Here is a 55,839-nt window from a genome sequence, read left to right on the forward strand (position 1 = left end):
ATCAAAATTTAATTCTTTACTCATGATCGGCGCAACCACCGAAAGGGTGGCGCGGTCGGCATAATTAAATACGGTGGCAAGAAATAAAAAAATAAGGATGCTGTAACGCACATTGGTGCGTTTAATTATTGTATTCATCACAACTCCTCGAAACAGGGTTGAATGTGGTGTAGGGAACAAAAAAGACGGGAGGGATCTCCCGTCAGAGGTTACGACTTACGGACGTTTGCCAAATTCACAGCTGAGCTGTGTCCAGGCGCGGGCCTGTTCGCTGAGGGTGAAGCCCAGACCATGACGGTCGGACACGTACATGCGACCGTCGCGCAGTTCCAGTTGCTCGTTGAACAACGGGTTCAGCCATTCGAAATGCTCCAGCCACGGCTCCAGCGGGTAAGCCGCCGACAAATGCAGGTGCACTTCCATCGCAAAGTGCGGCGCCAGTTTGCGGCCATGTTTTGCGGCTAAGTCCATGATTTTCAGGAACGGCGAGATCCCGCCAACGCGCGGCGCATCCGGCTGCACAAAATCGCTGGCATTACCGAGAATCAACTGTTCGTGCTCGCGGAAACTGGTGAGCATTTCCCCGGTGGCAATCGGTGTATCCAGTGCGGCGGCGAGCTGCGCGTGACCTTCAACATCGTAGGCATCCAGCGGCTCTTCAATCCAGATCAGGTTGAATTTCTCCATCTGGCGGCCCATGCGGATAGCGGTTTCGCGGTCCCATTGCTGGTTGGCGTCCACCATCAACGGGAAGTCATCACCCAACGCTTCACGCACGGCGGTCAGACGGCGGATATCTTCTTTGGTATCCGGCTGGCCGACCTTGATTTTGATCCCGCCGATACCGTTTTCCCGCGAGATGATGACATTTTTCAGTACCTGATCCAGCGGGGTGTGCAGGAAGCCGCCGGAGGTGTTGTAGCACTGTACCGAGTCGCGATGCGCGCCCAGCAGTTTCGCCAGCGGCAGGCCTGCGCGTTTGGCTTTCATATCCCACAGCGCAATGTCGATAGGGGAGATAGCCTGTACCGCCATGCCGCTACGCCCGACAGACGCGCCAGCCCACAGCAGTTTGGTGTAAATCTTATCGATATCGTTAGGATCTTCCCCCAGCAGATTGTCGGCGATCTCTTTGGCATGCGCGTAAATGCCCTGGCCTCCCGCACGTTTGGAATAACTGAAACCGACGCCTTCAAATCCATCGCGGCTACGAATTTCCGCAATGATGATCGCCACTTCGGTAAGCGGTTTCTGGCGGCCGGTCAGCACTTTTGCATCGCTCACCGGGGTGGCAAGCGGCAGGAAGGCGAGGGAGAGTTTTACCCATTCGATGCGGTCGCCGGTTTCGGCAGCGGTTTTTACCCCTGCGGCTTTGGCATAGGTTACAGCATCGGAATTCGCACTTACGGTCATGATTAGCTCCTGAGGACAGTATAAATGTTTGCGCTAACATTTTTAGATCCAGAGAAATGTAATGACCAGAGTTCTGCGCCAATTATGTACAATCGATCACAAATCGATGCGGCAGAAGGGCACTTATTGTTAACAATATCACATTTTGCATTCTGCTTTCCTACGTGAACGGTAAAAATGATAGCGTTAACATCGTGATGCCAAAATGTTATATAACGCACTGATTTATGAGGGGAGAGCGGCAATGATGGGAGAACGCGGTATAATACAAAAATAGAGGCGGAGAACGCCGAATGCCGTTTAATTCTTTGTGAGTGACCATGTCGAAAACATCCCGTTCCATACCGCCGCGTGCGCCAACGCTTGAAGACGTCGCCCGCGCTGCGGGGCTCTCTTCAATGACCGTAAGTAGGGCGCTTAACACGCCGCAACTGGTGCGACCGAAAACCGTGGAAAAGGTGCTTGCCGCCGTCAAAGCCACGGGCTATATCCCGAATGCGCTGGCGGGTGGGTTGGCGTCCCGCCGCAGTAAACTGGTGGCGGTGGTGGTACCGCAAATCAATAACAATATGTTTGTGGATACCATTCAGGCCATCAGCGATGAACTGGCGGTGCGCGGTTATCATATGTTGTTATGCGTAGCGGGTTACACGCAACAGACGGAAGCGGAACTGGTGGCGGCGCTGTTGTCCCGTCGCCCGGATGGTATTGTACTGACCGGTATTCACCACTCGACAGATCTGAAAAAAGTGATCCTTAATGCCAGCGTGCCGGTGGTGGAGATTTGGGATTTAACACCGACGCCGCTGGATATGCTGGTCGGTTTTTCCCATGAAAAAGTGGGCCAGGCCACGGCGGAGTATCTTCTGCGCAAGGGCTACCGCCGACCGGGTCTGTTGTGGACCGTGGATAAACGCGCCGCCCAGCGTAAAAGCGGGCTGTGTGAAGTGCTGGCGCGTCATGGCATTACCGATCCTGTGGCTGTCGATGTAGCGCTGCCTGCGCGTTTTACCTCCGGTCGCGAAGGGCTGGCGCAACTGCTGGCCTGCGGCGACTGTGATGTGATTGTCTGCAGCTCGGATACGCTGGCGCAGGGGGCGATAATCGAAGCGCAATCCCGCGGCATGCGGGTACCGCAGGACCTGGCGGTGATCGGTTTCGGCGATCTGGATTTCGCCGCCGGGAATCAGCCCGCCATTACCACCGTAAGTGTGGATCGGCAAATTATCGGCCAGCGCGCGGCGACGATGCTGGCAGACCGTATTGAAGGCAGCGACGTTGACGAGCAAATTGTCGACATCGGTTTCCATTTTGTTGAGCGGGAATCCGCGTAATGCTATGAAAATAAATGTGATTGGCACCAGCGGCAGCGGCAAATCCACGCTGGCGAGGCGCATCGCCAGCCAGCTGAATATTCCCTATATCGAGATGGATCTCCTCTACTGGCGGCCCAACTGGCAGGGGACGCCGAAAGAGGAGTTCTATGCCCGACTGACGCAAGCACTGAGTCAACCGGACTGGGTGCTGGACGGTAACTACGATCGCAGCCGTGATATCAAATGGCGCGATGTGGATATTGTGGTGTGGGTGGATTACGGATTCTGGCACACCCTGCGCCAGGTGACGCTGCGCGCCATTGCGCGGGCGCGGAGTCAACAGGAGCTGTGGCCGGAAACCGGCAACCGGGAAAGCCTGCGGCGCGCGTTTCTGAGCCGCGACTCCATCATTTTCTGGATGCTGAAAACCTGGCGCCGTAATCGCCAGCGTTACGGGGAGTACATGGTCGATCCCCGCTATCAACATCTGCGCTTTGTTCGCATTAGCACACCGCAGCAGGCAGACGAATTTCTCGCCACGCTGCCCTGAGCGTAGGGTTTCTCCGTTCAGGCGCGATAACAACATCATTTGATAATCGACGCTGAGCGGCTGTGCTACTGTAGCGATCTCATAAAATAAGGAGTTTGCTATGCCGCACGTTGATATCAAATGTTTTCCCCGCGAACTGAATGATGAGCAAAAAGCCGCGCTGGCGGAGGATATCGCCGGGGTGATTATTCGCCATCTGAACAGCAAAGAGAGTTCCATCAGCGTCGCCCTGAATCAGGTCGCGCCGGACGACTGGAAAACGCAGGTCTGGGATACGGATATCGCCCCGCAAATGGCGCAATTGATCAAAAAACCCGGCTACGATATGTAAATCTCCCGCTGCCCACACCGCTTTTGTGGGCATTTTTATTCCGCTGATTCAACACGTTAGACCAACTCTCATTATTGCGATTTTTTGTATAATTCCGTGCCGCTGAAAGCCCCGGGGATCTCTGCATACTCGTCATAACACCAATGACAAGGAGATACCCATGAAAACGTACGCAATCGCCGCCATTCCCGCAGATGGCATTGGCCCGGAAGTGATCTCTGCTGGCGTGGAGGTGCTGCACGCACTGGCAAAACGGCAGGGCAACATTGAATTTGCCGTTCACACTTTTGAATGGGGTTCGGAATATTACAAAACCCATGGCGTGATGATGCCGGAAGACGGTCTCGCGCAACTGAAAAAATTTGATGCCATCTACTTTGGCGCGGTTGGCGCGCCGGATGTCGCGGATCACATCACGCTCTGGGGGTTACGCTTACCGATCTGCCAGGGTTTTGATCAATATGCCAACGTGCGTCCCACCAAAATCCTGCCGGGTATTCAGTCGCCACTGCGCCATGCCAAACCGGGGACGCTGGATTGGGTGATCGTGCGCGAAAACTCTGAAGGTGAATACTCCGGCCACGGCGGGCGGGCGCACAAAGGTTTACCGGAAGAGGTGGGTACCGAAGTGGCTATCTTTACCCGCACCGGGGTTACACGCATTATGCGTTACGCCTTTAAACTGGCGCAGTCCCGTCCGCGCAAACGGCTTACCGTTGTCACCAAGTCCAATGCCCAGCGTCACGGCATGGTGATGTGGGACGAAATCGCGCAGGAGGTGGCGCAGGAATTTCCGGATGTGCACTGGGATAAAATGCTGGTTGACGCAATGACCGTCCGCATGACCCTGCACCCGCAAACGCTGGATACCATCGTCGCGACCAACCTGCATGCCGATATTCTTTCTGACCTGGCGGGTGCGCTGGCGGGCAGTCTGGGTGTTGCGCCTACCGCAAATATCGACCCGGAGCGGCGTTTCCCGTCGATGTTTGAACCGATCCACGGTTCCGCGTTTGATATCACCGGCAAGGGGATCGCTAACCCGGTCGCCAGTTTCTGGACCGCCGCGCAAATGCTGGAACACCTGGGCGAAGCCGGGGCAGCGCAGCGGCTGATGGCGGCGGTAGAGCAGGTGAGCGCCGAAGGGATCATGACGCCGGATGTGGGCGGCACCGCCACGACGCATGACGTCACTGCTGCGGTGATTCGCGCCATCGCCGCAAGCTGATCATTTCAATAATAGTGAAACCCCGTTTTGTGCAGTAGTTCGGGTTTCCCGCACGGGGTAAATGATAAACAGGCATTTTCGCTATGGAGATGCCTATGTCCTATAAACCTCAGTTACTTGCCATCACCTTGCTGCTGACCTCGCAGGTGGCGCTCGCCGCGCAAACCACATTCCCTGTCTGGCCATCCGGCGATGCGCCCGGCGCGAAAAACAGCCCGGTCAGCTTTACCTTAACCGAACGCAGCAAAGATCCGGCGTTGCCGGATCGCGCTGTCACCGGAATCCGCGCTCCACAAGTGACCGTTTACCTGCCGAAAAAACCCAACGGAGTTGCGCTGCTGGTGACGCCCGGCGGATCGTATAAACGCGTAGTGCTGGACAAAGAAGGCAGCGATTTAGCCCAACCCTTTAACGACCGGGGCTATACCTTGTTTGTGATGACATACAGGATGCCGGAAGACGGGCATGCGGAAGGGGCTAATGCGCCGCTGGCAGATGCGCAAAGAGCGCTACGAACCCTGCGAGCGCGCGCGGGCGAATGGAAGATAAACCCGCAGCACATTGGCGTGATGGGCTTTTCCGCCGGTGGACATGTCGCCGCCAGCCTTGAAACCCGTTACGACGAAGCCGTTTATGCACCTGTGGATGCCATCGATCGGCAAAGCGCACGCCCGGACTTTGTCGTGCTGGGCTATCCGGTGATTTCCATGGACGCGGCGATTGCCCATGCGGGATCGCGTAAGGCACTGATTGGCGATACACCGACAGCCGAACAGATTAAGCATTACTCGCCGGAGCTGAATGTTACGGCGCAAACGCCGCCGACCTTTTTACTGCACGCGGTCGACGATCCTTCCGTGCCAGTCGCGAACTCGCTGGTGATGTTTAACGCCCTGCATGCGCACAACGTGCAGACAGAGCTGCATCTGTTCAGCCACGGTCAGCACGGTTTTGGCATTCGCGGTGTGAAAAACCAGCCTGCCGCCCTCTGGCCAGAACTGGCAATGAACTGGATAGCTGCACTGCCCGAGAAGTAACCACGTCGTGGGGAACATTATTCACCAGCGGTAATACGCTTGCCGCTGGTGACGAACGTGCCGCCACCAAGGTGATGGATCGTATTGAGCTTGTCGTCATCAAACTGCCAGCGCCCGTTAATAAAGGCGCGATCATCCGCCGCCGCCGACACCACTTCGCCAAACAGCGTGTCGTACTTCTCCTGCGCGGCGGTGGGCGGCAGCAAGCGACACTCCATCCAGGCCAGACATTTTTCTTCAATCACCGGCAGGCCGAGTACCGGCCCGGCAAACGCCGGGATGCCGTAGCAGTTAAATTTATCTTCATCACGCCCGGTCACGCTGCCAACGGCATAACTCCAGTTTGTCGCCGCGACGCCCGGCACCACAATGCCAAACATGCCGCTACGTTCAATCAGCTCACGTGACCAGGTGCTTTTGTCCACCACAATGGCAATACGCGGTGGAGAGAATTCCACCGGCATTGACCATGCCGCCGCCATCACATTGCGGCGGTCGATCTGCTCATCACGACTGGTAATTAAAATGGTCGGGCCGTGGTTCAGCAAACGGCTGGCATGCTCCAGTGCCACGGGGCGAAAATGACTCATCACGGTTACTCCGTTCGGTGGTTATCAGCATTGCGGGCGACAACAATTTGCCCGCGTCCTTGTTCTTTGGCGAGATAGAGCGCCAGATCCGCGGCCCGCACCAGGTTATCCGCCCTGGCATGGCGCGGCCAGGTCGCCAGCCCGATGGAAACCGAAACCGGGCCAATATCCTGCGATTCGTACAGCATCAGATGGTTCAACACCGTATCCAGCAGCGTTTGTGCAACGCTCATGGCCTGCGACTCATTGGTATCCGGCAGGATCAGCAGAAACTCTTCACCTCCGTAACGGAAGGCGAGCCCTTTGTCATCCAGCACATCGGTAATCAAATGTGAGAGTTCGCGCAAAACCTTATCTCCCGCTTCATGCCCGTGCAGGTCATTGAGTCTCTTGAAGTAATCGACATCCACCATCAGGCAGCTCAGCATCGTGCCTTCAACCATTGCCTGATCGATCATACTGCGCAGCGTCTCATCCAGACTGTGGCGGTTACGCAGCCCGGTTAGCGAGTCGAAGGTCGCTTTTTCGGTCAGCGTATCGCGCAGGATCTGGTTGGCTAACGCCAGCGCCAGCGTTTCCGCTAACAATTCCAGATAGATATACGGCGGCTCTTTATCCGGCGTGTAGTTATCGAAAGTCAGCAGACCAATGCTCTTATTCTGCGCGTTCAGCGGCACACAAATCGCCCGTGGCGCAATCTCCGGCGAAATATGTTCGCAGGGCATATCCACCGCGTCTTTACTGGGGCTGTGCAATTGCCCGCGTTTCAGCGCCCAGCAACTGTCGGGTGAAAAGGCCGGATCCTCGCCCGGCGGCAATCCCCAGCGCGCGGCACATTTCATCCGTCCGGTGCGTTTATCGAGAAGATACAAACGACCGCCCATATCCGGAATGATCCGCGGTGCGAAACGGCTGACGACTTTGATGATCGCGCTGTGGGAGTCGCAGCCCTGCAAGCGCTGCGTCATGCGCGCCAGTAGCGTCCGCGTTCCCCATTCCGCATCGCGCTCCTGCTCCAGACGCTGGCGGGCCAGACCGTTTTCACGAAATACGCGAATCGCCTGCGCCATATCGCCAATTTCATCCACCTGCGCCAGCACTGGCGCTTCCACGGCGTAATCCTGCGTCGCCAGGCGGTTAACCACATCGCTCAGCGTGACCACCGGGCGCAGAATGCGATGTTTGATAATAAAACCAAGGACAAAGAGAAACAGGACCGCCGTCAAACCGACCATGATTTCCGACAGTGTACGCAAACGTAACGACCGCTCAGTGGCTTCATTAATGGCTGTTTGGGTACGTTGATCGGCGAGGCTGCGAAAATGGGCGAAACGGTAATCCGTTTCCGAAAGACGCTCTTCATAGTTCGCGCTAAACAGCAAATCCATGGCCTCACTGACTTTACCGGCCTCCATATTGGCAATGGCGATGCGTTGTTCATCTTCAAGCTGATCCAGCGTCGAAATGCCATCGCGCAATATCAGGATCTCGGCATCGGACGCGCCATTATCGTGCAGCGCGATCAGGCGGTTCTCCAGCTCCACGTCCTGCTCTTCGCGGGTTTTCCAGCTCTGTATCGTTTCAGGTTGCTTTTTTATCACCGCATCGCGCGCCAGGTCGGTGAGGGCGTACGCTTCTTTTTCCAGATCATCGGTGAGTGAATCGAAAACACGGTTTTGCGCCACAGCGGCGCGTTCTTCGCGCTCCGCACTGGACGCCAGAAATAACGCCACGCCGGATGTCAGCGTTAAGACCACCGTGGCGACATAAGCAAAATTAGTGATCGTTGCTATACGCACGCGATATCGCCTTTTTATGGGTAAAGAGAGGTATGCCTATCATTTTAGACATTCTGTTAAAAATCAACGCGCAATATTCACGTCATTTCTTCGTCATATTCCCTGCCTATAGTCAGCCGCATCAAATCCCAAAGAGGATAACATGATGTTTGCTCCCCTGACGTTTGTGCAGGTGGATGCGTCCTGTGGGCTGCGGCTCATGGGTCAGGCACGGCTTCCCGCTGTGGGAGCCTGCTGATGGATGCATTCACCGATATCCGCCTTAAAGGTGTCTCCTACGCGTTCGGCGCACACACCGTTCTCAATCACATCGACTTGCATATTCAACCCGGTAGCGTCGTTGCGTTGCTTGGGCCTTCCGGCTGCGGCAAAAGTACGCTGTTGCGACTGCTGGCCGGGCTGGCTGAACCCGCGTCCGGCGAGATCTGGTTTGGCGATCGCCTGGTGGCGAAAGCAGGCTGGTCGTTACCGCCTGAAGCGCGCGACATTGGCATGGTCTTTCAGGATTACGCCCTGTGGCCACATATGAGCGTGGCGCAAAACGTCGCCTTTCCGTTGAAGATGCGCAATGTTCCGCGCGCAGAGCGTGAGCAACGCGTAATGCAGGCGCTGGAAAGAGTCGGGCTGGCGGCATTTGCCGGGCGTAAACCCGCAGGGTTGTCCGGCGGGCAACAGCAGCGCGTCGCGCTGGCGCGCGCCATTGTCGCCGAACCCCGTGTGTTGCTGTTTGATGAGCCGCTCTCCAACCTCGACAGCGCACTGCGCGAATCCTTATGCCATGAGATGGCGCAATTGCTGCGCCAAATCGGCACCACTGCCGTGTACGTCACCCACGATCGCCGGGAAGCGGAATGGCTTGCCGACCGCATTGTGCACCTCGCCGCTGGCAATGTTGAATCTGAACGCACCGTTACATCATCCTCAGGGGAAATTGCATGAAAGCCATACTGTCCGTCAAAAAAGGAGTCGCTTTAGCCATGGTGTTGTCATCCATGATGATGTCCAGTGCGCATGCGCTGACCGTCTATACCGCAGGCCCCGGGTCGCTGGCGAAAAGCCTTGCCAGCGGTTTTGAACAGAAGACCGGGGTGAAGGTTAATATTTTCCAGGCCACCACCGGCAAAGTGATGGCGAGACTGGAAGCGGAACAGGCCAATCCGCAGGCGGACATTTTGATCTCCGCCTCCTGGGACACCGCAGAAGATCTGCATAACCGGGGCTGGTTGCTGCCGTTTAGCAGTGCGAACGCCGCGAAAGTGCCCGAGACGCTGAAAAGTGCGGACTATATTGCGCAAGGCGTTTCCGCGCTGGGCATTGTGTGGAACAGCAAAAGCGGCACCCCGGAACCGAAAGAGTGGCAGGATCTGACCACCGCCGATTTTAAAGATAAAGTCACCACGCCGGATCCGGCGCTCTCCGGCGCGTCGCTGGATCTACTGATTGGCCTGCAAAACGGCATGGGTGAGAAAGCCTGGCAGTTGTTCGACGCCCTGAAACAAAACGGCATGGTGGTGAGCGGTCCGAACGCGCAGGCCGTAACGCCGGTGATGCAAGGCGCGAAAGCGGCGGTGTTTGGCGCGGTGGATTACGTCACCTACGGCAATATTGCGCAGGGTGAATCGCTGAAAGTGATCTTCCCGGCCAGCGGCACGGTCATTGCGCCACGCCCGATGATGATCCTCAAAACCACGCAGCATGCGGATGACGCCAAAGCATTCGTGGACTATGTGCTGTCGCCGGAGGGGCAGAAAATGGTTGCCGATGCCTGGCTAATGCCTGCCCGTACCGATGTTGAAGCGAAACGCCCGCTGTTTACCGAACTGAAGGTGCTGCCGACACAAAGCGGCGGTGCCAGCGAACGCGGCGAGGTGCTGAAGCGCTTTAATGCACTGTTTGCGCAGTAATCCCATTCTCATTTCGGCGGGGGTAACCCCGCTTTCAGGATCGCCGCTGTGAACCAGAAAATGATTGCGCGGGTGACGATGGCGCTACTGGCGCTGTTGGTGGCGTTACCGTTGCTGTTTATTGTGTTGCAGGCTGTTTTCCCGCATTTCAGTGCGGGAACATTCAACGATGCGTTCGCTGGAGTGCCTGCGCTGCTGGCGGAACCGCAACTGCCCGCCATGTTCAGCGGTACGCTGCACATTGCCACCGGGGTTGCGCTACTCAGCATGCTGATTGGCCTGCCGCTCGGCATCGTGCGGGGGTTATTCGATGTGCCGTGGCCAAAACTGTGGGATCTGCTGTTTTTGATCCCGTTCCTCACGCCGCCCTATATTGCCGCCTTGTCATGGATGCTGATCCTGCAAACGCAGGGATATCTGATGCAGCTTACCGGCCTTGACCTGAATAATCTGCTGTTCAGCAAAAGCGGGATTGTGCTGGTGATGACGCTGAATATTTTCCCGGTGGTCTATTTTGCCGTGTCACGCAGCCTGCTCGCCAGCGGGCAACGCCTCGCGCAGGTGGCGCGCGTGCACGGTGCGACGCCATGGCGAGCATTTTGCCATATCACATTGCCGCTGTTGTCTCCCGCACTGGCTGCCGGGATGCTGCTGGCGTTTACCCTTGCGGTGGAAGAGTACGGCGTTCCCGCCGCACTGGGGACGCGTGCCGGCGTGGTGATGCTGACGGTGGGAATTGAAGAGAAGCTGGCTGACTGGCCCATCGACATGCCGGGTGCCGCGCTGCTCTCCGTCGTGCTGATCGCCATCGCGCTGGGCGGATGGTGGCTGCAACGCAAACTCACCGGCGACAGCGACGTCACCAGCGTCTCGGGTAAACCCACGGAACACGTGGGCGCACGGCTCGGTCTGGCAGGCATTCCGGTCGTCATTATCATGGCGCTGGTCGGCTTAATTGCGGTGGTGTTGCCAGGATTGTCGATGGCAATCACCGGATTCAGTTCGACACTCTCGGCTGGCCTGTCGCTCGATAATTTGACGGTGAAACATTTTGCCGCGCTGTTCGCCGAACGGGGCGATGCGCTTTGGGCGCTTGGCACCAGTCTGTCGCTGGCGCTGGCGGCGGCGCTGTTCACCGGTTTGCTGGGGCTGTGCATTGCCTGGCTGGTGGTATTACAGAAGATAAAAGGGCGCGCAATCATCGATGCGCTCTCGCTGATGCCCGCGGCGCTGCCGGGGGTTGTGGTCGGGGTGGGACTGATCCTGATGTGGAACCGTGCGTTCTGGCCGGTTTCCCCTTACAACACGTGGGTAATTTTGCTGCTCTCCTATTGCTGCCTGCTGCTGCCCTGGCCGGTGCGCTATATCAGTAGCGCTATGCGTCAGCTCGGCGGCAATCTTGAGCCTGCGGCACGGGTGCACGGCGCCAGCGCCTTGCAGGCACTGCGCCTGATCGTGCTCCCACTGGTCTTTCCGGCCATGCTGGCGGCCATGTTAATGGTGTTTGCCATTGCTTCCCGCGAACTGGTCACCTCACTGTTACTGGCCCCCGCCGGAACACAAACGGTCGCGGTGTTTATCTGGCGGCAGTTTGAACAGGGTTCGGTGGGTCAGGGGATGGCCATGGCGACACTGACGTTGATCACCGGGTTGCTGTTAATGCTCACGGCGCTGGGTCTGCTGCAACGCAGCACAAAGCGATAAATGCAGGGCACAAAATCGCCGGTGCAGGAAAAAAAATGCGTTATAACAAAGGGACATCTTTCATAAGGAGCCTGTATGACCCCTTTTTTGACCGCTTATCTGGCCCGTATTGGCTGGAACCATATCCCGGATGTGTCGCTGGAGACGTTACGGGCGTTACATCTGCATCACAACGGCGCGATTCCCTTTGAAAACCTCGATGTGGTCTTACCGCGCGAAATCGAACTCAGCGATGAGGCGATCTTCCAAAAACTGGTGGTTGCACGCCGCGGCGGCTACTGTTTTGAACAAAACGGATTATTTGAACGCGCACTGAAAGAGGTGGGCTTCGAGGTGCGCAGCTTGCTGGGGAGGGTCGTTATCTCCAACCCGCCGCAAATGCCGCCGCGCACCCACCGCATTTTGCTGGTTCAGCTTGCGGGGGAGCCGTGGATCGCCGATGTGGGATTTGGCGGGCAAACACTGACCGCGCCGATCAGACTGCTCGCGGATATTGAACAGATCACACCACATGGTGTGTACCGTTTACAGCGCGCCGGAGACGACTGGGTGTTGCAGTTCCGTCACCATGAGCGCTGGCAATCCATGTACCAGTTTGAAATGGGGCAGCAATACCAGGCGGATTTTGTGATGGGGAATTTTCACTCCGCCCACTGGCCGGCGTCGCATTTTCGCCACCATTTACTGATGTGCCGCCATTTGCCGGACGGGGTCAAACTGACGCTCACCAACTTCCACTTTACCCACTGGCGACAGGGCCACGTACAGGAGGAAAGGGTGCTGACCAACGTGGCTGCACTGTATGAAACCCTGCAAACCCGTTTTGGTCTGGGTGTGGACGATGCACAGCACGGTTTTAGCCTGCAAGAGCTGGAGACGGTGATGTCGCGTTTCGAACTGCACGGTGTACAGGCTTAGCACAGCTCTTTTGTGATCATCACCGCCAGATGGCGATTGAAGGCTGCTTCATCGACATCTGGCATTCCCAGCATACAAATGCCATCCATCCCGCAGACAAAGGCAATGAGCCGCCATGCGATATCGTGCGCCGCATCGCCGCCGGTAAACTCGCCTGCAGCCCGGCCTTTGTCGATCAGTTCCACGACTTTGGCGCACCACATTTCCATGGTCAGCAGATAAGCGCCTTTGATTTCCGGTTCTTTACCGGCCAGCACCAGCGCTTCGCGCCACAGGCGCACATAGGGTTCCAGCCCGCCGTCATCACTACCGAGCATGGAATGCAATTGATCGCGCCACGGTGCCGTCACGGGCACCACTTCCACATTGAGCAGGGCGTCGATCAGCCGGATAAACGCCTGCGCTTTAAGTTCATTCGCCGAGGCGAAATGGTGGTGAACCTGACCCGTCGCCACAGCGGCTTCCTGAGCGATACGCCGTACGGTCATGGCGGCAAACCCGTCTGCCAGCGCCACACGCATAGCGGCCTGTAAGATCACCTCCCGGCGATCGTCACGATGTAAATAACGCATAAAAACTCCCCTCAACAGAGACGAAACCGAGTGTAACAAAAAGCTGGACATGCGTTCAACTTTACGTAGGATCGGCATGCTGGACGCATGTCCAGGATTGATAAAACGCGGAGTGTTGTATGTTTCGTCAGTGGTTAACGTTGGTCATTATTGTGTTGGTGTATATTCCGGTCGCTATTGATGCGACGGTATTGCACGTCGCTGCGCCTACACTCAGCACCGTACTGAACGCCAGCGGTAATGAACTGTTATGGATAATTGATATTTACTCGCTGGTGATGGCGGGCATGGTGCTGCCAATGGGCGCACTGGGTGACAGAATCGGTTTTAAACGTCTATTACTGATTGGCAGCGGCCTGTTCGCTACGGCTTCGCTGCTGGCGGCTTTCGCCACCAGTGCCAGCTGGCTTATCGCCACACGTTCGCTGTTGGCTATAGGGGCGGCGATGATTGTGCCGGCAACGCTTGCCGGGATCCGCACCACGTTCTCGCAGGCGCGTCACCGTAACACTGCGCTGGGTGTGTGGGCGGCGGTTGGCTCCGGCGGGGCCGCGTTTGGGCCGTTAGTCGGGGGCATGCTGCTGGAGCACTTTTACTGGGGCTCCGTATTCCTGATCAACGTGCCGATCGTACTGGTGGTGATGGCGCTGACTGCCCGCTTTGTACCGCGCCAGCAAGGGCGTAAAGAACAGCCGTTAAACCTGAACCAGGCGCTGGGGTTGATTGTGGCAATCCTGCTGCTGGTCTGGAGCGCCAAAAGCGCCATGAAAGGGGCCTTGCCGCTGTGGCTTATCGCCAGCACGTTGCTGGTCGGCGGTCTGTTGCTGGCGACGTTTGTCCGTCTGCAGTTAGCGGCAAAAACACCGATGATCGATATGCGCCTGTTTACCCATCCGGTGATTTTAAGTGGTGTCGTGATGGCGATGACGGCGATGATCACACTGGTTGGTTTTGAGCTATTGATGGCGCAAGAGCTGCAATTTGTGCACGGTTTCACGCCGTTTGCCGCCGGGGTATTTATGTTGCCGGTGATGCTGTCCAGTGGGTTTAGCGGGCCAATTGCGGGCATTCTGGTGTCCAGACTGGGACTGAGGCGGGTTGCGACGGGCGGAATGGCGTTAAGCGCATGCAGTTTTCTCGGTCTGTCAGTTACCCATTTCTCCACGCAGCCATGGCAGGCTGGCATATTGATGGCACTGCTGGGGTTCAGCGCCGCCAGCGCATTGCTGGCGTCAACCGCGGCTATCATGGCTGTCGCGCCAAAAGAGAAAGCGGCAGCGGCGGGCGCGATTGAAACCATGTCCTACGAGCTGGGCGCCGGGCTGGGGATTGCGGTGTTTGGCCTGATTTTAAGCCGCAGCTTTGCCCATTCGATCCAGTTACCAGCGGGGCTGAGCAGCCACGAAGCGGCGCAGGCGTCTTCCTCGATTGGTGAGGCGTTCCGCCTGGCGCAGGAGAGCAACACAGGGCTGGCACAGGAGATTATTGCTGCCGCAAAAACGGCGTTTATCAGTTCCCACAGCGTGGCACTGAGCACAGCAGGTGTGTTGTTGATCGTGCTGGCAGTGGGGATCTGGTTCAGTCTGGCAAAAGCGGAACAGCAGTAACGATGAAGGCGCAGGGCTTAACCTGCGCCCGCAGACGCCGGGTTAAGCCACCTGACGGGTCGACCACCAACAGAGCAACGACCCGGCACACACCATTAACGCGCCTTGCCAGAATGAGAAGGAGAGCGGGGCGCTTAAAACAAACGCCGCCAGCGCCGAAGAGAGCACCGGCGTAAAATACGACGCCGCCGCCAGTACGGTCACGTTGCCGTGCAAAATACCAATATTCCACGACGCATAACCAAAACCGAGCGCGATGCCGGTCATCACTAATTTCATCACCACCGGCAGCGTAAAGAGCATTGCGGGTTGCGGCGTCAGAGCAAATTTTACCCACAGGGTTGCTGCCGTCAGTAAAACAAACAGCGTAATGCCATTCGCCCCGTTGGCATATTTCGTGGTTACCGTACAGTAAATCGCCCAAATAAATGCCCCGGCGAAGGCCAGTGCGTAACTGAGCGGGTTGGAAATAATATTGCGTTGGATATCGGCAATATTCAGACCGCTATCACCGCCTAATACCCAGCACACGCCAACCAGGGCCAGTAATAAACCGGGGACGACTAACAGCGTGGATTTTTGCCCGTTAAATAATATCGCGCAGACAATCGTCAGGCTCGGCCATAAATAATTGACCATCCCCACTTCAATTGCCTGCTGGCGCGTATCCGCGTACCCCAGCGAGAGCGCGAGGCACAACTCATAGCTGACAAACAAAACGCTACCGGCAATAAGGTAATGGCGGGGTATCGCGCGCAGGCGTGGAAAACCCACCGTAAAAATTAACAACAACCCGCTGATGCTGTAGATCATGGCCGCGCCGCCCACCGGGCCGAGTCCTTCGCTGACTGCCCGAATAAAGCCGACCATCGTGCTCCATAATAATACCGCCAGTAAACCAATTAGCGTTGCGCGTTTTTTCGTCATCACTGCACTTATATTGTCCGTAACAAAACCTCACCTTATAACACAGTTAATTGCGCACACGCGAATGACGGTTCGTCCTGACTAATCCTTAAGGATAAGAAAAACCCGACAGCGGCGACTATTAGGTATCAGCCTCCGGCGGTTATTGATTTATCGCAATTCACACACCGTGTGGAATGTTTAGTTTCCCGCCCGAAGTCGAAAAACCAATAATGAGGAAAGCAATGGACGTCAGCCGCAGACAATTTTTCCGCATCTGCGCGGGCGGTATGGCAGGAACCACAGTGGCCGCATTGGGGTTTGCCCCGAAAATGGCGCTGGCTCAAACGCGAAATTATAAATTGCTTCGCGCAAAAGAGACCCGAAATTCCTGCACATACTGCTCCGTGGGCTGTGGGCTAGTGATGTATAGCCTGGGAGATGGCGCAAAAAACGCCAAAGAGGCTATTTACCATATTGAAGGGGATGCGGATCATCCGGTCAGCCGGGGTGCACTGTGCCCGAAAGGCGCTGGCTTGCTTGATTACATACACAGCGAAAACCGCCTGCGTTACCCGGAATACCGCGCGCCAGGCTCGGATAAATGGCAGCGCATCTCCTGGGATGATGCCTTCAGCCGTATTGCCCGTCTGATGAAAGATGACCGCGATGCGCATTTTATGGAAACCAACGCCGCAGGGGTACCGGTCAACCGCTGGCTCTCTACGGGTATGCTGTGCGCATCGGCTGCAAGCAATGAAACCGGTATGCTGACGCAAAAATTTGTGCGCGCCCTCGGCATGCTGGCGGTAGATAACCAGGCGCGCGTCTGACACGGACCAACGGTAGCAAGTCTTGCTCCAACATTTGGTCGCGGTGCGATGACCAACCACTGGGTTGATATCAAAAACGCCAACGTGGTGATGGTGATGGGCGGTAACGCCGCTGAAGCCCACCCGGTCGGTTTCCGCTGGGCAATGGAAGCCAAAAATAACAATGATGCCACGCTGATTGTGGTCGATCCGCGCTTTACGCGTACCGCATCGGTGGCCGATATTTATGCGCCAATCCGCTCCGGGACGGATATCACCTTCCTCTCCGGCGTGCTGCGCTACCTGATCGACAATAACAAGATCAACGCCGAATACGTCAAACACTACACCAACGCCAGCCTGCTGGTGCGGGATGATTTTGCCTTCGAAGAGGGCTTATTCAGCGGTTACGACGCGCAGAAACGCCAGTATGACAAGTCATCATGGAACTATCAGTTTGATGAAAACGGCTACGCCAAACGCGATGACACCTTAAGCCACCCGCGCTGTGTGTGGAACCTGCTGAAACAGCATGTCGCACGCTATACGCCGGAAACGGTCGAGAACATTTGCGGCACACCGCAAGCGGACTTCCTGAAAGTGTGCAACGTGCTGGCCTCAACCAGCGCAGTCGATCGCACCACCACATTCCTCTATGCCTTAGGCTGGACGCAACATACCGTGGGCGCGCAGAACATCCGCACCATGGCAATGATCCAGTTGCTGCTGGGCAATATGGGCATGGCTGGCGGCGGGGTGAATGCGTTGCGCGGTCACTCCAATATTCAGGGCTTAACGGACCTCGGTTTGCTGTCGACCAGCCTGCCGGGTTACCTGACGCTGCCATCGGAAAAACAGACGGATTTGCAGCAGTACCTGAGCGCGAATACACCGAAAGCGACACTGCCGGACCAGGTGAACTACTGGAGCAACTACCCGAAATTCTTTGTCAGTCTGATGAAGTCGTTCTACGGCGATGCCGCACAGAAAGAGAATAACTGGGGTTTCGACTGGCTGCCGAAGTGGGATCAGTCTTACGACGTCATCAAGTATTTCCACATGATGGCGAAGGGTGAAGTCACCGGCTACATCTGCCAGGGCTTTAACCCGGTAGCCTCATTCCCGGACAAAAACAACGTCGTCAGCACCCTGAGCAAGCTCAAATATATGGTGGTGATCGACCCGCTGGTGACGGAAACCTCCACTTTCTGGCAGAACCACGGTGAGATGAATGATGTCGATCCGGCGACGATTGCCACCGAAGTGTTCCGTTTGCCGTCGACCTGTTTTGCCGAAGAGGATGGCTCAATTGCCAACTCCGGGCGCTGGTTGCAGTGGCACTGGAAAGGTCAGGATGCACCGGGCGAAGCGTTGAACGACGGTGAAATTCTGGCCGGGATTTTCCACCGCCTGCGTGACATGTACCGTACGGAAGGCGGAAAAGGTGCGGAACCGCTGCTGAACATGTCCTGGCGCTACAGCCAGCCGCACAACCCGCACGCGGAAGAGGTGGCGAAAGAGAACAACGGCTATGCGCTGGCGGATCTGTACGATCCCAACGGTCAGTTGCTGGCGAAAAAAGGGCAACTGCTGAACAGTTTCGCCCTGCTGCGCGATGACGGCACCACGTCCTCGTCCTGCTGGATCTACAGCGGAAGCTGGACCGATCAGGGCAACCAGATGGCGAATCGCGATAACGCCGATCCATCGGGGCTGGGCAATACGCTGGGCTGGGCGTGGGCATGGCCAATGAACCGCCGTGTGCTGTACAACCGCGCCTCTGCCGATCCACAGGGCAAACCCTGGGATGCGAAACGGATGTTGATCCAGTGGAACGGCACGAAATGGAGCGGTAACGATATTCCGGATTTTTCGACCGCACCGCCGGGCAGCAATACCGGGCCGTTTATCATGCAACAGGAAGGTCTGGGCCGCCTGTTTGCGCTTGATAAGCTGGCGGAAGGCCCCTTTCCGGAGCACTACGAGCCGGTCGAGACCCCGATTGGCACTAACCCGTTGCACCCGAATGTGGTCTCCAGCCCGGTAGTCCGGTTGTACGCAGAAGATGCCAAACGGATGGGGAAAAAAGATCGCTTCCCGTATGTGGGCACTACCTATCGTCTGACCGAGCATTTCCACACCTGGACCAAACATGCGCGTCTGAACGCTATCGCCCAGCCGCAACAGTTCGTTGAAATCAGCGAAACGCTGGCGGCGGCAAAAGGCATTGCCAATGGCGATCGGGTAACGGTGAGCAGCCAACGTGGATTTATCCGCGCGGTGGCGGTGGTCACGCGTCGTCTGCGTTCCTTGCAGGTTCACGGTCAGCACGTGGAAACCATCGGCATCCCGCTGCACTGGGGCTTTGAGGGCGTGGCGCAGAAGGGGTATATCGCCAACACCCTGACGCCAAACGTCGGTGATGCGAACTCGCAAACACCGGAATATAAGGCGTTTTTAGTGAATATTGAGAAGGCGTAAGGGGCGAGTATGGCAATGGAAACTCAGGACATTATCAAACGCTCCGCAACCAACCCGCTGACGCCGCCCCCACGGGCGCGCGATCACAAAGCGGAAATCGCCAAGCTGATTGACGTCTCCACCTGCGTAGGCTGCAAAGCCTGCCAGGTGGCCTGCTCGGAGTGGAACGATATCCGCGATGAGGTGGGGCACTGCGTCGGGGTTTACGACAACCCCGCCGATCTGAGTGCCAAATCCTGGACGGTGATGCGTTTTAGCGAAACCGAACAGCATGGCAAGCTGGAGTGGTTAATCCGCAAAGACGGTTGTATGCACTGTGCGGATCCGGGCTGCCTGAAGGCGTGCCCGTCCGCCGGGGCGATCATCCAGTACACAAACGGCATTGTCGACTTCCAGCAGGAGAACTGCATTGGTTGCGGTTATTGCATCGCTGGCTGTCCATTTAATGTCCCGCGTATCAATAAAGAGGATAACCGGGTCTATAAATGCACGCTGTGCGTCGATCGCGTCAGCGTGGGGCAGGAGCCAGCCTGTGTGAAAACCTGCCCGACAGGCGCCATTCATTTCGGCACCAAAGCGGAGATGCTGGCGCTGGGACAACAGCGGGTTGAGAAGCTGAAAGCGCGGGGTTATGACAACGCAGGGCTGTATAACCCGCAGGGGGTCGGCGGTACACATGTGATGTATGTGCTGCACCATGCCGATCAACCGCAGCTTTACCACAATCTGCCGAAAGATCCGCAGATCGATACGGCGGTCGGGCTGTGGAAAGGGGTGTTAAAACCGCTCTCCGCCGCCGGGTTTATCGCTACCTTCGCCGGGCTGATTTATCACTACATCGGCATCGGGCCGAATAAAGACGTGGACGACGACGAGGAGGAGCATCATGAGTAAGTCGAAAATGATTGTGCGCACCAAATTTATTGACCGCGCCTGTCACTGGACGGTGGTTATCTGCTTTTTCCTTGTCGCCTTGTCCGGGATTTCGTTCTTCTTCCCGACGTTGCAATGGCTGACGGAAACGTTCGGCACACCGCAGATGGGGCGTATTCTGCACCCGTTCTTCGGCGTGGTGGTGTTCGTGGTGCTGATGTTTATGTTTGTGCGTTTTGTCCATCACAACATCCCGGATAAGCAGGATCTGCCGTGGCTGAAAAACATTGTCGAGGTGTTAAAAGGCAATGAGCACAAGGTGGCGAAAGTCGGGAAATACAACGCCGGGCAAAAGATGATGTTCTGGACCATCATGAGCATGATGACCGTGCTGCTGGTCACGGGCGTCATCATCTGGCGACCTTACTTTGCGCACTATTTCCCCATTCAGGTGATCCGCTACAGTCTGCTGCTGCACGCCACCTCGGCGATTATTTTGATCCATGCCATCCTGATCCATATGTATATGGCGTTCTGGGTGAAAGGCTCAATTAAAGGCATGGTGGAAGGCAAGGTCAGCCGTCGTTGGGCGCAAAAACATCATCCGCGCTGGTATCGTGAGGTCGAGCGACTGGAAGCCAAAAAAGAGAGCACGGAAGGCATTAACTAATGGCTAAACCCCGCTCCGGAGAGATTCGGCGCGGGGTTCGGGAGTCAAATATTGGTAATGAGCGCATCAATGGAATTCACAATACGGTTTCTTTCCGCTCGCAAATTACAGACAAAATCTTTTTCTCTGATTTTTGTGGTTTCCAGATGCGTCATCATTGGCGCATGCAGCATCAACTTTTCGAATTCAATATTTACGCGGGGCACCACAGAATCAGCCCAGCACGGAGCACGGCTGTTTCTGACTAAGGAATAATTACACGGGTAGAAAGATCCGCATAAAAATCATGCTGTACGATCAAATAAAAAGGGATTGAATTTCTGGTGACCGGGGAATTATTCCGATAAACATCAAATTGTTTTCGCATCATAAAACCCTGAAATAGTCATCATCGGTAAGAACCCCGTGCTCAGCGACAAACTTATTCATTATACGAATATATTCTCTGGTCTGACGTTCTTTCTTTGCCTGTTCTTCCGGTATTAAACTGGCTTTGCTGTTAATCAGGGTGGGTGCGTATTTTGTTTTACGTTGACGAGTAACGTTCATGATTAATATCTCTGTTGCTTGTTGATAGAGGCATTATCATTATCAGAAAATCAAAAACAATGACGAATTTCCTGGCAGCAGTAATTTTTGCGAACGCTATTGCTGAATAAAGCAAACGAATGAAAGTAATAAAATAAAGTGCGAAACACTTCCCACTTTTTATTGAATGAGCGGCTTATTTAATAACGTTAAACGGTATACATGCGTTTGCCGCTCAAAAAAACCAAATTTATGGTACAGCGCGTGAGCCTCTTCACGCTCAGAGCGAGAAGTTAGCTCGATATAGCGCGCCGCATAAATGCAGGCGAAGGAGAGGGCGGAACGCAGCAACGCGGTCGCGATGCCCCGGCGTCGAAATTGGCTGCCGACAATCACATCTTCAATCATGCATTTCTTGCCAGAGAGCAGTGTCGCACAGACTAAGGTCAACATACCGGCGGGAACGCCATCATCCCAGGCAACAAACAGATGCACTGAGTCAGACGCAAACACACGCTGAAAGTCTTCTACGCTTAACGTCGGCGCGTGGGGGGAAAGCTCCGCCAGCAAGCGGGTTAAATCGGTTGCCAGCGTATCAGTAATGGATGACAGTCGTTCAACGCGAAGCGTATGCATGGCTTGCCTGCTCATGGAGTTGGGAACCCTTTCAGCATAGCCTGGTTTATGCCAGCGCGGCAGTTTACCGCTGCGTTTATTGTGGTGCGTACGCCGTTCGATGGCAGACAGATCAAAAGCAACCGAATACATGGATTAATGTGCCAGCCAGGACATTTCAACTGGTCTGCCCGCAGCGAATGGTCAATAATGCGTGCCGCAATCTTTTAACAAGTGGTCTGTAGTATGAAAAAAACGGTTTTTTCGTTGGCACTTGCGACCTTTGGTTTAGGCATGGCGGAGTTCGGCATTATGGGCGTCCTCACCGAACTTGCTAAGGATGTCGGTATCTCTATTCCTTCTGCCGGGTACTTAATCTCCGGTTACGCCGTGGGCGTGGTCATTGGCGCGCCGATTATGGCACTGTTCTCCAGCCGCTTTTCGCTCAAAAAGGTGATGCTGTTTCTGGTCGCGTTGTGCGTCCTTGGTAATGCTATTTTCACCTTTTCCAACTCCTACACGATGTTGCTGATTGGCCGGTTAATCTCCGGGTTTCCCCACGGTGCGATTTTTGGCGTCGGCGCGATAATCCTCTCCAAAATCGCACCGCCGGGCAAAGTGACCATGGCGGTGGCCGGGATGATCGCGGGCATGACCGTCGCCAACCTGGTGGGGATCCCGCTGGGCACCTGGTTGGGGCATGAATTTAGCTGGCGTTACACATTTATGCTGATTGTGTTATTCGATGCCGCAGTGATTGTTTCGGTGATTTTCTGGGTGCCGGACCTGCACGATACTGCGCCAACCCACCTGCGCGAGCAGTTTCATTTTTTGCGAAAACCGGAACCGTGGCTGATTTTTGCCGCCACCATGCTGGGTAATGCCGGGGTGTTTGCCTGGTTCAGCTACGTCAAACCCTTTATGGTGAATATCTCCGGCTTTTCCCCCACCGCAGTGACGTTGATCATGATGCTGATGGGGCTGGGTATGGTGCTGGGCAATATGTTCAGCGGCAGACTATCGGTAAGATTCAGCCCGCTGCGCATTGCGGTTGTGACCGAACTGGTTGTGGTGCTGGCAATGCTGGCGCTGTTTGTGCTGGGTGAACATAAGCAGGCGTCGCTGGCAATGGGGTTTGTATGCTGCGCCGGGTTGTTTGCCGTTTCCGCGCCGCTGCAAATTATGCTGCTGCAAAATGCGAAGGGCGGTGAAATGCTTGGCGCGGCAGGCGGGCAGATGGCGTTCAACCTCGGTAATGCCATTGGCGCATGGTTCGGCGGGCTGATCATTACGTTTGGCTTTACCTACAGCTACCTCACACTGCCTGCTGCACTGTTGTCCCTGGCCGCGATGGGGGCCTTGCTGATGTACGGCCGCTGTAAAGCCACGCGCCAGCTGGAGCCTGTGGCAGTGTAAACCCGCGTATTCTCCGGCCTGCACGCGGGTGATGAAACCCCTTGCAGGCCGGATCCTCTGCAATACATTACGGCAAATAGGGTTCTCCGAGCGTCAGCATCAGGCGGTTAGCCCAGGCAAAAAACGCCGCTGACTGGATCAGATCCAACTGCTGCAACGTATCCAGCCCTTGCGCATCCAGCTTCGCCAGGTGCGCCGCCGTTAACGCTGGCGGTGTCACCGATAACGCCGCCGCACTCTCAATTTCAGCGCCCCAACGCGCCGAGTGTCCTTCACTTAACGTTTGCCCCGGCGGTACGGCCAGCAACGCCTCTACGGCATTATCATCCTTTGACAATTGGCTGGTTTTACGTGCATGGACAGAGGCGCAATAGATACAACCGTTAATCTTGCTGGCTACCGTCGCAGCCAGTTCACGCTCTGCGCGCGGCAGGCCGCCAGGGGTGTAGAAGATGCCTTTATCCGTTAACGTGCGCTGTTCCAGCACCGGTAAGTTACGCCCTAACAAGCGAAAATAGTCCGAATCGGTATGGCCAAATTTTGCCAGAATCGTCTGTTCATCCGGCGTAAATTCCGCCAGTGGTTTCGCTGCTATCCACGGCTCCCAGCCCAGCTCTTGCTGGGTAAAGGCCACCGGCGCGACTTTACCGCTCTGGGTACGCGGTGCGGTATGCCAGACACCCGCGACGACCGCGCTTTCGCTGGCGGTAGCCGGTTTTCCATTCAGCAACCGCAACCCCACCAACAACCGGCTCTGGAAACTGACAAAGGCGATCAGTTGCGCCAGTGTGACAATGCTCTGTTTATTCCAGCCTGCGCTCACCAATGATTTCAGCGCATCCGGCGTGGCTTTTACCGGTGAGAAGGTGAGTAAACGGGCAAAATCCAGCGCCGGGGAAAGGCGGGCGGACGTGGGGTCTGCCAAGCCAAAACTGGCGTAATGCGCCGCCAGATCGTTGGCGTTGTGCCATTTCGCCACTTTCGCCGCCACAATAAAGCGCTCATCGGCCGGGAAATCGGCGTTTTCCGCGCTAAAGAGCGCGTCGTAGCTGCCCTGTGCGTGTCGCGTCGCGGCATCACGGGTATCGCGGGCGCTGGCCAGCGCGGAACCGGGGGCGATCTCCGCCAGTTCAGCCAAAATATCCTGACGTAAAGCCATCGTGACTCCTTATAAAATATGCGGGGCGACATGCCCGGCAATCAGTTCGATAGAGCGCAGCGTGTCCTGATGCGACGGTTCGACAGAGTGAACCTGGAAGGAGATATCCGTTGCGCGGGCCAGAATGCTGTCGTTTTTCAGGGAGGCAACCACGGTTGACGGATCGCCGATATGCGCATCGAACTGGCGACTATAATCCGTGACACTGTCACCCGTAACCTCATAACCCGCCGCACGGTGCTGCTGCGCCTGGCGGGTTAACCCCGGTGTTGCCACCTTCAGCGCATATTCCGTGCTGTCGGCGACAAAGGCGGTGCGCGAGGCGAGAATGCGCGGCGCAACGCCTGCCGGAAGGGCATCAAGATAGGCATCCACCATCGGGTTTTGGATCGCATCCAGCGTCAGTGAAAGGGCGTCCGCCGGGCGCGGCTGCGTGCGGGACAGCATTAATCCGTGCCCGGCCTGTCCGGCGCGGATCGCCCCTTCAACCGAAAACGTGGCAATCCACACACGCTCCGCCAGCTGCGGCGCAGGTGGGTAAAGGTGATTATCGGGATGGGTCAGCGAATCGCCGCGCCAGGCGCTCTGGATCAGATGCAGATATTCAGCAAACACGCTTGCCCGCTGGTCAATCGTCAGGCCAAACGGCAGAAACGAGGTCGGTGTACCGCCGGAGCCAAAGCCGACTTCCAGCCGCCCGTCGGCCAGCAAATCCAGTACGGCTGCATCTTCCGCCACGCGCAACGGGTTTTCCAACGGTAGGGTGATGATCGCCGTACCTAAACGGATGCTCTGCGTATGCGCCGCGACATGTGCCAGAAACACCAGCGGCGAAGGCAAACCGCCTTCACGCTCATGAAAGTGGTGCTGCGCAATCCATGCGCTGTCAAAACCATAGCGCTCAGCATGGCGGATCTGCTCTGTCGCCAGTCGGTAACGCTCTTTCGGCGGCGCATCATCCAGTAAACGGGTAAAAAATCCCAGGCGTTTTCGCGTCATGCGAACTCCTCCGTAGCAGGTGAAAAATGGGGAATGGCGTTGATCAATTCCCGGGTGTAGTTGTCCTGAGGCGCGGCGAACAGACGCTCTACCGTTCCGTGTTCCACCACACGGCCATTGCGCAGCACTGTCACGCTGTGCCCGATGCGGCGAACCGTCGCCAGGTCATGCGTAATAAACAGATAGGTCAGCCCGAGTTGCTGCTGTAACTGCTGGAGCAGGGCGAGGATCTGCGCCTGTACGGTCACATCCAGCGCCGAGGTGGATTCATCCAGCACCAGAATGCCTGGTTCGAGGATCAGGGCGCGGGCAATCGCAACCCGCTGGCGCTGGCCGCCAGAGAGTTCACGGGCATGGCGGCTTAACAGTTCCGGCGGCAATGCAACGCGCCGGGCTACGGTTTCCACCCGCCGTTTACGCTCAGCCTTATCGACAGGCTCGAAATTTTTCAGCGGCTCTTCAATGATGTCGAACAGCGTCTGGCGCGGATCCAGCGACGCAAACGGGTTCTGGTAAACAAACTGAATTTTGCGACGTAACTGGCGGCGGGCTTCCTGGCTCAGGTGCGTGGCATCAATGTCGTCAATCATCACGCTGCCGCTGTCGGCCTGTTCAAACCCCAGCAGAATACGCGCCAGTGTGGTTTTGCCGGAACCGGACTCACCCACCAGCGCATGCGTGCTGCCACGACGGACGTCGAAACTGACGCTGTCGAGCGCCTGCAACGCGTGGCCTTTGCCCAGTGAAAACTGCTTGTTGATCGCCCGCACACGAATAGCCGCCGACGCCAGTGGCTGGCCGGATACCGGCGCAATCGTCAGCGCATGACCCTGAAGATCGCTCAGTAACTGGCGGGTATATGCCTGTTGCGGCGCGCGAATAATATCCGCCGTTGCACCTTGTTCCTGAATTTCTCCGTGGCGGAAGACCAGTAAACGGTCGGCCCGCTCAGCCGCCAGCGCCAAATCGTGCGTCACAAACAGCACCGCCGTACCGGACTCGCGCCGCAGCCTGTCCAGCAGATCGAGGATCCTTTTTTGCACCGTCACATCCAGCGCGCTGGTGGGTTCATCGGCGATGATCAGGTCCGGTTGCAGCGCAATGGCGATAGCAATCAACACCCGTTGCTTCATGCCGCCGGAGAGCTGATGCGGAAACTGTTTCATCCGCTGTTCCGGGTGACTCAACCCCACTTTAGTGAGCAACGCCAGCACCTGTTCATCGCGTTCACGGGCGCTGATTTTGCTGTGCAGCGTGAGAATTTCCCCCACCTGTGCGCCAATGGTTTTAACCGGGTTGAGTGAATTACCCGGATCCTGCGGCACAAGGCTGATGCGGGCACCGCGCAGGCTGTCCAGCCGTCTGGCTGACCACTGACTTATCGCTTCACCATTGAGCAGGATCGTTCCGCTGTCGCGACGGGCATTGTCGGCCAGCAGACCAATGATCGCCTGTGCGGTGGTGGTTTTTCCTGAGCCGGACTCCCCGACAAACGCCAGCATTTCGCCGCGTTTGAGCGTAAAGCTGACGTGATGAACCACCTCGCGCCATTCGCGCCCGGTACGGTAACTGAGCGTTAAATCTTCTACAGCAAGCACCGTCATGGGCGACCTCCGCTAAGCTGGCGGCTGATGCGGTTTACCGCCAGCACGACCAAAATCACCACCACACCGGGGAACGTTGTCAGCCACCAGGCTGTGGATAAATAGTTACGTCCTTCGGCAATCAGCAACCCCCATTCCGGGGTGGGTGGCGGCGTGCCGTAGCCGAGGAAACTCAGAGTGGAGAGGGCGAGGATCGCCTGGCCGAATTGCAGTGTGGCAAAGGCCAGCACCGCAGTAAGCGAGTTCGGTAAAATGTGCCGCCACAGCACGGCGAGGAATGTACCGCCACTGCCTCTGGCGGCTTCAACGTAATCGGTATGGCGAATACGCACCACTTCCCCGCGCGCCAGGCGGGCAAAGCTGGCAACCGATGCCACCCCGACCGCAATCGCGGCATTCACCGTGCCGAAACCGAGGAGAATGATCACCGTAAGCGACAACAACAGTGACGGAATAGCGAGCAGCACATCCACCAGGCGCATCAGCAGTGACTCCGTGCGCCCGCCAACAGCCCCCGCCATGACGCCGAGCAAGGTGCCAGCCAACAATCCCATTGCCACGGCGGCCAGCGCAGCAGAAAGGGAGTGCGATGCACCAAAAATAATGCGGGCATAGAGATCGCGCCCAAGCTGATCGGTACCCAGCCAGTGATCGGCCTGCGGCGCCAGCCGTTGTGCACCGGCAATCCCTTCAACGGGACTGTAATGCGTGAACAGCCCCGGGAAAAATGCCGCCGTCACCGCCAGCGCTATCGTTAGCCAGGCCAGCCATAAGCCGGGCTGCCAGCGAAAGACAGGAAATACCCGTGCCCGCTTGCGGGCGGCGGCTGCGTAGTCCACCAGACTCATAAGGCACCTCCGGTCACCGTTTTCAGCCGTGGGTCAAACCACGGCATTAACAGATCAACAAGCAGATTAATCAGCACAAACCCGAGCGCAGAGATCATCACCACGGCCTGTAAAACCGCGATATCCTGGTTATTCACCGCCTGCTGGGTCAGTTGCCCCAGCCCGCCGCGACCAAAGACCGTTTCGGTGATCAACGCACCCGCAATTAACTCGCCCAGCAGCAAACCGGCAACGTTCAGGACCGGCAGTAACGCGTTTCCGGTCACATGCCGCCACAGCACGCCGGTTTCGCTTAAGCCTTTCGCCCTCGCCACCGCCACAAACGGCTGTGCGGCAACCTGGTCGAGACTGCGCATCAGGATCTGCGCCAGTGGCGCAGAAATCGGGATAGCGACCGTAATAATCGGCAGGATCACCCCTTGCAGCGGCGACGGGTTGATAACCGGGATCAACCGCAACTGGAAAGAGAACACCTGAATCAGCGCGATACCGAGCCAGAAGGTCGGCAGCGAGACAAACAGCACCGGCAACGACTGAATCGCGTTGCTTAACCCGCGCAGGAACGGCAGTCGCGAGGCAAACGCCAACGCAAACGCCAGCACCACGGCAAGCGCAAACGCAGGCAGGGCGAGGGTCAGTGTTTCGGGCAGATTACTGCGAATCAACTCGCTCACCGCAACGCCCGCCTGGACCGAATAGCCAAAATCACCGCGCAACATGGCGAACAGCGTGTGCACATATTGCTGCCACAGCGGGCTATCCGCGCCGTAGGCAAGGCGCATCTCCTCGATTTGCGCCGGGCTAAGCCCCAGATCCGGGTTCTGAAATTTAATCAGTACCGCATCGCCCGGCAGCACCTGAAGCAGCACGAAAGAGAGCGTAAAGGCCGCCCACAACACCAGTAGCCCAAGCCCTGCGCGGCGCAGCAAATAGTGGCTCATCGCACGCCCCCTTAATGTTTCGCAATCCACGCGCCGTAGAAGGATGGACGCCCCACGGCTTCAAAATTGACGTTTTTTACCCATGACGCGCCAGCAAAGACCTGCGGCTCTTCAAAAATAGGGATCACATAGGCGTTTTCCAGCAGGTAGCGCTGCGCATCGCCGGTCAGTTGCAGACGTTTCTGCGGGTCAACTTCGGCGGAAATACTCACCAGCAAGGCGTTGAGTTTGTCGTCGCGGAAGCTTTTCACCTTGTCGCTGGTGCCGCCCTGTTGCAGCAGCGCATCGCGGTTGGCGGGGTAGAACATACTTTTCACTACATCCGGATCGGCGCGGCCGACTTCCGACACGGTAAGCGGTGTTTTCAGCGGGTCGAGGTTATCGAGGGTACGGCTGCCTGCATCACCGGCTTTGACCGTCAGCGCCACACCGACCTGACGCCATTGCTGCGCCACCAGTTGCAGTACCTCTTTGTTTTGCGGCTGCGGCAGTGACTCATAAATGGTCAACGCCAGCGGTTGACCCTCTTTGGTGCGGATACCGTCCGCAGCGGTTTTCCAGCCTGCATCATCCAGTAACTGCCGGGCTTTGGCCGGATCAAATTTCAGTGCCTCGCTGAGGTTGACGTAACCGGCGGCCGAGTGGGCAATCACCGAGGTGGCTTGCGGGTAATTGGCCGAGAAGAGGGTGTCGACAACCTGTTTCGCATTTGTCGCATGGAGTAAGGCCTGACGCACGCGAAGATCGGCAACCAGTGGATTATCCGGGCGGAAACTGATGCTGTCGTTAACGCCACGGGTGGGCGGCGCATAGATGGCGAACCCTTGTTCTGTGGCCTGTTTTTCATCATAGGCCTGTACCTGGCGAATAAAACCGGCCTGGCCCGCCAGCAACGCGCCAATGCGCACGCTGTCTTCCGGCGTAACGATGAATTTAATGCCATCCAGATTGGCCGGGCCTTGCTGGGCACTATTTTTCGGTCCCCACTGATACGCTTTACGCGCCTGTAGCGTCACTTCACGCCCCAGTTTCTCGTCCGTCACCACAAACGGCCCGGAGCCGATAATATGCCGCGCGTCGCCCAGCTCATCGAAGTTGCGTTGCAAGGTGCTGAGGGAAACCAGCCCTGACCCGATTGTCGCGGTGCCTTGCAGGAAGCCGGGAGAGGGTTTTTTAAAGTAGAATTTCACCGTCTGCGCATCAATCACTTCGCTGCGTTCGTAATTATTGATGACTTCCGATACCGGCAGGCGCTGCGCTTTATTGCCAAGTCCGTAAGTGTCGAAGTTCTTCGCCACCGCAGCCGCATCAAGCGGAGTACCATCCGAGAACGTGACGCCGGGGCGAATTTTAAAGGTGTATTCCGTTTTGTCGGCGTTGGTGGTCCAGCTTTCAGCAATCCACGGTTCCACCTGCAACGTTTGCGGGTTCTGCCAGGTCAGTTTGTCGGTAATCTGGTTGAGGATGCCGCCGTTAGGGTAAAACCCGCCCGCCGGGGGATACAAATTGGTGTGCGCTTGCTGTTCAAGGTAAATCAGGATACCGCCTTTAACCGGCGTTTCCGCCGCAAAGGCCTGAACCGAACTGACGGTAATCAGCGCCGTCAGCAGCGGTAAACGAAAAGCGATGTGCATGGTGAATTCCTTTGTTATCTATTGTCTTAGCCTCGAACGCATCATCCGGTGCGGCTCATAACAAGGGAACAAAGGAATTGAGATAAGCATTTCAGAAAAGAGCAAAACGCGCGACAGGCCTGCTGATCAGGCCTGAAGGCGCATCAACGCAGCCAGGGTGTTACCGTCAGTCCGACCAGCAGACCTTCCGGGCCAAGCAACCGGGTCACGCTTTGCCCCCACGGCTCCAGGCGGTTCGCCACCAGTAACTGATACCCTTTTTGCAGCAGCACATCGGTGGCAGTCGTTAGATCGTCAACTTCGAATTCAATCCAGCCTTGCGGAACCGGATGCGTATCCGGCCATGCCGCCGCGCCGAAACAGGAGGCTGCTGCCTGGTCCAATGGCCACAGGGCAAAGTGCTTTGCCCCTGCCAGCGCATCGTGATCGGCGACCAGATAGTCGCTGTTGCCTTCCATCGGTTTCAGCGGCAAGCCAAGGGTTTGCTGATAAAAGTCCTGACTGTCGCTCACGCGTTGGGGGATTGGGCCGAACCCGGCGATAAACAGCACGTCAAGCCCGGGAATAGACGTTGTCATAAAGCACCTCCGTTGGGTAAAAAAGGGGCCGCTGGCCCCGCTCCTGCATGCAATATCCGGTAATTCATCGCGTAAAGCAATCACCCGGTCGCGTCCGAAAAATGCGCATTCCGGCCGCTATTTTGGGCGCGTCTGCAACGCGTCACTGTCATGCTGCTGTCATCATTTGTCGCCAAATTGTTGCTTTCTCTCAACAAAAAGAGTAATTAACAATGCATCTGGTGAAAAAATTCCTCGCAGTCAGCCTTTTTCTCTCCGCGTACGCGCAGGCTGACAACATTCTTGAATTCCCGCAGCCGAAAAATAACCCGGACGAGTTTTACGCGGTGACCGAAATTCCGGCGGGCAGCATGATCAAATATGAAACCGACGCGAAAACCGGCTTTATCGTCGTTGACCGTTTTCAGTCCATGCCGGTCGCTTACCCGGCGAACTACGGTTCGCTCACGCAGTCGCTGGCGGGCGATGGCGATCCGCTGGATGTCATTTTCTACACCCGTGCGCCGCTGGCCCCCGGTACGCTGATTAAACTGCGTCCCATCGGCGTGCTGAAAATGGTGGATGGCGGCGAGACCGACGACAAAATCGTGGCGGTTCCGGCCAGCAAAATCGACCCGACCTATGACGATATTAAAACCGTTACCGACCTGCCCAAAATCGAACAGGATCGACTGGAAGCCTTCTTCCGCGTCTATAAACAGTTGCCTGACGGTCGCAAGAAGGTGGAGCTGAATGGCTTTAACGATGCCGACACGGCAAAGCAGGAGATCAAAGCGGCGTGGGATGCCTGGAAAGCGAAAAACCCGCAAAAATAATAGACGCAGCGATGGCCCGCAATGGGCCATCCTGTGGTCAGTTTACTGGCGTACAGACATCGGGTAGGTAAAGAGCAATAAATGACAGATATTCAGCGCGAAATGGAACAGCACTGACACCCAGAGACGCCCGCTCCACATCCAGGCAAGACCGTAAATCACCCCGGCCAGGCTGGCAAAAATCACCAGCAACAGACCACCTGCTAAATGCACGCTACCAAAGATAAGCGCCTGTATCACCAGCGCAACAGCCGGGTGCATAAACCCCGCTAACCGCTGCTGCAAATAGCCGCGAAACAGCGCTTCTTCCGCCAGAGCGACAAAGAACAGGTTGGCCAGGGCGAACGGCAATAACCACTGGGGCCAGTGAGGCTCAATTTTTAGCCCGCCCAACAGGACAGCCAGCCACAACAGAGCCGGAACGGTAAGAAGCAATACCAGCCATTGCCATAGCGGGCGCGGCGGTGGGGTTTCACGGACGAATAGCGATCCGGTACAGATCAGCAGAACAAACGGTGTCAGCGCTTTATCAAAATTAAAATAGAGCGTGAAGGGGGCGCTTTCCGGCCCCGCTTTGACCAGGTCCAGTATCTTTGGATTGTGAAAACCGGGCATAAGATGGAGCGTCAGCGCAACGGCCAGCATCACCAGCAAACACTCGATAGTCCGCTGTATCGCAGGACGCTGGGGAAGGGTGTACCCCGTCAGGCTGATAGCCGCCAGCAGAATAATGCCCCCGGCGACCCGGAGATCGATAACGCCAAGCCATCCCGCCCACACGCTGGTGACGAGCAATAACCCGACGGCGATTTTTTTGTTAAATGACAGGGTCAATAACGCGAGTGCAAGTAGTATCCACATACCTCATCCTTGATGTGTTAATGATATAAAACGCCTGCGAGAATAAACCAGGCCGCCCAACGTTGCACGGCCTGGTTTCGATTAAGTCAATTGCGTATTAATACGTGTTATCTCCTCACGCCATTGCGCCTGTAGCTGCGGTTTCTGGTGTTTGGGTTTACGGGCCAGGTCCTCTGCGAGGCGTGTTTCCAGCTCAATAAGCCGTGCCAGCAGGGCATCCTGATCATCCGCAACCGCCGTCACCGCGTGTTGCGGTTGGGCAGTGGCATTGATGGGGCCAGCGCTTTCCCGCAGTCGTTCATACACGGCTTGCACATCATGCCACTCCTGTAGTTCACCGTTTTCCACCAGCCAGAAGCGGTTACAGCTTGCGTTGATCAACTGACGATCGTGGCTCACCAGCAGCACACCACCGCTGAAGTGTTGCAGCGTGTGCGCCAGCGCTTCTTTACCGGCCATATCCAGATGGTTGGTGGGTTCATCCAGCAACAGCAGGTTAAAGCGCGCCAGCGACAGGCCAACAAACAGCAGCCGCGAACGCTCACCACCGCTCAGCGTCGCAACGCGCTGCCCATGACGCGCCCATGCAAAACCGGCGCTGATCAGCGCCATTTTGCGATCCTCCGGTGCCGGGGCGAACGGCTCCAGTGCCTCAAACAGCGTGGCCTCATCCGGCAACTGGTGCAGTGTCTGATCGTAGTAACCGGCCTGCAAACGCGGGTGCAGGCGCAGAGCCGCTGGGTTTTCCTGCCGGTACGCCTGCCAGATTAACCGCAGCAGCGAGGATTTCCCGCAACCGTTACGCCCGACAACAGCAACCCGATCGCCGCTTTTCAGGCGGGCGAGGGGAACGTGAAACAAGGCCGGTAAACCCGCCGCTGGCGCAACCGGCAACTGCTCCATTTCCAGCAGACGATCCGCCGGTAACGCCTCGCCATGCAGCGCAAGCGTCCACCGGCTTCCGGCGGTCAGTTCCGTCTGGCTCTCTTTCAGGCGCTCAACCTGTTTTTCCATCTGTTTGGCTTTGCGCGCCAGGTCTTCATTGTCATAAACCCGCCCCCATGTCGCCAGCCGTTTGGCGCTGGCGGTAACGCGGTCGATCTCCTTTTGCTCGGCTTTATGCCGCAGGGCGTCGCTCTCATCCCGTTCCTCCAGCGCAACGCGCGCATCGCTACAAGGTAGTGCGAAGCAATGCAGTGTATGGTCACGCAGGATCCAGGTGCCGTTGGTCACCGCATCCAGCAGTGGGGCATCGTGCGAGACCATGACAAAGCTGCCGGACCAGTGTTGCAAAAACTGCTCCAGCCACAGCAACGTAGGCAGATCAAGGTGGTTGCCGGGCTCATCCAGCAGCAGAAGATCCGGTTCGCGGATCAGCGCCCGCGCCAACAGCAAACGGGTGTGCTGACCCCCGCTCAGCGTCGCCGCTGTCAGGGCGATTTCCTGCGGACTCAGTCCCATGCTGGCCAGTAGCGCTTCGCCTCGCCAACGCTGGCTCTCCCGTTCCGTCGCCGGGATCTGCGCCAGCACCGCCTCCAGCAGCGTGACAGGCAATAGCTCAGCGGGAAGATGTTGCTCCACGCGGGCCAACAGGCAGTGGTGCGCCACGGTGACATTACCGGACAGGGGAGACAGCGAACCGTCCAGCACTTTTAGCAGGGTGCTTTTGCCGCAGCCATTGTCGCCAATAAGACCAAGGCGATCGCCTTTTTTCAGGGTAAAGGAGAGATCGGAGAATAACGGACCGAAAGCCGTTTCAACACGGATTGATTGTGCAGATAGTAAAGTGCTCATTGCTTACTCAAGAGTTACAGGCATGTTTATGCCTCGTCAAACATCGCTGACGATAACCCGGTAAGCCCAAGGGAAGGGGGTTGTATCTTCGCTCAAGCAGAAGTTATCGCAGCACGATACCGATAACGCTTGAGCTGGTGCGATCACCAAGGGTATGTGAAACATAAAACAGTTCACAATACAGCATAATTAGCCTCCTTTTATATTCAGTAAGTTGATGGGTGAAAGGAGTGTAGCGGGGAAATAAATGATTTGCCAGCGGCGCAGGGGAAACGCCACGTGCAAAAACAGCCATCCGCAGATGGCTGTGAAGAGGAAACACACCGTCAAACCTGAGCCATTCCGCCATCCACGCAGATCTCTGCCCCTGCGATGTAGCTGCTCTCATCGCTCGCCAGAAAGAGCGCTGCATTGGCCACTTCGTCGGGTTTGCCCATTCGGTGCAACGGAATATCACGGGTTAATGCTTCGCGAACCTCATCGGTGACAACCGACATCATCTCGGTATCGATAGGGCCTGGCGCTACGACGTTAATACGGATACCGCGGCTGGAGAGCTCACGTGTCCAGGTCCGGGCAAATGAACGCAGTGCCGCTTTACTGGCGCTGTAAACGCCGTATCCCTCCGTGCCGATCGTATCGGCTATCGACCCGATGAGCACCACGCTCGCACCGGGCTGCAATAACGGCAGTGCGGCCTGCAAGGCAAACACGGGCGAACGGACATTCAGGCCAAATATCTGGTCAAAATGCGCTTCGCTGATGTCCCCGATGGTGGCGTATTCCGACATCCCGGCATTAATGACCAGCACATCGATGCGACCCGCTTCTGCCTGAACCGTCGCCATAATGCGGACCAGTTCGCTTTGTTGACTCACATCCGCACGCAGCGGCACTGAAGCGCCTGACAGGGTGCGACTGGCTGCCTGGAGCTCCTCATCACGGCGTGAAGTAAACCAGGTTGTTGCGCCTTCATGGGTGAAACGCTGGCTGATTGCCAGGCCAATGCCTTTTGCGCCGCCAAGCACCACAGCCACTTTATTGTCTAATCTGCCCATCTGTTCTCTCCGGTTTGAGTGGAAAACAGATGATATAAATTTTATACTTAATATCAATTACGCACTTTATTTATATCTGATATCGCGGAGTATATCGCCATGGAGAAAATTGACTGTAACAGCCTGAATAATGTGGGGAAAACCCGTTGGGTACTGGAACACATCACCAATAAATGGTCGATTATGATCCTCACGGTACTCTGTACCGAACCTGCCCGCTTTAATGAAATCCGCCGTCGGCTGGATGGCATTACCCACAAAGCGCTGGCGGATGCGCTAAAACGGCTGGAGCGCAATGGACTCGTGCGCCGTGAAGTGCTGCCTACCTCGCCGGTGGGCGTGGAGTACAGCATCACGCCGCTGGCGCAGACGCTACAACAACCGTTTATGGCGCTGAATGATTGGGCGCTGGCGCATGGTCCGGCGCTGGAGCGGGCGCAGGCGGCCTACGATCTCGTCCATGCTAATGAGGAAACAACAACGGATTAGCTGAGCAGGGCGGGCACACCCGGAGCACGACGACTCCGGGTGGAAAACAGGCGGTTAGATCGAGGTACGGCGATAGCTGCGGTACTTCGGCTCCCAGAAGTTATCGTTAATGGCTTGTTGCAGCGCTTCGGCAGAGGTTTTCACCGCCAGGCCTTGTTGCTGCGCCATTTTGCCGACCGCAAACGCGATGGCGCGCGACACTTTCTGAATGTCTTTCAGCTCCGGCAACACCAGACCTTCGCCATTGAGCAGCAGCGGCGAGTATTCTGCCAGTGTTTCGCTTGCCGCCATCAGCATTTCATCGGTAATGCGTGACGCCCCGGCGGAGATCACCCCCAGACCAATGCCCGGGAAGATATACGCGTTGTTGCACTGCGCAATCGGGTAGGTTTTCTCTTTCCACTGCACCGGCGCAAACGGGCTGCCGGTAGCAACCAGCGCCATACCGTCAGTCCAGCTGATGATGTCCTGCGGCGTCGCTTCCACACGGGAGGTCGGGTTAGAGAGCGGCATGATAATCGGGCGCGGGCAGTGTTTGTGCATTTCACGGATGATCTCTTCCGTAAACAGCCCGGTCTGACCGGAAACACCAATCAAAATGTCCGGTTTCACATTGCGCACCACATCCAGCAGAGAGATGGCTTCGCTCTGGGTTTCGCGATCCCAGTTTTGCAGGTTTTCGCGTTTCTGCACCAGCTTGCTCTGGAACGGCAGCAGGTTTGGCATTTCATCAGTCAGCAGACCGAAGCGATCCACCATATAGACTTTCTGGCGTGCATCCGCTTCGCTCAGGCCTTCACGCTGGGTCTGCGCAATAATCTGCTCGGCAATCCCGCAGCCGGCGGAGCCTGCACCGAGGAAGACGATTTTCTGTTGGCTCAACTGGCTGCCAGCGGCGCGGCTGGCGGCAATCAGCGTGCCGACGGTCACGGCCGCGGTGCCCTGAATATCATCGTTAAACGAGCAGATTTCGTTGCGGTAGCGGTTCAGCAGCGGCATGGCGTTTTTCTGCGCAAAATCTTCAAATTGCAGCAGCACATCCGGCCAGCGTTGTTTAACTGCCTGGATAAATTCATCGACAAATGCGTAGTACTCATCACCCGTAATACGCGGGTGGCGCGAGCCCATATACAGCGGGTCGTTAATCAGTTGCTGGTTGTTGGTGCCAACATCCAGTACGACCGGCAGGGTGTATGCCGGGCTGATCCCGCCGCAGGAGGTGTAAAGCGAGAGCTTACCGATTGGAATGCCCATCCCGCCAATCCCCTGGTCGCCCAGGCCAAGGATGCGCTCGCCGTCGGTAACGACAATCACTTTAATATTGTGGTTCGGGACGTTTTGCAGAATGTCGTCCATGCTGCCGCGGTTCTGCCAGGAGATAAACACGCCGCGCGCGCGACGGTAAATGTCCGAAAAACGTTCACATGCCCAACCGACCGTTGGGGTGTAGATCACCGGCATCATCTCTTCGAGATGGTTATCAACCAGGCGATAGAAAAGGGTTTCGTTCGTGTCCTGGATGTTACGCAGGTAAATGTGCTTATCAATATCGGTTTTAAAACCCTGATATTGCAGCCAGGCGCGCTCCGCCTGTTCTTCAATCGTTTCAACCACTTCGGGCAACAGACCCAGCAGGTTGAAGCTGCTGCGCTCCTCCATGCTGAAGGCGCTGCCTTTGTTCAGCAGGGGAAACTCCAGCAACACGGGACCGGCATAGGGGATGTACAACGATCGGTTTTTATTATGTTTGGCATTCATCTTACTGCTCCTTTATCAACGATCACTCCGCGTGGCATAGCGTTGCGGGTGGGGTACTGCGGCGGGCGCAAGTATAAATCATCAATACGGCAAATACTTCCTATTCGCGGCATTCGTTGATTGAATTTTTATCAAGCAGAAGAGAAAACAAAACGCCACTCCGGATGGAGTGGCGAGGATGGAAAACATTAGCCAGCGCGGCGATGACGCCCGGAACGATGGACCACCACCGTTTCTTCATGGTTGTCTTTGGTTACCACTTTGCGGGTGTTAGACACTTTGTAATCCAGTCCCATGATATGACGTGCCTGACGGTTCGATTTCATGCTTACTCCTTAATCCAGTTCAATGTTTCAAGGACAAGCCCGGTAAACTGCGCCGGGCGAAATACAATCTCATCATTGCGCGGTACAAAAAACATACCGGACTGTCATCCTCGGACATCGTGACGCAAAGCGCAAGCGAATGACGACTTTTAAGAACAGTCTCTTATTATTCGTGGCGCAGGTCATAGAATTGATCAATAAACGAACTTGATCACTTGACTGATCAAGTGAGCCAAACCTATTTTTGATGGGCATCTTCCATTTGCTTTCAGAGGGTTGCCCGATGGGTTTTATTCGTACGTTGCATGGAGATATTGCCCCCGCCGAGCTGGGCGTGACCTACAGTCACGATCATATTTACTGCATCCCGCCGTATTGGGCGGAGCGTAACGATGAAGATCTGCTGCTCGATTCAGCGGACGCCTCGGAAAGGGAGCTGGCGGATTTTCGCGCCGCGGGCGGGCACTCCTTTTATGACGCCACCGCGCCGGATTATGGCAGACAGGTCGACGTCGTTGCCAGGATCGCACAGCGTCAGCACGTACAGATCATCGCCACTGCCGGGTTTAACAAAGGCTTCCTCTGGAGCTGCAAGCGCCCTGGCCACAGCGACACGTTTGCGCAGTGGATTGAACACTCGCCGCTGGACGCACTGGTGGAGCACGTTGTCCGCGAAGTGACGGACGGCATCGATGGCAGCCAGTACCGGGCTGGCGTGGTGAAATGCGGCACCGGCTATAACATGATTTCACCCCTGGAGCGCAAAACGCTGGAAGTGATCGTTCGCGCGCAGCAAATCACCGGCGCGCCGATGCACAGCCATACGGAAATGGGCACCATGGCGCTGGAACAGACGCAGGTGTTTAAAACGCTTGGCCTTGATATGTCCCGTTTGTGCTTTGCACATATGGACCGAAACCCCGATCCCTGGTTACATCGTCAAATCGCCAACACCGGGGCGTACCTCTCTTTTGACGGTATTACCAGAATAAAATATCACCCTGAACATATTCGTACGCAGGCCATCCTCGAACTGTGTAAAAGGGGATATCAAAAACAGATCCTGATCGGCGGCGATTTCGCCCGTAAAAGCATGAGCGCCCACTATGGAAAGGGGGGGCTGGGATTGAAGTTTATCCTGGCGGACTGGCGGCCACGGTTTTTGGAAGAAGCGCGTGAAGCAGGTTTTGACGGCGAAGCGCTGCTGCACGATTTCTTCATTGCTAACCCGGCCCGTTATTTTGCCTTCAGCCAGGAGAGTGAATGAAACTGCAGATGCTGAACGAATCACAGGCCAGCGCGGCGCTGCACCGGGCGCAGATAGCCTTACTGCCGCTGGGTGCGGTAGAACCGCACGGCGATCACCTGCCGCTGGCGACGGACAATCTGCTGGCGGAGCGCTTTTGCGAACGACTCGACGCGGCGCTCGGCGACGCATCGGTGATGCTTCCGGTGCTACCGTTTAGCCAGGTCTGGTCGTTACAGGGTCACGCTGGCGCGGTGGATATCGGCAATGATTTACTGAGCCAGCTTTTACAGGCGCTTGCGCGCAATATGGCTGGCTATGGCATTCCGACGCTGGCGGTCATTAATGCGCATTACGGTAATTTTGACGCCATGAAAAGCGCGGCCAGAGCGTTAAAAGACGAGGGGATTACGCTACTCAGCTACACCTGGGCGGGGATGAATGATTGCGTGCACCGGTTAAGGGAATCGAAAGAAGCCAAAGCCGGGTATATGCATGCCGATGAGATCGAAACCTCCCTGATGCTGGAGCTTGCGCCAGAAGCGGTGCAGATGGCGCAGGCAAGGGCGCATTACCCCGAGTTTCCCCCCAATTTCGCCTGGCAACAGATGCACTGGACGGAGTTCTCCGACTATGCGGTGCTGGGCGATCCGCGCTGCGCCACGGCGGAAAAAGGGGCGGCACTTGTTCAGCAGGCACTGGAAACCACGCTCCACTCCCTTCATCACTATCTTGCGCAGGTATCCCGATGATCGCACGCCAGGCCATTCAACTGGAGCACCCCGCAAACACGCCAGAGCAGGCGATTCTGGCGGCAGGCAACGCGCTGCTGGCAAGCGATGCCTGCACTGAAAGCTATGTGCAGGCGATGGTGGACAATTTTCATCAATTCGGCCCCTACTTTGTGATAGCACCAGGTCTGGCAATGCCCCATGCCCGGCCAGAACAGGGCGCGCTGACGCCGCAAATCAGTTTTATCCGCCTGCGACAGCCTGTGGCGTTTGGGCACAGCGATAACGATCCCGTCTCGCTGGTGCTGGGGTTATCCGCGACTGGCCAGGATCAGCATATTCAACTTATCCAGCAACTGGTGACATTGCTCAGCGATGAGCATACGTACCACACTTTTCTGCACAGCACGGACGCAGAAGCCATTTTTTCCTGTTTTACGCACAAGAATTAATCACGGAATCACGCACTTCGAGGGCTGATAATGAAAATTCTGACGGTTTGCGGTTTAGGCATGGGCTCCAGCCTGATTTTAAAAATGAATGTCGAAACGGTATTACAAAAAAACGGTATTCAGGCGTCTGTTGAACACATGGATGTCTCTTCCGCCTCCTCGGCGCGGGCCGATCTGGTGATCACCAATAGCGAGCTGGTGGATAACCTGCGCCAGCTTTCCTGCCCGGTGGTGGTGGTGAATAACTACATTGATACGCAGGAAATCACCCGCGCTTTAGCGCAGGCGGGCGTGCTGAACGAGGGCGTCTGACCATGAGCGAATTTATCGATGTGCTGCACTGGATAACCGTCAACATCTTCGGCGAAGCCTCCATTTTAATTGGTTTGATCGTCCTTCTCGGGCTGGTGTTACAGAAAAAACCGCTGGCGGACATCGTCTCCGGCACGTTGAAAGGCATTCTCGGTTTTCTGATTATTGGCGCAGGCGCGGGCATTATTGTCTCCGCCTTGCTGATCTTTCAGCCCATCTGGACCGAAGTGTTCGGCCTCAGCTCCATGAACCTGACGGACATTATGGGGCAGGTGAAATTCAGCGAACGCTTCGGCAGCAGCGTGACCATTGCGATTGCAGCGGGTTTTGCCATTAACCTGCTGCTGGCGCGAATCACCCCGTTCAAATATATCTACCTGACCGGCCATATGATGTTCTGGACGACGATGATCTTCGCCGGGATCATGGTCAACACCAACCCGCAAATCTCTGCGGTGCAGTTAACGCTGATGCTGTCGGTGATCATGGGACTGTACTGGACGCTGCAACCGGCAATGGTGCAACCGTGGGTGCGAAAAATCACCGGCAACGACAATGTCGCGCTCGGCCATACATCGTCCTCTGTGGCACTGCTGGGCGCGGTGTTCGGCACGCTCTTCGCCGCCAACAAAATTAACGCCGAAGATATCCAGGTGCCGAAAAAGCTCGGTTTTCTGCGCGACTCCAACGTGGTCACCGCGTTAACCATGACGCTGTTGTTCTTCGTGGGCACCTTTATTCTGCAAATCAAAGCCACGCCGAAAGCGGCCGAAATTCTCTCTCAGTCGGGCGGGCTCAGTTTTTATATCTACGCCCTGAAACAGTCGCTGATCTTCACCGGCGGCATTGCCGTGGTCTTGCTTGGGGTCAGGATGTTTATTGGCGAAATGGTGCCGGCGTTTAACGGTATTGGCTCACGGCTGGTGCCCGGCGCGAAACCGGCGCTCGATTGCCCGATTCTATTCAACTTTGCACCCAATGCGGTGGTGCTTGGCTTCGTGGGTGCCTTTGTCGGTTCACTGCTGTGGCTTACGGTGATTGGTCGCTCCACCGGGTATGTGTTTATTCCCAGCATGATTGTTATTTTTTTCCATGCGGGAACAGCTGGGGTGTTTGGCAATATCACTGGCGGCTATAAAGGCGCGCTGCTGGCGGGGTTTGTCACCTCCACCGTGGTGGCGTGGGGGCAATACTTCTGCGTCAGCTTCTTTATCAACGACACCATTCCGGATACCGCGCTGTGGGCGGGCGATAGCGACATGTTTATGCTGGCGCCGCTGATCGGCGCGTTAACCCGCTTGCTGACCTTCTGAGGATCTGCGATGAGCGATGCGCTGAACCACTACTATGCACAAATTCATCAGAAATTGCGGGCGCTGGAGCAACAACGCGACGTGATTGACCGCGCAGCAGAGATGATGTTCGACACCGTGTGCAACCAGCGCAATCTGTTTGTCTTTGGCGCCAGCCATGCCGGGATCCTGGCGGAAGAGATGAGCTACCGCGCCGGTGGGCTGGCGATCGTTAACCCGCTATTTAACCCGGCGCTGATGCTTAACGTACGACCATTAACGCTGACCAGCGCCGTGGAAAATGTTGAAGGGTTAGGGCGCGTCCTGGTAGAGAGTTCACCGCTACAGGCCGGAGATACGCTGCTTATCCACTCCGTATCGGGGCGCAACGCCATTACCCTGGATGTGGCGATCTGCGCCCGTGAGCGCGGGGTGAATGTTGTGGCGATCACCAGCCTGGATACCGCCGCGAAGGTGACCTCACGCCACTCTAGCGGCAAGCTGCTGGCCACGGTGGCGGATGTGACCATTGATAATCTCTGCGAATACGGCGACGCTGCGGTCACACTACCGGGAATGGCGCAGCGGGTCGCGCCGTTGTCCACTATTATGGGGGCAACCATTGCCAACAGCCTGGTGCTGCGCTTATGCGAACGGATGCTGGAAAACGGCCTTACGCCGCCGGTGCTGGCCAGTGCAAACATAGACGGTAATCAACAGATAAATCGGGATATACTGGAAAAATACAGGAGCCGGATACACTACCTCTGAAGCGGAGTTGAAGTATGTTTGAGTCTGACGGACTCCCACTTTACCTGAAGATCAAAGAGATTATTCTGCAACGGATCATCTCGTTTACCTACGATGACAGACTGCCTGGCGAACTGTTGCTGGCAGAAGAGTTTCAGGTGGCGCGCGGTACGATCAAACAGGCCATCGATGCGCTGGTCAGCATCGGGATGGTGTATCGCGAGCAGGGAAAAGGCACCTTTATTAACCGTGATGCGCTGCTCAAACACTACACCGATCTGCCGGATACGCTGGTCTCGTTTGTCGATCCTCAGCCCGTGCATCTGGAGGTCATTTCTCTCTTTCCTTCCATGGCAGACGGCGTGGTGGCGGAAAAAATGGGGCTAAGCCTCGGCCATCAGGTCGTGCGCCTTGAACGGGTCATGATGCAAAACGCGCAGGTCGTCGGGCATGTGATCAGCTGGCTCAACGGCCGGATTTATACCGATATCAGCCATATTGATGGCGCGCGTTCGCTGCACGGGCAATTACGCGAAACCTTTGGCTATGCGCCGACACGCGCCCATGAACAATACATGCCGGTGGTGAGCGACAGTGTGCTGGCAAAACAGCTCAACGTGGCGGTGGGCAGCCCGCTGTTACGCATCGAGCGGATTGCCAGTAACCTGGATGATGTGGTGTTTGAATACAGCGTCAGCCATGTGAAAGGGGCTTCGCTATCCCTGCGGGTGGCAACCAGTCAGAGTGCGGGTAATGCGCAGTGGAGTTGCGCTGTCTCATGGTAAAAGAACGTCAACAAGGTCCGCGCGGTTAGGCCTGAAACAAAAAGGCCTGAGTCCGCTCACATCACGCACCCAGGCCATAAACGCCGCTCAATGTGACTGCCCGGTTTGACAGGGCAGTCCATCTTTTCTGCTTTACCGGATATTAGTGGATAAGCCCCTGAACACGGGTAATGGCGTTGTCATACACCGTATTGGCTTTTTCATTACGGGCTGCCTGGTAATATCTCAGCGCTTGCTGATAATCACCCGCCGTTTCGTAAATTTTGCCGATGTTATAATTTGCTCCGGCGCGAACCGTTGGTGCACCTGTGCCGCTGGCTAATGCCAGCGCTTTACGGTTAGCCCACAGCGCTTCCGCCGTGCGACCGGCTTTCTGGTAAACCAGCCCCAGGTTGCCGTATGCCTTGCCGTTATCCGCCCACGCGTTGACGGCCGCCGTGAACTGCGCGATCGCCTGATCGTAATCATTTTGCTGATAAGCCGCTTCTCCCAACAGGTTGAAGTTGCGCGACGCGCTCATATCCTGTTGTGACCAACCCGCGTTGTGCGACGCGGTCCAGGCGTCTGCCAGCGCAGGCGAGAGGAGCGAGCCGATGCTCGCGGAATCCGTCGTTACCCCTTCAATTTTGTTGATATCGACAAAATCGCCCGACGGGGTGATTTTAAATACCGTCCACAGATTCCCGGTCTGATGCTGCGGAACATAATAGGTTCTCACCAGCGATTCACCGACGTAAACGAACACTTTCGCCTGACTCTCGGACAAGCGCGTGGTGTTCGGTCTTAAACGATCGGTAAAGTCATGGATAGCGTAGACATAGGACTGACCATTTTGACGGGCGGTCAGGGTGATGGTTTCCGGACCAAAACTGTCCGTATCGTCAACGTCCAGATTGCCGTTATCACCCTCTTGATGGTCGAAATAGATATGGTTGCCCGGATAAACAATGTGCGAGTCCAGATCCTCGGGCTGCGCTCCCCAGGTTAAGACCACACGCATGCTGTCCAGCCCGTTTAGCACCGGGCTTAGCGCATACGACATGCCATTACAGGGGCATTTCACCACCAGATTGGAATAACCGCTTTTTTTAACGATCAGCAGCGTATCGCTGGTATCGGGAAACGCGCTCTCCAGTACCGCCTGTCCCTGGGCGTTTGTTGTGGCCTTGATCGCGCTTTCACCGTTTCGTTGCAGCATAAGCTGCGCGTCGGGGATTTTCGCGTCTTTCACCACGGCGCTCAGAATTTCAACCTGGGTCGTGCTGGCCGAACCATAACCAGACAACAGAAAAAGCGGTAAAAGCAGCCATGACTTCATATTACTCTTCATTTAATCCCTTAATATCCGGGCAATTTTATGCCCTGTTACGATGTAATAATCTCCCCGTCCGGCTATCAGCGACCGGAGTGGGGAGGTAAAAAGCTGGCTAACAGGAATATCGCGTTCTGCTCACCCAGCAAATTTGAAACTATTCGCGCGGATTATACTTACCGCAACCTCATGATCAAAAGGCATTTTTACGAACCGTGAGTCTGTCAGTGCACGGTTAATCTTGCCCGTCGCGTTTCTGGCTCGTCACGGAAAACAGATGCGTCATATCGCCGCCCATCCGGGTATTTTGCAACGGTCTTAGCGCCGTGATGCGCTGGTTTAACGCCGTATCGCACTGCTGAAGCTGGCACCAGGCCTCCAGCCAGGCCAGGTTGGTCGGGTGCTGCAAAAAAGCGCGATCCTGCGGCTCCCCGGTTTGCTGTGCATAAGGGGCAGGGTCATCGAGCGAGGCAATGATTTTCGCGCCCAGCCGTTGCAACGCCCGGTTGTTTTCTGCCATCACATCCACACCGTTCGCCCGCGCAAACAGGGCGATCATCACCAACGGCTGTATCGCGTAATTATGGTAGGAAAAGGCCCGCTGGCGGCGGCGCAGTTCATTGGCTAAAAAACCCTGCGCATCCACTTGCTGCATCGCGGTGCGGTAAATCGCCAGCGATGCGTGAAACAGATCCTGACGCTGGGTGACCACCGCAGTCGACATCAGCGCCCAGGCGGCCCAGTAACTGTGGTTATTGACTCTATCCAGCGGCAGATCGCGCCATTCACTGGCGGTTAAGGTTCCCAACTGACTCAACCAGCGCGTGATGGTTTTCTGCTGGTCTGTATAAGCGGCAAGCGGCTGCGCCGGTGAGAAAGCCAGTTGTAACCAGGCTGAGGAGAAACTCGCCAGCGCCCATTTGCGCATGGACTTGCCGGTATGATTCGCCGCTGCGCCGGTTAATGCGCCTGCATCAGCCCACGCGCTGAGTGCGTTAACAACACAGGCGACATAACGCGGATCGCCGCTGCGTGTCCAGGCGGTCACCTGTTTGCTGACCAGGCTCTCCATGGCGGTAATGTTTCGGGTTCGATCGCGAAACGCAGCTTCAGCCTGCGGATTAAGCGTGGCGCGGGCGCTGTCGGAGCCTTCGTACTTGCTGCGAAAATCGAGCGTGCCGGTAAACGGCGTGGGAACAGCAGGGCAGTTGACCGTTTTTGCCGCATCAACCCGATGCGCGGGCGGCTGCATAAAACCGGAAGGGGGCTGTAAGCTGTCGGCAGCACGGGCCGCCACCGACAGGACTAACGACAAAAGAAACATCAGGACTGCTTTGCAGGGAACCATGCTGCGCCTCTTTTCCGCAACGGAGTCCGTGACTATAACAGGGATCAGCTACCGCCAAAAACATGTACCGCGCGATGCAGGCGGGCGGCGCGTTCAGAGAGATCTTCGGCCGCGCTGGTCACCTGTTCCACCATCCCGGTGTTGTTGTGCGTCATCGTGCCGATGCGGGAAACCGACTGATTAATCAGCTCCAGCGCCTGAGTTTGTTCATGCGTTGCAACGCCAATCTCTTTGATCATGGTCGACATATTAATCACGCTGTCGATCATGGCCGTCAGGTGTGTTTCCGTCTTCTCAACCATTTCCACACCGCTTTTCACGTTCGCCACGTTATGTTCGATCAACGTCTGGATTTCGCGTGCAGCAGAAGCGGAGTGCTGCGCCAGGTTGCGCACTTCGGCGGCCACAACGGCAAAACCACGGCCGGATTCACCTGCACGAGCCGCTTCTACTGCGGCGTTCAGCGCCAGGATATTGGTCTGGAAAGCGATGCTGTCAATCACGCCAATGATGTCGACGATTTTATTGTTGTCCGCGGAGACAGCCTGCATCATGGTGATGGTTTTCTTCATCACATCGCCGCTGTTCATGGCGCTGGCGCTGGTTTCATCGGCGCGGGCCATGGCATCGGACGCCGTTTCCGCCGTTTGCCGCACCGCGCTGGCGATCTCTTCCACCGCAGCGGCAGTTTGATGCAAATCAGCGGAGGTTTCTTCGGTGCGTTGTTGCAGGGATTCGCCTTCACGGGTAATGCGCCCGCTAATGGTACGAATACCGTTAATCTGTGCGGAAACATCCCCAACCAATGAACTGAGATTCAACCCGGATTGGTTAACCAGTCGCATCAACAAACCAATTTCATCCACGCGGTTAAAATGCCGGTAGTCGGCTTTACGCCCGGAAACCACTTTCTGCATTTGCGATAACACTATTTTCAACGGGCGCGATATTTGGCTCTGCAAAAAAACAGAAAGCAGTCCGAGAATAATAATAGATGCGCCCGCTTTGGTGGCAGCATTGACGTCCGTATATTGTAATGCAACCAGAAGGGCAGCCGTAATTATACTGCCCAGGTTGATACGTTTTGAAACATTGATGCGCTGAAAAAGAGATAAAAAAGAAAATAAACCGCGGCGCACTACCAGCCCTTTATAGAAACGATAGCCTTTGAGTTTATTCTCATTAACTTGTTGATAGAGGGCTGCGCTGGCATCCACTTCTGCGCGTTCGGGAATATTACGCACAGAGATATAACCGGTTAACTGCCCCTGCTGATAAATAGGGGTCACGTTGGCGCGAACCCAATAGTGATCGCCGTTCTGGCGACGGTTCTTCACCATCCCGGTCCAGCTGTCACCCTGTTGAATGGTAAACCACATATCGCCAAATGCCGCAGGGGGCATATCCGGGTGGCGAATAATATTATGCGCCGCTCCCATTAATTGATCTTCATTAAATCCGCTGGCGTCAATAAAGGCCGTATTGGCATAAGTAATATGGCTGTGCGTATTTGTTGTCGACAGCAACGTCGTACCGTCGTTAAGCAAAAACTCTTTTTGTGTAACATGAGTGTTACGCTTCATGAAAAAAACTCCACGATGGACCGCAATCAATGAGTTTTGCTGACGCGGTAATACGTGTGATTAATTTACCGGCCAGTGACTGTTGTTAGTTATTACCTGTGCATTTTCCACGAACTTATCGGCAACGGAAAGTAGCAACATTAAATATTTTTTTAGTCATGCTTACGCCTTAATTTTTAAATATTGTTATGAATTTGCGACAAAAAAAAGACAGCGCAAAATTTCCCAGGAGATAAGTAAACCCTTAAGCTAAATTATCAGCCAGACATCCGATAAAGGGTGAAAAATAATCACCGGACAAACAAAAACGTTAACAGCAGAAATAGCCGTATTTACATTAAAACACTATTTCAAAGGCAACATTGCCGCGTAACGTGCTGCTCAGTGATACAGCAATACTTAAATCGTATGACAACAGAGTGGATAAAGACATGACATTTTACAAGGGTAATAAGTTGCCTGTCGCTTATTTTTACGGCGTTTACAGGCGGCGGAAAAACCGCCGCCTGGAGATTAATGGCTGAGGATTTGATCGAGGAACTGGCGGGTACGCGGATGTGCGGGTTGCGTAAAGAACGTTTCGGGTGCAGCAGACTCCACAATGCGGCCATCGGCCATCAGGATCACATTGTCCGCCACGGTACGCGCAAAGCCCATTTCATGCGTCACCACAATCATGGTCATGCCGCTCTCCGCCAGGTCAAGCATCACATCCAGCACTTCTTTGATCATTTCCGGATCGAGCGCCGACGTCGGCTCATCAAACAGCATGATTTCCGGCTGCATACACAGGGCGCGGGCAATCGCCACACGTTGCTGTTGCCCACCGGACAGTTGCAGCGGGAACTTGTGCGCCTGGTTGGCAATGTGCACTTTTTCCAGATAGTGCATCGCCAGTTCCGTTGCCTGCGGTCGCGTCATCTTGCGCACCAGCGTTGGTCCGATAATCAGGTTATCCAGCACGCTTAAATGCGGGAACAGATTAAACTGCTGGAACAGCATGCCAATGCTCAAACGAATCCGGCTGATATTGCGCACGTTGTCGTTCATTTCGATGCCGTTCACCAGAATCTGCCCCTTCTGATGCTCTTCAAGGCGGTTAATACAACGGATCAGTGTCGACTTGCCGGAACCGGACGGGCCGCAGATCACCACGCGTTCACCTTTTTTCACGTTCAGCGACACCTCGTCCAGCACCTGGAATTTCCCGTACCATTTGCTGACCGATTTCATCTCAATTATCGCATCGCGCGATGTCATGTCTTGCATCAGGAGACTCCTTCAGGGTTACGGCGGGCATCAATGCGTCCTTCCACCCACACGGCATAGCGAGAAAGCAAAAAGCCGAATAATAAATACAACGAGGCGATAAACACATACGACTCGATATAGTAGCGACGCCACTGCGGATCCTGCATCACCGCGCTGGTGGCCGTCAGCACATCAAACAGACCGATAATGATCACAAACGAGGTATTTTTCATCGCCGCGATAATATGGTTGGTCACCGCCGGCAGGCAGATACGCAAGGCCTGCGGCAGAATGATTTTGGTGGTGGTGTGCCAGTAACCGAGGTTCAGCACCGCCGCCGCTTCATATTGACCACGGGGAACCGATTGCAAACCGCCGCGGATCACTTCCGCCTGGTAACAGGCAAAGAACAACGCAATACCAATGATGATGCGCAGCAGTTTGTTGACTTCCATATCCGCCGGTAAAAACAACGGGAAAACATTCACCGCCACAAACAGAATGGTGATCAGCGGCACACCGCGCAGACCTTCAATAAATATCACCGACAGGCCGCGCAAGAAGGGCAACGGGGAGCGCCGTCCGAGCGCCAGCATCACGGAGACGGGCATACCAATGATCACCGTGCCGGAAAACAGCAGTAGCGTCAGCGGCAGGCCGCCCCAGTCCGCAGAGGGCACTGGTTTCAGACCGAATACACCGCCGCTCATCAGTACTGACATCGTCGCCAGCGAGATGAGCCACAACGGCCATAACAGGCGCGAATGCCAGCAGGCGGGGGAAAGCGACACCCCCACGGTAATAAACCACACCAGCATCGCCAGCGCCGCGCGCCACTGTTCATCGTAAGGATACAGACCGAACAGAATAGGGCGATACTTCTCGCCAATCACTGCCCAGCACGCGCCAGTCGCCGCCCGGCACTGCTCCACATTCCCGCTCAGCCCGACAGCGTTAATGACGCCCCAGCGCAACAATGATGATCCCACCAGCAGGATCACCGTCAGCAACAGGAGTGTCAGCACCGTTTGCAGGACGCTGCTGAAAAGATGACGTCGCAGCCAGAAAAGCACAGGGTTTTGCATCACGGTTCCTTAGCGCTCTTTAATGGCGACGTAACGGTTAAACAGGTTCATCAGCAGGGACGTCGCGCCGCTGATAATCAGATACACCACCATCATAATGGCGATCGCTTCCAGCGCCTGGCCGGTCTGGTTCATCAGCGTATTGCTGATGTTCGCCAGCTCCGGGTAACCCACCACCACGGCGATGGAGCTGTTTTTCGCCAGGCTCACATACTGACTGGCCAGCGGCGGCACCATGACGCGCATTGCCTGCGGAATGATCACGTGGCGCATCACATGCCACGGGGAAAAGGAGAGCGCCCGCGCCGCTTCAAGCTGTCCTTTGGGCACCGACTGAATACCCGCACGAACGATTTCGGCAATAAACGCCGACGAGTAAAGGGCGATACCCAGCAGCAGCGCGGTGAATTCCGGGCTGATGGTAAAACCGCCTTTAAAGTTAAAACCGCGGAGTTCCGGGCGATTCAGCTCGTGCGGCGCGCCAGCAAGCACCCACACCAGCAGCGGCAGACCGATAATCAGCGCAGTCCGCAGACGGGCCACCGGCACCATTTTGCCGTGATGCTCACGCCAGCGACGCGCGACGCGCGAGAGCAGTACACTCATGACACACGCCGCCAGCAGCGCCATTAAGGTCCATAGCCAGCCGCTGTGCGCCGCCGGGACGGTAAAGGTCAGCCCACGGTTGGTTAAAAAGCCCATGCCAGGCAGAATGATCGCCTCACGCGGCGAGGGCAGATTACGGATCACCACCGCCCAGAAGATCACCTGCAAAATGACCGGCACGTTGCGCAGCAGCTCTACGTAGCCGACACACACTTTCATCAGCAGCCAGTTTTTGGACACTCGCCCGATACCGACAACAAAACCGAGCACAGTGGCGAGCACAATGCCACACACGGTGACGTACAGCGTATTGAGTAAACCGACGGCCAGCGCGCGGGTGTAGCTGTCGCGCGGCGTGTAGTCGATAAGTTTCTCGCCAATGGCGAATTGCGCGCTCTGATGCAGGAAGCCAAAGCCGGTGGCAATACGCTGCGCGCGCAGGTTATCCACCACATTACTGTAGAGCCAGTAGCTGAACCCTAAAAGCAGCGCCGCCAGCAGGAACTGGTAACACCAGCTGCGCACGGTCTTGCTGCCGAAAAAGGTGAAAAGGCGAAACACGGTGGACGGCCGGGTCGTGTCCGACGCCAGGGCAAGCGCACCGGAGTTGTCAGTCTGTTTCATCATTAAACATCAAGGTTGTTACGGGAGTGGAGAAGGGTCACCCCACAGTCAGGGGTGACCCGGCGATTAACGGATCGGCAGGCCGTAAAGCAAACCGCCTTTGGTCCACAGATTGTTTAAATCGCGATCCAGCGGTTCAGCGCTTTGCGGGCCGAAATGACGGTTATAAATGTCGCCATAGTTGCCCACCTGTTTAACAATGTTGTACACCCATTTATCATCCAGGCCGAGTTTCTGCCCAAAGCCGCCAGTCACGCCAAGCAGGCCCTGAACATCCGGGTCGGTGGATTTCAGCTCAGCGTCGACGTTACTCTGGTTGACGTTCATCTCTTCGGCGTTAAACGTGGCGTAAACAACCCATTTCACAATGTCAAACCACTGGTCATCGCCTTTGCGCACCGCCATGGCCAGCGGCTCTTTCGAGTAGATGCCCGGCAGGATGATATGGTCGTCCGGTTTTTCTGCATCAAAGGTTTTGATGCCCGGCAACGCCACTTTGTCGCGGGCGATCACATCGCAACGCCCGGCAAGGTAAGCCGCAACATACTCTTTGTTATTCTCGATCACCACCGGGGTGTAGTGCAGGTTACGCGACGAGAAAATCTGCGCCACATTCTGCTCGGTGCTGCTGCCCGGCGTGATACACACCGTTGCGCCATCCAGATCTTCCACTTTTTTCACACCGCTGTTGGCGCGCACCATAAAACCGGTGCCGGTGTAGAAGTTAGGCGGAGCGAAGTTTAGTCCCAGCGACACATCACGGGTCAGAGAAGCGGTAATGTTACGTGATAACACATCGACTTCACCGGACTGGATCGCCGCAAAACGCTGGGCGGTGGAGAGCGGGGTGAAACGCACTTTTGATGCATCGCCAAATACCGCCGCCGCCAGAGCGCGGCAGAAGTCCACATCCAGGCCTTCCCATTGGCCTTTGCTGTCAATAGAGGCAAAACCGTGACGGGCAGGGTGAACACCGCACACCAGTTCACCGCGCGCTTTAATTTTCTTCAGCGTGTCGCCATTTGTCGCGGGCGCGTTTTCTGCCTGCGCAGGGAAAATAAAACTCCCCAGCGTCAGCAGCAATACCGACGCCGCAAGGTGGGTTTTCTTCAGCATGGCTATTCCTTTTTAAAGGGTTGTTTTCAGGTTAACTAACTGTATTTATTTATTTTTAAATAACACATCCGTTTGTATACCTATGTTCTTCGTCCACAACGCATTTGGCAAAGAACGAATTCAGTAAAGCATATACGCCAAAGAAGTAAGGAATTATTTCAACCATCCTTCTATACCCTGCCACAGCAGTTGCGCGCTGAGCAGGATCATCGTCACACGAAACAGCACGCGGAACAGTTTTTCGGGCAAATTATCCAGCACCCGGGTACCCAGCCAGGTACCGAGCGCGCCGCTGATGATCATCGCCGCCAGCACCGGTAACCAGTTGGCCCAGGCAAACCCCATCAACCCGAAGGCCAGGATCTTCAACCCGTGCTGCAACACCATACAGGTGGCGTGGGTGGCGATCAGCGGCTGGCGTTTCAGTCCTTGCGAGCTGATAAGCCCGGCGACCATTGGTCCGGTAGCACCCACAATCATCGTGCCAAGGCTGCTGATGCCGCCGCCGAGGATAAAGAACGGGCGGCTCAGTGGTTTTTGTTCTCCGCGTTTACGCAGTACCGACCAGAGAATAAACAACCCCAGCGCAATACGCGCAAGGCTGTCCGGGATCATTGCGGCCACCGGTGCGCCCACGGCAATACCAACCGCGCTGCCGAGCAGAAACCACAACACCAGCGGCCATACCACGTGCATACGCTGGATCAGCGTACGGCTCAGGTTCGAGCCCATTTGCACCATGCCGTGAACCGGCATCAGGCTGCTGACCGGCATGCCCAGCCCCATGACCGCCAGCAGGGCCGTGCCGCCGCCGAGGCCCATGGCCGCCGTCAGCGCCGAAGTAAGAAAACTACAAAACACCATTACGCCAGCAAACAGCGGCGAAATTTCCGGTGGGATCCAGGTGATGGTCATTCGGACATCCGGTTAGCGGTAATCATCCTGCAACAGGCGTTGATACAGCGCCTGTGCACCTTCCGCAGACAATACGCGGCTGGCGCAGTCGAGGAATTTTTGTTCAATCAGGTTTTCCGGCAACGGAATTGCCGGGCTGGAACCCCGCGCACCCGCCACGCGCTGGCTGAATTGTCGTCCATCGGTGGTGGTCAGCGTCACAAACGCGCTATGGGTGATCTCTTCATCATGTTTCTCCAGCGTGACCTTGTGCATCAGGGCTTGCGTTGCCGGATCGAAGAAGCGCGCATCGTCAATAAAATCATCCAGCGTCAGCGTGCCGGTGACAAATGCGCGTGCCACGCAATAATGCAGGCTGAACTTCCCGGCCAGCGGGTTTTCTGGCTGTGGAATATTGATGTGCGGGAAACGAATCGGGTGGACCTTGATGCAAATGTGTTCGATCGCCTCCGGCGAAAGCCCGGTCTCTTCGCGCAGCGCCAGAATGCCATCCAGCGGCGATAAGATCGCGTAGCAGCACGGGAAGTATTTGTAGTTATTGCTTTTCACCGTATCAAGAATAAAGGGGGTGGCGTCCCAGCGTTCCGTCAGTGGCAGAGGGTCGACATTTGCCTCGCCGTTATAGACGTGGAAATACCCCTGTTGATGCTCAAACGCCGTCACGCCCGCGCTGAATCCCTCTTTCGCCAGTTTGCTCGCCATCACCGCACTGCGGGCAGCCTGACCGACGGCCAACGCTTTGGTTTCGCTACCGAAGTTCGACTTGATCCCCGATGCCAGCGACGCGGTCATCGCCAATGCCGTGGCTGTTTGCTGTTCATTGAGATCCAGCAACACCGCACAGGCGGCAACACCGGCGAAAACACCCACGGTGGTGGTTGGGTGCCAGCCGTGACGATACTGGAACGGGCTAACCGCTTTCCCCATGCGCACAGCGGTTTCATACCCGGTGATATAGGCACGCAACAGCGCTTCGCCGTGGCGACCCTGTTCATCTGCCAGCGCCAGCAGCGCAGGCAGTACGGCCACAGAGATATGCCCGTGCAGCCAGGAGTTGGAGTCATCAAAATCAAGCAGGTGAGAGGAAACGCCGTTTAACAGGGCGGCGTCCAGCGCATTCAGTTTCAGTTCAGTGCCGAAGACGCGGCTGTTGCCGCTTGCGGCAGACGGCACAATAACGGCCCGCAGTTTACTGGCGCCATCCTGTACGCCGCCAGCCAGCGTAACGCCGAGGGTATCAATAATGGCGGTACGCGCGTTGCTGTATGCAGCCTGCGGAAACGCCTGCCGGGAGAACGCCAGTAAATTACCGGCAAGTTGTCGGGCAATGGTCATGTAACAGAGTTCCTGTGCAAAAAAAGAATCAGCGATCGCCTGCAAGCAGTTCCGTAATGCGGGCCAGTGAGCCCGGGCGCTCGAAATGGCAGGCCGCATCATAGAGATCTGCGCTGCGCGCCGCACCGAGAACCGGAATGGTGAGGGCGTCAAATTTGGCGCGTAACTCTTCATCGCTCAGTGGGTTTTGCGCGTGACCGCGATAGACATCAGTATGGGCGTGCAGCACCTCGCCGTCATCCAGCCAGACATCGATAAATGCCGAACTGGCGGACTGACCCTCAACGGCCTCCACCTGTAGCAGCGGCAGCAGGGCGCGCGGTTGCGGATCGTCCACGGTCGCCTGGGTGAAATCGGTGTCCGTCAAATTGTAGCCACTTAAGGCGAGGGTAATGCAATGAGGGATACTGAATTTGCTCTCCAGCGGGGTGCGCGGATCCATAATCCCGGCGTTGACCATCCCCATCGGGTGCACTTTGGCGCTAATACGGGTAATTTTCCGTCCTTGCAGCTGCGGGTAGATTTTCCGCGCAGTTTCAATCGACGCATGCGTACCGCGGCAGCTGGCGTAGAGCTTATAACCGTTGGTCAGCAGCTCCCAGCTTTCGCCAAAATCCAGCGGTGGGATCTCTGCGCTGCCGTCCTGGATAAAGATTTTCACCCAGCCGTCCGCTTCATAGAAATGGTGCGCGCCAACGAAGTTTTCTGCCGCCAGTTGCGCCGCCATAATGCCGTCCATCGCGGCTTTACCGGCATGGAAAGGCTTGCCGTGCGTACCGGAGGATTTTTGCAGGCCGCCCATCATGGTCGCCGCAGCACCCAACGCGTTGCGAATCTGCTCTTCAGAAAGCTGTAAAATCGCGGCGGCAACCGCAGCCGCACCGGCGCGCCCCACCACTGACGTCGGGTGGAACCCGCGGCGTTGCAGATTACGTCCGACGCCGGGCACCCAACCGCCGCCC

General features: G+C 56.2%; 55 protein-coding genes (2 of these 55 cut by a window edge). 24 read left to right on the forward strand and 31 right to left on the reverse strand.

Annotation, left to right across the window (positions count from 1 at the left end):
• Together ACQ3G7_RS12635 and ACQ3G7_RS12640 are read right to left on the reverse strand one after the other, a co-directional pair.
• A protein-coding gene (locus tag ACQ3G7_RS12635) for an MFS transporter (protein ID WP_430890050.1) crosses the window boundary here: on the reverse strand, nt 1–138 show its 5' end (the start). It extends 1,173 nt beyond the left edge of the window; only the first 138 of its 1,311 coding nucleotides appear in the window; its start codon is at nt 136–138; its stop codon lies beyond the left edge, outside the window.
• A gap of 78 nt (nt 139–216) precedes the next feature.
• On the reverse strand, nt 217–1,413 hold the full coding sequence (locus ACQ3G7_RS12640; protein ID WP_263100812.1) for an L-talarate/galactarate dehydratase: 1,197 nt from the start codon (nt 1,411–1,413) through the stop codon (nt 217–219).
• A 320-nt stretch (nt 1,414–1,733) separates the two neighbouring features.
• On the opposite strand from ACQ3G7_RS12640, the gene ACQ3G7_RS12645 reads away from it, so the two are divergent.
• The 5 genes from ACQ3G7_RS12645 (at nt 1,734) to ACQ3G7_RS12665 (ending at nt 5,875) form a co-directional block, all read left to right on the forward strand.
• Entirely contained in the window at nt 1,734–2,747 is a 1,014-nt protein-coding gene (locus ACQ3G7_RS12645; RefSeq protein WP_430890051.1) for a LacI family DNA-binding transcriptional regulator, read from the forward strand.
• 4 nt (nt 2,748–2,751) lie between these two features.
• The gene (locus ACQ3G7_RS12650) at nt 2,752–3,279 is read left to right on the forward strand and encodes an AAA family ATPase (protein ID WP_430890052.1); all 528 of its coding nucleotides are present in this window, start codon (nt 2,752–2,754) and stop codon (nt 3,277–3,279) included.
• A 100-nt stretch (nt 3,280–3,379) separates the two neighbouring features.
• Nucleotides 3,380–3,610, forward strand: a complete 231-nt coding sequence (pptA, locus tag ACQ3G7_RS12655; protein ID WP_088237569.1) for a tautomerase PptA — start codon at nt 3,380–3,382, stop codon at nt 3,608–3,610.
• Between the two features lie 160 nt (nt 3,611–3,770).
• A complete protein-coding gene (locus ACQ3G7_RS12660) occupies nt 3,771–4,838 on the forward strand; it encodes a tartrate dehydrogenase (protein WP_430890053.1) in 1,068 nt (355 codons plus the stop codon).
• Nucleotides 4,839–4,933: 95 nt separating this feature from the next.
• Nucleotides 4,934–5,875, forward strand: coding sequence for an alpha/beta hydrolase (locus tag ACQ3G7_RS12665; protein WP_430890054.1), 942 nt, complete (start codon nt 4,934–4,936; stop codon nt 5,873–5,875).
• 17 nt (nt 5,876–5,892) lie between these two features.
• On the opposite strand, the gene ACQ3G7_RS12670 is transcribed toward ACQ3G7_RS12665, so the two are convergent.
• Nucleotides 5,893–6,465 (reverse strand): flavin reductase family protein, encoded by a 573-nt coding sequence (locus ACQ3G7_RS12670; RefSeq protein WP_430890055.1) that lies wholly within the window; start codon nt 6,463–6,465, stop codon nt 5,893–5,895.
• Nucleotides 6,466–6,470: 5 nt separating this feature from the next.
• On the reverse strand, nt 6,471–8,264 hold the full coding sequence (locus ACQ3G7_RS12675) for a diguanylate cyclase (RefSeq protein ID WP_430890056.1): 1,794 nt from the start codon (nt 8,262–8,264) through the stop codon (nt 6,471–6,473).
• Between the two features lie 237 nt (nt 8,265–8,501).
• Here ACQ3G7_RS12675 and ACQ3G7_RS12680 point away from each other — a divergent pair, with 237 nt between their 5' ends.
• From ACQ3G7_RS12680 to nhoA, 4 genes are all read left to right on the forward strand, one after another.
• A complete protein-coding gene (locus ACQ3G7_RS12680; protein ID WP_430890057.1) occupies nt 8,502–9,203 on the forward strand; it encodes an ABC transporter ATP-binding protein in 702 nt (233 codons plus the stop codon).
• Nucleotides 9,200–10,168, forward strand: coding sequence for an ABC transporter substrate-binding protein (locus tag ACQ3G7_RS12685; RefSeq protein ID WP_263096548.1), 969 nt, complete (start codon nt 9,200–9,202; stop codon nt 10,166–10,168). The genes ACQ3G7_RS12680 and ACQ3G7_RS12685 overlap by 4 nt, the downstream gene beginning before the upstream one ends.
• Before the next feature lie 60 nt (nt 10,169–10,228).
• Nucleotides 10,229–11,872: an ABC transporter permease gene (locus tag ACQ3G7_RS12690; RefSeq protein ID WP_430890138.1), complete on the forward strand. Its 1,644-nt coding sequence runs from the start codon at nt 10,229–10,231 to the stop codon at nt 11,870–11,872.
• 75 nt (nt 11,873–11,947) lie between these two features.
• On the forward strand, nt 11,948–12,790 hold the full coding sequence (nhoA, locus tag ACQ3G7_RS12695; protein ID WP_430890058.1) for an N-hydroxyarylamine O-acetyltransferase: 843 nt from the start codon (nt 11,948–11,950) through the stop codon (nt 12,788–12,790).
• Here the strand turns inward: nhoA and ACQ3G7_RS12700 are convergent.
• Nucleotides 12,787–13,362 (reverse strand): TetR family transcriptional regulator, encoded by a 576-nt coding sequence (locus tag ACQ3G7_RS12700; protein ID WP_430890059.1) that lies wholly within the window; start codon nt 13,360–13,362, stop codon nt 12,787–12,789. The two genes, nhoA and ACQ3G7_RS12700, sit on opposite strands and share 4 nt — an antisense overlap.
• Before the next feature lie 119 nt (nt 13,363–13,481).
• On the opposite strand from ACQ3G7_RS12700, the gene ACQ3G7_RS12705 reads away from it, so the two are divergent.
• On the forward strand, nt 13,482–14,969 hold the full coding sequence (locus ACQ3G7_RS12705; protein ID WP_430890060.1) for an MFS transporter: 1,488 nt from the start codon (nt 13,482–13,484) through the stop codon (nt 14,967–14,969).
• Between the two features lie 42 nt (nt 14,970–15,011).
• Here ACQ3G7_RS12705 and yddG read toward each other — a convergent pair whose 3' ends face one another.
• Entirely contained in the window at nt 15,012–15,896 is an 885-nt protein-coding gene (yddG, locus tag ACQ3G7_RS12710) for an aromatic amino acid DMT transporter YddG (protein ID WP_430890061.1), read from the reverse strand.
• Between the two features lie 224 nt (nt 15,897–16,120).
• Here yddG and fdnG point away from each other — a divergent pair, with 224 nt between their 5' ends.
• Genes fdnG through ACQ3G7_RS12730 form a run of 4 tightly spaced genes read left to right on the forward strand, consistent with a single transcriptional unit; the run spans nt 16,121 to nt 20,959 of the window.
• On the forward strand, nt 16,121–19,168 hold the full coding sequence (gene fdnG / locus ACQ3G7_RS12715; RefSeq protein ID WP_430890062.1) for a formate dehydrogenase-N subunit alpha: 3,048 nt from the start codon (nt 16,121–16,123) through the stop codon (nt 19,166–19,168).
• Nucleotides 19,169–19,177: 9 nt separating this feature from the next.
• Nucleotides 19,178–20,062, forward strand: a complete 885-nt coding sequence (gene fdxH / locus ACQ3G7_RS12720) for a formate dehydrogenase subunit beta (RefSeq protein ID WP_430890063.1) — start codon at nt 19,178–19,180, stop codon at nt 20,060–20,062.
• Nucleotides 20,055–20,711: a formate dehydrogenase-N subunit gamma gene (gene fdnI / locus ACQ3G7_RS12725; RefSeq protein ID WP_430890064.1), complete on the forward strand. Its 657-nt coding sequence runs from the start codon at nt 20,055–20,057 to the stop codon at nt 20,709–20,711. Before fdxH ends, fdnI begins: the two co-directional genes overlap by 8 nt.
• On the forward strand, nt 20,711–20,959 hold the full coding sequence (locus ACQ3G7_RS12730) for a hypothetical protein (protein WP_430890065.1): 249 nt from the start codon (nt 20,711–20,713) through the stop codon (nt 20,957–20,959). The genes fdnI and ACQ3G7_RS12730 overlap by 1 nt, the downstream gene beginning before the upstream one ends.
• Here ACQ3G7_RS12730 and ACQ3G7_RS12735 read toward each other — a convergent pair.
• The 3 genes from ACQ3G7_RS12735 to ACQ3G7_RS12745 form a co-directional block, all read right to left on the reverse strand.
• Nucleotides 20,956–21,081 carry a CcdB family protein gene (locus tag ACQ3G7_RS12735; protein WP_430890066.1) on the reverse strand — a complete coding sequence of 42 codons (126 nt, stop codon included), beginning with the start codon at nt 21,079–21,081 and terminating at the stop codon, nt 20,956–20,958. The two genes, ACQ3G7_RS12730 and ACQ3G7_RS12735, sit on opposite strands and share 4 nt — an antisense overlap.
• A complete protein-coding gene (locus ACQ3G7_RS12740; protein ID WP_430890067.1) occupies nt 21,078–21,260 on the reverse strand; it encodes a hypothetical protein in 183 nt (60 codons plus the stop codon). The genes ACQ3G7_RS12735 and ACQ3G7_RS12740 overlap by 4 nt, the downstream gene beginning before the upstream one ends.
• Nucleotides 21,261–21,419: 159 nt before the next feature.
• Entirely contained in the window at nt 21,420–22,007 is a 588-nt protein-coding gene (locus tag ACQ3G7_RS12745) for a GNAT family N-acetyltransferase (RefSeq protein ID WP_430890068.1), read from the reverse strand.
• A gap of 93 nt (nt 22,008–22,100) precedes the next feature.
• Here ACQ3G7_RS12745 and araJ point away from each other — a divergent pair, with 93 nt between their 5' ends.
• On the forward strand, nt 22,101–23,270 hold the full coding sequence (gene araJ, locus ACQ3G7_RS12750; RefSeq protein WP_430890069.1) for an MFS transporter AraJ: 1,170 nt from the start codon (nt 22,101–22,103) through the stop codon (nt 23,268–23,270).
• A 67-nt stretch (nt 23,271–23,337) separates the two neighbouring features.
• Here araJ and ACQ3G7_RS12755 read toward each other — a convergent pair whose 3' ends face one another.
• From ACQ3G7_RS12755 to ACQ3G7_RS12785, 7 genes are all read right to left on the reverse strand, one after another.
• The gene (locus ACQ3G7_RS12755; RefSeq protein WP_430890070.1) at nt 23,338–24,429 is read right to left on the reverse strand and encodes an alkylhydroperoxidase domain protein; all 1,092 of its coding nucleotides are present in this window, start codon (nt 24,427–24,429) and stop codon (nt 23,338–23,340) included.
• Between the two features lie 9 nt (nt 24,430–24,438).
• The gene (locus ACQ3G7_RS12760; RefSeq protein ID WP_430890071.1) at nt 24,439–25,428 is read right to left on the reverse strand and encodes a putative FMN-dependent luciferase-like monooxygenase; all 990 of its coding nucleotides are present in this window, start codon (nt 25,426–25,428) and stop codon (nt 24,439–24,441) included.
• A complete protein-coding gene (locus ACQ3G7_RS12765; RefSeq protein WP_430890072.1) occupies nt 25,425–27,032 on the reverse strand; it encodes a dipeptide ABC transporter ATP-binding protein in 1,608 nt (535 codons plus the stop codon). Before ACQ3G7_RS12765 ends, ACQ3G7_RS12760 begins: the two co-directional genes overlap by 4 nt.
• Nucleotides 27,029–27,880 carry an ABC transporter permease gene (locus ACQ3G7_RS12770; RefSeq protein WP_430890073.1) on the reverse strand — a complete coding sequence of 284 codons (852 nt, stop codon included), beginning with the start codon at nt 27,878–27,880 and terminating at the stop codon, nt 27,029–27,031. The genes ACQ3G7_RS12765 and ACQ3G7_RS12770 overlap by 4 nt, the downstream gene beginning before the upstream one ends.
• Nucleotides 27,877–28,821 carry an ABC transporter permease gene (locus ACQ3G7_RS12775; protein ID WP_430890074.1) on the reverse strand — a complete coding sequence of 315 codons (945 nt, stop codon included), beginning with the start codon at nt 28,819–28,821 and terminating at the stop codon, nt 27,877–27,879. The genes ACQ3G7_RS12770 and ACQ3G7_RS12775 overlap by 4 nt, the downstream gene beginning before the upstream one ends.
• 11 nt (nt 28,822–28,832) lie before the next feature.
• On the reverse strand, nt 28,833–30,455 hold the full coding sequence (locus ACQ3G7_RS12780) for a TIGR04028 family ABC transporter substrate-binding protein (protein WP_430890075.1): 1,623 nt from the start codon (nt 30,453–30,455) through the stop codon (nt 28,833–28,835).
• A gap of 143 nt (nt 30,456–30,598) precedes the next feature.
• Nucleotides 30,599–31,033 (reverse strand): VOC family protein, encoded by a 435-nt coding sequence (locus tag ACQ3G7_RS12785; RefSeq protein ID WP_263096569.1) that lies wholly within the window; start codon nt 31,031–31,033, stop codon nt 30,599–30,601.
• A gap of 212 nt (nt 31,034–31,245) precedes the next feature.
• Between ACQ3G7_RS12785 and ACQ3G7_RS12790 the strand changes: the two genes are divergently transcribed.
• Entirely contained in the window at nt 31,246–31,848 is a 603-nt protein-coding gene (locus tag ACQ3G7_RS12790; protein WP_263096570.1) for an inorganic diphosphatase, read from the forward strand.
• Between the two features lie 42 nt (nt 31,849–31,890).
• Here the strand turns inward: ACQ3G7_RS12790 and ACQ3G7_RS12795 are convergent, their stop codons facing one another.
• From ACQ3G7_RS12795 to ACQ3G7_RS12805, 3 genes are all read right to left on the reverse strand, one after another.
• Nucleotides 31,891–32,709 (reverse strand): CPBP family intramembrane glutamic endopeptidase, encoded by an 819-nt coding sequence (locus ACQ3G7_RS12795; protein ID WP_430890076.1) that lies wholly within the window; start codon nt 32,707–32,709, stop codon nt 31,891–31,893.
• Nucleotides 32,710–32,790: 81 nt separating this feature from the next.
• Complete coding sequence (locus tag ACQ3G7_RS12800) at nt 32,791–34,503, reverse strand: ABC-F family ATP-binding cassette domain-containing protein (protein ID WP_430890077.1); 1,713 nt, start codon at nt 34,501–34,503, stop codon at nt 32,791–32,793.
• Nucleotides 34,504–34,829: 326 nt separating this feature from the next.
• Nucleotides 34,830–35,561 carry an SDR family NAD(P)-dependent oxidoreductase gene (locus ACQ3G7_RS12805; protein WP_430890078.1) on the reverse strand — a complete coding sequence of 244 codons (732 nt, stop codon included), beginning with the start codon at nt 35,559–35,561 and terminating at the stop codon, nt 34,830–34,832.
• Nucleotides 35,562–35,660: 99 nt separating this feature from the next.
• Here ACQ3G7_RS12805 and ACQ3G7_RS12810 point away from each other — a divergent pair, with 99 nt between their 5' ends.
• Nucleotides 35,661–36,050, forward strand: a complete 390-nt coding sequence (locus ACQ3G7_RS12810) for a winged helix-turn-helix transcriptional regulator (protein WP_263096573.1) — start codon at nt 35,661–35,663, stop codon at nt 36,048–36,050.
• 54 nt (nt 36,051–36,104) lie between these two features.
• Here ACQ3G7_RS12810 and ACQ3G7_RS12815 read toward each other — a convergent pair whose 3' ends face one another.
• Both ACQ3G7_RS12815 and sra read right to left on the reverse strand, forming a co-directional pair.
• Nucleotides 36,105–37,808, reverse strand: coding sequence for an NAD-dependent malic enzyme (locus tag ACQ3G7_RS12815; RefSeq protein WP_263096574.1), 1,704 nt, complete (start codon nt 37,806–37,808; stop codon nt 36,105–36,107).
• 188 nt (nt 37,809–37,996) lie between these two features.
• Nucleotides 37,997–38,134 (reverse strand): stationary-phase-induced ribosome-associated protein, encoded by a 138-nt coding sequence (sra, locus tag ACQ3G7_RS12820; protein WP_061495875.1) that lies wholly within the window; start codon nt 38,132–38,134, stop codon nt 37,997–37,999.
• A 283-nt stretch (nt 38,135–38,417) separates the two neighbouring features.
• Here sra and ACQ3G7_RS12825 point away from each other — a divergent pair, with 283 nt between their 5' ends.
• Genes ACQ3G7_RS12825 through ACQ3G7_RS12855 form a run of 7 tightly spaced genes read left to right on the forward strand, consistent with a single transcriptional unit; the run spans nt 38,418 to nt 43,702 of the window.
• Nucleotides 38,418–39,401, forward strand: a complete 984-nt coding sequence (locus ACQ3G7_RS12825) for a phosphotriesterase family protein (protein WP_430890079.1) — start codon at nt 38,418–38,420, stop codon at nt 39,399–39,401.
• Complete coding sequence (locus ACQ3G7_RS12830; RefSeq protein ID WP_430890080.1) at nt 39,398–40,132, forward strand: creatininase family protein; 735 nt, start codon at nt 39,398–39,400, stop codon at nt 40,130–40,132. The genes ACQ3G7_RS12825 and ACQ3G7_RS12830 overlap by 4 nt, the downstream gene beginning before the upstream one ends.
• A complete protein-coding gene (locus ACQ3G7_RS12835; protein ID WP_430890081.1) occupies nt 40,129–40,563 on the forward strand; it encodes a PTS sugar transporter subunit IIA in 435 nt (144 codons plus the stop codon). Before ACQ3G7_RS12830 ends, ACQ3G7_RS12835 begins: the two co-directional genes overlap by 4 nt.
• Before the next feature lie 30 nt (nt 40,564–40,593).
• A complete protein-coding gene (locus tag ACQ3G7_RS12840) occupies nt 40,594–40,875 on the forward strand; it encodes a PTS sugar transporter subunit IIB (protein WP_430890082.1) in 282 nt (93 codons plus the stop codon).
• A 2-nt stretch (nt 40,876–40,877) separates the two neighbouring features.
• Nucleotides 40,878–42,188, forward strand: a complete 1,311-nt coding sequence (ulaA, locus tag ACQ3G7_RS12845) for a PTS ascorbate transporter subunit IIC (protein ID WP_430890083.1) — start codon at nt 40,878–40,880, stop codon at nt 42,186–42,188.
• A gap of 9 nt (nt 42,189–42,197) precedes the next feature.
• On the forward strand, nt 42,198–42,938 hold the full coding sequence (locus tag ACQ3G7_RS12850; RefSeq protein ID WP_430890084.1) for a sugar isomerase domain-containing protein: 741 nt from the start codon (nt 42,198–42,200) through the stop codon (nt 42,936–42,938).
• A 14-nt stretch (nt 42,939–42,952) separates the two neighbouring features.
• On the forward strand, nt 42,953–43,702 hold the full coding sequence (locus ACQ3G7_RS12855) for a GntR family transcriptional regulator (protein WP_430890085.1): 750 nt from the start codon (nt 42,953–42,955) through the stop codon (nt 43,700–43,702).
• Nucleotides 43,703–43,844: 142 nt separating this feature from the next.
• On the opposite strand, the gene ACQ3G7_RS12860 is transcribed toward ACQ3G7_RS12855, so the two are convergent.
• The 10 genes from ACQ3G7_RS12860 to ACQ3G7_RS12905 all read right to left on the reverse strand — a co-directional run.
• Nucleotides 43,845–45,020: a tetratricopeptide repeat protein gene (locus ACQ3G7_RS12860; RefSeq protein ID WP_430890086.1), complete on the reverse strand. Its 1,176-nt coding sequence runs from the start codon at nt 45,018–45,020 to the stop codon at nt 43,845–43,847.
• A gap of 229 nt (nt 45,021–45,249) precedes the next feature.
• Entirely contained in the window at nt 45,250–46,338 is a 1,089-nt protein-coding gene (locus tag ACQ3G7_RS12865; protein WP_430890087.1) for a mannuronate-specific alginate lyase, read from the reverse strand.
• A gap of 68 nt (nt 46,339–46,406) precedes the next feature.
• On the reverse strand, nt 46,407–47,945 hold the full coding sequence (locus ACQ3G7_RS12870) for a methyl-accepting chemotaxis protein (protein WP_430890088.1): 1,539 nt from the start codon (nt 47,943–47,945) through the stop codon (nt 46,407–46,409).
• Nucleotides 47,946–48,458: 513 nt separating this feature from the next.
• The gene (locus tag ACQ3G7_RS12875; RefSeq protein WP_430890139.1) at nt 48,459–49,205 is read right to left on the reverse strand and encodes an amino acid ABC transporter ATP-binding protein; all 747 of its coding nucleotides are present in this window, start codon (nt 49,203–49,205) and stop codon (nt 48,459–48,461) included.
• An 8-nt stretch (nt 49,206–49,213) separates the two neighbouring features.
• Complete coding sequence (locus tag ACQ3G7_RS12880; RefSeq protein WP_430890089.1) at nt 49,214–50,281, reverse strand: amino acid ABC transporter permease; 1,068 nt, start codon at nt 50,279–50,281, stop codon at nt 49,214–49,216.
• A 9-nt stretch (nt 50,282–50,290) separates the two neighbouring features.
• Entirely contained in the window at nt 50,291–51,514 is a 1,224-nt protein-coding gene (locus ACQ3G7_RS12885; protein WP_263096590.1) for an amino acid ABC transporter permease, read from the reverse strand.
• Nucleotides 51,515–51,577: 63 nt separating this feature from the next.
• Nucleotides 51,578–52,627: an amino acid ABC transporter substrate-binding protein gene (locus ACQ3G7_RS12890; protein ID WP_263096591.1), complete on the reverse strand. Its 1,050-nt coding sequence runs from the start codon at nt 52,625–52,627 to the stop codon at nt 51,578–51,580.
• A 153-nt stretch (nt 52,628–52,780) separates the two neighbouring features.
• Entirely contained in the window at nt 52,781–53,542 is a 762-nt protein-coding gene (locus ACQ3G7_RS12895; RefSeq protein WP_430890090.1) for a sulfite exporter TauE/SafE family protein, read from the reverse strand.
• Nucleotides 53,543–53,554: 12 nt separating this feature from the next.
• Nucleotides 53,555–54,877, reverse strand: coding sequence for an MmgE/PrpD family protein (locus tag ACQ3G7_RS12900; RefSeq protein WP_430890091.1), 1,323 nt, complete (start codon nt 54,875–54,877; stop codon nt 53,555–53,557).
• Nucleotides 54,878–54,905: 28 nt separating this feature from the next.
• Nucleotides 54,906–55,839, reverse strand: partial view of an MmgE/PrpD family protein gene (locus ACQ3G7_RS12905; RefSeq protein ID WP_430890092.1) — the 3' portion only. It continues 431 nt past the right edge of the window; 934 of the gene's 1,365 nt are visible here — the last part of the coding sequence; its start codon lies beyond the right edge, outside the window; its stop codon occupies nt 54,906–54,908.

It is taken from the genome of Kosakonia sp. N21 (genome assembly GCF_050587465.1).
Lineage (GTDB): Bacteria > Pseudomonadota > Gammaproteobacteria > Enterobacterales > Enterobacteriaceae.

What these genes read in the sequence shown, in the direction of transcription:
- ACQ3G7_RS12860 (WP_430890086.1), bottom strand. Translation starts at nt 45,020, where the DNA reads ATGAAGTCATGGCTGCTTTTACCGCTTTTTCTGTTGTCTGGTTATGGT.
- ACQ3G7_RS12645 (WP_430890051.1), top strand. Translation starts at nt 1,734, where the DNA reads ATGTCGAAAACATCCCGTTCCATACCGCCGCGTGCGCCAACGCTTGAA.
- ACQ3G7_RS12825 (WP_430890079.1), top strand. Translation starts at nt 38,418, where the DNA reads ATGGGTTTTATTCGTACGTTGCATGGAGATATTGCCCCCGCCGAGCTG.
- ACQ3G7_RS12660 (WP_430890053.1), top strand. Translation starts at nt 3,771, where the DNA reads ATGAAAACGTACGCAATCGCCGCCATTCCCGCAGATGGCATTGGCCCG.
- ACQ3G7_RS12895 (WP_430890090.1), bottom strand. Translation starts at nt 53,542, where the DNA reads ATGACCATCACCTGGATCCCACCGGAAATTTCGCCGCTGTTTGCTGGC.
- ACQ3G7_RS12850 (WP_430890084.1), top strand. Translation starts at nt 42,198, where the DNA reads ATGAGCGATGCGCTGAACCACTACTATGCACAAATTCATCAGAAATTG.
- ACQ3G7_RS12840 (WP_430890082.1), top strand. Translation starts at nt 40,594, where the DNA reads ATGAAAATTCTGACGGTTTGCGGTTTAGGCATGGGCTCCAGCCTGATT.
- ACQ3G7_RS12770 (WP_430890073.1), bottom strand. Translation starts at nt 27,880, where the DNA reads ATGAGTCTGGTGGACTACGCAGCCGCCGCCCGCAAGCGGGCACGGGTA.
- ACQ3G7_RS12835 (WP_430890081.1), top strand. Translation starts at nt 40,129, where the DNA reads ATGATCGCACGCCAGGCCATTCAACTGGAGCACCCCGCAAACACGCCA.
- fdxH (WP_430890063.1), top strand. Translation starts at nt 19,178, where the DNA reads ATGGCAATGGAAACTCAGGACATTATCAAACGCTCCGCAACCAACCCG.
- ACQ3G7_RS12805 (WP_430890078.1), bottom strand. Translation starts at nt 35,561, where the DNA reads ATGGGCAGATTAGACAATAAAGTGGCTGTGGTGCTTGGCGGCGCAAAA.
- ACQ3G7_RS12855 (WP_430890085.1), top strand. Translation starts at nt 42,953, where the DNA reads ATGTTTGAGTCTGACGGACTCCCACTTTACCTGAAGATCAAAGAGATT.
- ACQ3G7_RS12765 (WP_430890072.1), bottom strand. Translation starts at nt 27,032, where the DNA reads ATGACGGTGCTTGCTGTAGAAGATTTAACGCTCAGTTACCGTACCGGG.
- ACQ3G7_RS12745 (WP_430890068.1), bottom strand. Translation starts at nt 22,007, where the DNA reads ATGTATTCGGTTGCTTTTGATCTGTCTGCCATCGAACGGCGTACGCAC.
- ACQ3G7_RS12885 (WP_263096590.1), bottom strand. Translation starts at nt 51,514, where the DNA reads ATGATGAAACAGACTGACAACTCCGGTGCGCTTGCCCTGGCGTCGGAC.
- ACQ3G7_RS12785 (WP_263096569.1), bottom strand. Translation starts at nt 31,033, where the DNA reads ATGACAACGTCTATTCCCGGGCTTGACGTGCTGTTTATCGCCGGGTTC.
- ACQ3G7_RS12640 (WP_263100812.1), bottom strand. Translation starts at nt 1,413, where the DNA reads ATGACCGTAAGTGCGAATTCCGATGCTGTAACCTATGCCAAAGCCGCA.
- araJ (WP_430890069.1), top strand. Translation starts at nt 22,101, where the DNA reads ATGAAAAAAACGGTTTTTTCGTTGGCACTTGCGACCTTTGGTTTAGGC.
- ACQ3G7_RS12760 (WP_430890071.1), bottom strand. Translation starts at nt 25,428, where the DNA reads ATGACGCGAAAACGCCTGGGATTTTTTACCCGTTTACTGGATGATGCG.
- ACQ3G7_RS12650 (WP_430890052.1), top strand. Translation starts at nt 2,752, where the DNA reads ATGAAAATAAATGTGATTGGCACCAGCGGCAGCGGCAAATCCACGCTG.
- ACQ3G7_RS12790 (WP_263096570.1), top strand. Translation starts at nt 31,246, where the DNA reads ATGCATCTGGTGAAAAAATTCCTCGCAGTCAGCCTTTTTCTCTCCGCG.
- ACQ3G7_RS12875 (WP_430890139.1), bottom strand. Translation starts at nt 49,205, where the DNA reads ATGACATCGCGCGATGCGATAATTGAGATGAAATCGGTCAGCAAATGG.
- ACQ3G7_RS12830 (WP_430890080.1), top strand. Translation starts at nt 39,398, where the DNA reads ATGAAACTGCAGATGCTGAACGAATCACAGGCCAGCGCGGCGCTGCAC.
- ACQ3G7_RS12680 (WP_430890057.1), top strand. Translation starts at nt 8,502, where the DNA reads ATGGATGCATTCACCGATATCCGCCTTAAAGGTGTCTCCTACGCGTTC.
- ACQ3G7_RS12795 (WP_430890076.1), bottom strand. Translation starts at nt 32,709, where the DNA reads ATGTGGATACTACTTGCACTCGCGTTATTGACCCTGTCATTTAACAAA.
- ACQ3G7_RS12665 (WP_430890054.1), top strand. Translation starts at nt 4,934, where the DNA reads ATGTCCTATAAACCTCAGTTACTTGCCATCACCTTGCTGCTGACCTCG.
- ACQ3G7_RS12775 (WP_430890074.1), bottom strand. Translation starts at nt 28,821, where the DNA reads ATGAGCCACTATTTGCTGCGCCGCGCAGGGCTTGGGCTACTGGTGTTG.
- ACQ3G7_RS12685 (WP_263096548.1), top strand. Translation starts at nt 9,200, where the DNA reads ATGAAAGCCATACTGTCCGTCAAAAAAGGAGTCGCTTTAGCCATGGTG.
- ACQ3G7_RS12700 (WP_430890059.1), bottom strand. Translation starts at nt 13,362, where the DNA reads ATGCGTTATTTACATCGTGACGATCGCCGGGAGGTGATCTTACAGGCC.
- ACQ3G7_RS12890 (WP_263096591.1), bottom strand. Translation starts at nt 52,627, where the DNA reads ATGCTGAAGAAAACCCACCTTGCGGCGTCGGTATTGCTGCTGACGCTG.
- ACQ3G7_RS12730 (WP_430890065.1), top strand. Translation starts at nt 20,711, where the DNA reads ATGGCTAAACCCCGCTCCGGAGAGATTCGGCGCGGGGTTCGGGAGTCA.
- ACQ3G7_RS12755 (WP_430890070.1), bottom strand. Translation starts at nt 24,429, where the DNA reads ATGGCTTTACGTCAGGATATTTTGGCTGAACTGGCGGAGATCGCCCCC.
- ACQ3G7_RS12815 (WP_263096574.1), bottom strand. Translation starts at nt 37,808, where the DNA reads ATGAATGCCAAACATAATAAAAACCGATCGTTGTACATCCCCTATGCC.
- ulaA (WP_430890083.1), top strand. Translation starts at nt 40,878, where the DNA reads ATGAGCGAATTTATCGATGTGCTGCACTGGATAACCGTCAACATCTTC.
- fdnI (WP_430890064.1), top strand. Translation starts at nt 20,055, where the DNA reads ATGAGTAAGTCGAAAATGATTGTGCGCACCAAATTTATTGACCGCGCC.
- ACQ3G7_RS12865 (WP_430890087.1), bottom strand. Translation starts at nt 46,338, where the DNA reads ATGTTTCTTTTGTCGTTAGTCCTGTCGGTGGCGGCCCGTGCTGCCGAC.
- ACQ3G7_RS12810 (WP_263096573.1), top strand. Translation starts at nt 35,661, where the DNA reads ATGGAGAAAATTGACTGTAACAGCCTGAATAATGTGGGGAAAACCCGT.
- ACQ3G7_RS12780 (WP_430890075.1), bottom strand. Translation starts at nt 30,455, where the DNA reads ATGCACATCGCTTTTCGTTTACCGCTGCTGACGGCGCTGATTACCGTC.
- sra (WP_061495875.1), bottom strand. Translation starts at nt 38,134, where the DNA reads ATGAAATCGAACCGTCAGGCACGTCATATCATGGGACTGGATTACAAA.
- nhoA (WP_430890058.1), top strand. Translation starts at nt 11,948, where the DNA reads ATGACCCCTTTTTTGACCGCTTATCTGGCCCGTATTGGCTGGAACCAT.
- ACQ3G7_RS12690 (WP_430890138.1), top strand. Translation starts at nt 10,229, where the DNA reads ATGATTGCGCGGGTGACGATGGCGCTACTGGCGCTGTTGGTGGCGTTA.
- ACQ3G7_RS12705 (WP_430890060.1), top strand. Translation starts at nt 13,482, where the DNA reads ATGTTTCGTCAGTGGTTAACGTTGGTCATTATTGTGTTGGTGTATATT.
- ACQ3G7_RS12735 (WP_430890066.1), bottom strand. Translation starts at nt 21,081, where the DNA reads ATGATGCGAAAACAATTTGATGTTTATCGGAATAATTCCCCGGTCACC.
- ACQ3G7_RS12870 (WP_430890088.1), bottom strand. Translation starts at nt 47,945, where the DNA reads ATGAAGCGTAACACTCATGTTACACAAAAAGAGTTTTTGCTTAACGAC.
- yddG (WP_430890061.1), bottom strand. Translation starts at nt 15,896, where the DNA reads ATGACGAAAAAACGCGCAACGCTAATTGGTTTACTGGCGGTATTATTA.
- ACQ3G7_RS12880 (WP_430890089.1), bottom strand. Translation starts at nt 50,281, where the DNA reads ATGCAAAACCCTGTGCTTTTCTGGCTGCGACGTCATCTTTTCAGCAGC.
- ACQ3G7_RS12900 (WP_430890091.1), bottom strand. Translation starts at nt 54,877, where the DNA reads ATGACCATTGCCCGACAACTTGCCGGTAATTTACTGGCGTTCTCCCGG.
- pptA (WP_088237569.1), top strand. Translation starts at nt 3,380, where the DNA reads ATGCCGCACGTTGATATCAAATGTTTTCCCCGCGAACTGAATGATGAG.
- ACQ3G7_RS12740 (WP_430890067.1), bottom strand. Translation starts at nt 21,260, where the DNA reads ATGAACGTTACTCGTCAACGTAAAACAAAATACGCACCCACCCTGATT.
- ACQ3G7_RS12670 (WP_430890055.1), bottom strand. Translation starts at nt 6,465, where the DNA reads ATGAGTCATTTTCGCCCCGTGGCACTGGAGCATGCCAGCCGTTTGCTG.
- ACQ3G7_RS12800 (WP_430890077.1), bottom strand. Translation starts at nt 34,503, where the DNA reads ATGAGCACTTTACTATCTGCACAATCAATCCGTGTTGAAACGGCTTTC.